General features: G+C 66.6%; 57 protein-coding genes and 1 riboswitch (2 of these 58 cut by a window edge). Of the genes, 22 read left to right on the forward strand and 35 right to left on the reverse strand.

Annotated elements, in window-relative coordinates:
- The 6 genes from NUV79_RS07540 to coxB all read right to left on the reverse strand — a co-directional run.
- On the reverse strand, nt 1–671 hold the 5' portion of the coding sequence (locus NUV79_RS07540; protein ID WP_257732458.1) for a cytochrome c oxidase subunit 3. The gene continues 190 nt to the left of window position 1, outside the view; 671 of the gene's 861 nt are visible here — the first part of the coding sequence; the start codon lies at nt 669–671; its stop codon lies beyond the left edge, outside the window.
- Between the two features lie 53 nt (nt 672–724).
- Nucleotides 725–1,336 carry a cytochrome c oxidase assembly protein gene (locus NUV79_RS07545; protein ID WP_257732459.1) on the reverse strand — a complete coding sequence of 204 codons (612 nt, stop codon included), beginning with the start codon at nt 1,334–1,336 and terminating at the stop codon, nt 725–727.
- Entirely contained in the window at nt 1,336–1,509 is a 174-nt protein-coding gene (locus NUV79_RS07550) for a hypothetical protein (RefSeq protein WP_257732595.1), read from the reverse strand. Before NUV79_RS07550 ends, NUV79_RS07545 begins: the two co-directional genes overlap by 1 nt.
- A complete protein-coding gene (locus NUV79_RS07555; RefSeq protein ID WP_257732460.1) occupies nt 1,506–2,450 on the reverse strand; it encodes a heme o synthase in 945 nt (314 codons plus the stop codon). Before NUV79_RS07555 ends, NUV79_RS07550 begins: the two co-directional genes overlap by 4 nt.
- Nucleotides 2,451–2,591: 141 nt before the next feature.
- Entirely contained in the window at nt 2,592–4,214 is a 1,623-nt protein-coding gene (ctaD, locus tag NUV79_RS07560; protein WP_257732461.1) for a cytochrome c oxidase subunit I, read from the reverse strand.
- A 19-nt stretch (nt 4,215–4,233) separates the two neighbouring features.
- The gene (coxB, locus tag NUV79_RS07565) at nt 4,234–5,112 is read right to left on the reverse strand and encodes a cytochrome c oxidase subunit II (RefSeq protein WP_374678974.1); all 879 of its coding nucleotides are present in this window, start codon (nt 5,110–5,112) and stop codon (nt 4,234–4,236) included.
- Between the two features lie 337 nt (nt 5,113–5,449).
- Between coxB and NUV79_RS07570 the strand changes: the two genes are divergently transcribed.
- The 7 genes from NUV79_RS07570 to NUV79_RS07600 all read left to right on the forward strand — a co-directional run bounded on the left by NUV79_RS07570 (nt 5,450) and on the right by NUV79_RS07600 (nt 12,921).
- Nucleotides 5,450–5,968: an invasion associated locus B family protein gene (locus NUV79_RS07570; RefSeq protein ID WP_374678976.1), complete on the forward strand. Its 519-nt coding sequence runs from the start codon at nt 5,450–5,452 to the stop codon at nt 5,966–5,968.
- Entirely contained in the window at nt 5,965–6,561 is a 597-nt protein-coding gene (locus NUV79_RS07575) for a hypothetical protein (RefSeq protein ID WP_257732462.1), read from the forward strand. The genes NUV79_RS07570 and NUV79_RS07575 overlap by 4 nt, the downstream gene beginning before the upstream one ends.
- Nucleotides 6,562–6,646: 85 nt before the next feature.
- Nucleotides 6,647–6,737, forward strand: a riboswitch (glycine riboswitch).
- A 162-nt stretch (nt 6,738–6,899) separates the two neighbouring features.
- Nucleotides 6,900–8,054 (forward strand): glycine cleavage system aminomethyltransferase GcvT, encoded by a 1,155-nt coding sequence (gcvT, locus tag NUV79_RS07580; protein WP_257732463.1) that lies wholly within the window; start codon nt 6,900–6,902, stop codon nt 8,052–8,054.
- Nucleotides 8,055–8,089: 35 nt separating this feature from the next.
- Nucleotides 8,090–8,464 carry a glycine cleavage system protein GcvH gene (gene gcvH, locus NUV79_RS07585; RefSeq protein WP_257732464.1) on the forward strand — a complete coding sequence of 125 codons (375 nt, stop codon included), beginning with the start codon at nt 8,090–8,092 and terminating at the stop codon, nt 8,462–8,464.
- A 160-nt stretch (nt 8,465–8,624) separates the two neighbouring features.
- Complete coding sequence (gcvPA, locus tag NUV79_RS07590; protein ID WP_257732465.1) at nt 8,625–9,965, forward strand: aminomethyl-transferring glycine dehydrogenase subunit GcvPA; 1,341 nt, start codon at nt 8,625–8,627, stop codon at nt 9,963–9,965.
- A complete protein-coding gene (gene gcvPB / locus NUV79_RS07595) occupies nt 9,965–11,536 on the forward strand; it encodes an aminomethyl-transferring glycine dehydrogenase subunit GcvPB (RefSeq protein WP_257732466.1) in 1,572 nt (523 codons plus the stop codon). Before gcvPA ends, gcvPB begins: the two co-directional genes overlap by 1 nt.
- Before the next feature lie 125 nt (nt 11,537–11,661).
- Nucleotides 11,662–12,921, forward strand: coding sequence for a L,D-transpeptidase family protein (locus NUV79_RS07600; protein WP_257732467.1), 1,260 nt, complete (start codon nt 11,662–11,664; stop codon nt 12,919–12,921).
- 6 nt (nt 12,922–12,927) lie between these two features.
- Here the strand turns inward: NUV79_RS07600 and NUV79_RS07605 are convergent, their stop codons facing one another.
- The 9 genes from NUV79_RS07605 to NUV79_RS07645 form a co-directional block, all read right to left on the reverse strand.
- Nucleotides 12,928–13,734, reverse strand: a complete 807-nt coding sequence (locus tag NUV79_RS07605) for a dienelactone hydrolase family protein (RefSeq protein WP_257732468.1) — start codon at nt 13,732–13,734, stop codon at nt 12,928–12,930.
- Nucleotides 13,735–13,877: 143 nt separating this feature from the next.
- Nucleotides 13,878–14,354, reverse strand: coding sequence for a F0F1 ATP synthase subunit B family protein (locus NUV79_RS07610; protein ID WP_257732469.1), 477 nt, complete (start codon nt 14,352–14,354; stop codon nt 13,878–13,880).
- A gap of 11 nt (nt 14,355–14,365) precedes the next feature.
- Nucleotides 14,366–14,935 carry a F0F1 ATP synthase subunit B family protein gene (locus NUV79_RS07615; protein WP_257732470.1) on the reverse strand — a complete coding sequence of 190 codons (570 nt, stop codon included), beginning with the start codon at nt 14,933–14,935 and terminating at the stop codon, nt 14,366–14,368.
- A gap of 132 nt (nt 14,936–15,067) precedes the next feature.
- A complete protein-coding gene (locus NUV79_RS07620; protein WP_038360954.1) occupies nt 15,068–15,295 on the reverse strand; it encodes a F0F1 ATP synthase subunit C in 228 nt (75 codons plus the stop codon).
- A 68-nt stretch (nt 15,296–15,363) separates the two neighbouring features.
- A complete protein-coding gene (locus tag NUV79_RS07625; RefSeq protein WP_257732471.1) occupies nt 15,364–16,125 on the reverse strand; it encodes a F0F1 ATP synthase subunit A in 762 nt (253 codons plus the stop codon).
- 43 nt (nt 16,126–16,168) lie between these two features.
- Entirely contained in the window at nt 16,169–16,597 is a 429-nt protein-coding gene (locus NUV79_RS07630; protein ID WP_257732472.1) for an AtpZ/AtpI family protein, read from the reverse strand.
- Between the two features lie 206 nt (nt 16,598–16,803).
- The gene (locus NUV79_RS07635) at nt 16,804–20,259 is read right to left on the reverse strand and encodes a chromosome segregation SMC family protein (protein ID WP_257732473.1); all 3,456 of its coding nucleotides are present in this window, start codon (nt 20,257–20,259) and stop codon (nt 16,804–16,806) included.
- Between the two features lie 123 nt (nt 20,260–20,382).
- A complete protein-coding gene (locus NUV79_RS07640) occupies nt 20,383–21,003 on the reverse strand; it encodes a DsbA family protein (RefSeq protein ID WP_257732474.1) in 621 nt (206 codons plus the stop codon).
- 92 nt (nt 21,004–21,095) lie between these two features.
- On the reverse strand, nt 21,096–21,593 hold the full coding sequence (locus NUV79_RS07645) for a DUF721 domain-containing protein (RefSeq protein WP_257732475.1): 498 nt from the start codon (nt 21,591–21,593) through the stop codon (nt 21,096–21,098).
- 24 nt (nt 21,594–21,617) lie between these two features.
- Here NUV79_RS07645 and NUV79_RS07650 point away from each other — a divergent pair, with 24 nt between their 5' ends.
- Both NUV79_RS07650 and mutY read left to right on the forward strand, forming a co-directional pair.
- On the forward strand, nt 21,618–22,529 hold the full coding sequence (locus NUV79_RS07650; protein ID WP_257732476.1) for a hypothetical protein: 912 nt from the start codon (nt 21,618–21,620) through the stop codon (nt 22,527–22,529).
- A 61-nt stretch (nt 22,530–22,590) separates the two neighbouring features.
- The gene (mutY, locus tag NUV79_RS07655) at nt 22,591–23,664 is read left to right on the forward strand and encodes an A/G-specific adenine glycosylase (RefSeq protein ID WP_257732477.1); all 1,074 of its coding nucleotides are present in this window, start codon (nt 22,591–22,593) and stop codon (nt 23,662–23,664) included.
- On the opposite strand, the gene NUV79_RS07660 is transcribed toward mutY, so the two are convergent.
- The 4 genes from NUV79_RS07660 to NUV79_RS07675 all read right to left on the reverse strand — a co-directional run bounded on the left by NUV79_RS07660 (nt 23,643) and on the right by NUV79_RS07675 (nt 27,672).
- The gene (locus tag NUV79_RS07660) at nt 23,643–24,371 is read right to left on the reverse strand and encodes a papain-like cysteine protease family protein (protein WP_257732478.1); all 729 of its coding nucleotides are present in this window, start codon (nt 24,369–24,371) and stop codon (nt 23,643–23,645) included. The genes mutY and NUV79_RS07660 overlap by 22 nt on opposite strands.
- 103 nt (nt 24,372–24,474) lie before the next feature.
- The gene (locus tag NUV79_RS07665; RefSeq protein ID WP_374678982.1) at nt 24,475–25,677 is read right to left on the reverse strand and encodes a site-specific DNA-methyltransferase; all 1,203 of its coding nucleotides are present in this window, start codon (nt 25,675–25,677) and stop codon (nt 24,475–24,477) included.
- Between the two features lie 216 nt (nt 25,678–25,893).
- A complete protein-coding gene (locus tag NUV79_RS07670; protein WP_257732480.1) occupies nt 25,894–26,505 on the reverse strand; it encodes a ribonuclease HII in 612 nt (203 codons plus the stop codon).
- 81 nt (nt 26,506–26,586) lie between these two features.
- The gene (locus NUV79_RS07675) at nt 26,587–27,672 is read right to left on the reverse strand and encodes a PA0069 family radical SAM protein (protein ID WP_257732590.1); all 1,086 of its coding nucleotides are present in this window, start codon (nt 27,670–27,672) and stop codon (nt 26,587–26,589) included.
- Nucleotides 27,673–27,905: 233 nt separating this feature from the next.
- Between NUV79_RS07675 and NUV79_RS07680 the strand changes: the two genes are divergently transcribed.
- Together NUV79_RS07680 and NUV79_RS07685 are read left to right on the forward strand one after the other, a co-directional pair.
- Nucleotides 27,906–28,391 carry a hypothetical protein gene (locus NUV79_RS07680; RefSeq protein WP_257732481.1) on the forward strand — a complete coding sequence of 162 codons (486 nt, stop codon included), beginning with the start codon at nt 27,906–27,908 and terminating at the stop codon, nt 28,389–28,391.
- A gap of 151 nt (nt 28,392–28,542) precedes the next feature.
- Nucleotides 28,543–28,668 carry a hypothetical protein gene (locus tag NUV79_RS07685; protein ID WP_257732482.1) on the forward strand — a complete coding sequence of 42 codons (126 nt, stop codon included), beginning with the start codon at nt 28,543–28,545 and terminating at the stop codon, nt 28,666–28,668.
- A gap of 106 nt (nt 28,669–28,774) precedes the next feature.
- On the opposite strand, the gene NUV79_RS07690 is transcribed toward NUV79_RS07685, so the two are convergent.
- The 5 genes from NUV79_RS07690 to NUV79_RS07710 form a co-directional block, all read right to left on the reverse strand.
- Entirely contained in the window at nt 28,775–29,110 is a 336-nt protein-coding gene (locus tag NUV79_RS07690) for a hypothetical protein (protein ID WP_257732483.1), read from the reverse strand.
- Between the two features lie 63 nt (nt 29,111–29,173).
- The gene (gene ypfJ, locus NUV79_RS07695) at nt 29,174–30,055 is read right to left on the reverse strand and encodes a KPN_02809 family neutral zinc metallopeptidase (protein WP_257732484.1); all 882 of its coding nucleotides are present in this window, start codon (nt 30,053–30,055) and stop codon (nt 29,174–29,176) included.
- Between the two features lie 105 nt (nt 30,056–30,160).
- Nucleotides 30,161–31,165, reverse strand: coding sequence for a cytochrome d ubiquinol oxidase subunit II (gene cydB, locus NUV79_RS07700; RefSeq protein WP_257732485.1), 1,005 nt, complete (start codon nt 31,163–31,165; stop codon nt 30,161–30,163).
- 11 nt (nt 31,166–31,176) lie between these two features.
- Nucleotides 31,177–32,607, reverse strand: coding sequence for a cytochrome ubiquinol oxidase subunit I (locus NUV79_RS07705; protein WP_257732486.1), 1,431 nt, complete (start codon nt 32,605–32,607; stop codon nt 31,177–31,179).
- 115 nt (nt 32,608–32,722) lie between these two features.
- Nucleotides 32,723–33,547, reverse strand: coding sequence for a uracil-DNA glycosylase (locus NUV79_RS07710; protein ID WP_257732487.1), 825 nt, complete (start codon nt 33,545–33,547; stop codon nt 32,723–32,725).
- A 171-nt stretch (nt 33,548–33,718) separates the two neighbouring features.
- Here NUV79_RS07710 and NUV79_RS07715 point away from each other — a divergent pair, with 171 nt between their 5' ends.
- The 3 genes from NUV79_RS07715 to NUV79_RS07725 all read left to right on the forward strand — a co-directional run bounded on the left by NUV79_RS07715 (nt 33,719) and on the right by NUV79_RS07725 (nt 38,538).
- Complete coding sequence (locus tag NUV79_RS07715) at nt 33,719–35,398, forward strand: electron transfer flavoprotein-ubiquinone oxidoreductase (RefSeq protein WP_257732488.1); 1,680 nt, start codon at nt 33,719–33,721, stop codon at nt 35,396–35,398.
- A gap of 462 nt (nt 35,399–35,860) precedes the next feature.
- Nucleotides 35,861–37,636: a tetratricopeptide repeat protein gene (locus NUV79_RS07720; protein WP_374678986.1), complete on the forward strand. Its 1,776-nt coding sequence runs from the start codon at nt 35,861–35,863 to the stop codon at nt 37,634–37,636.
- Between the two features lie 26 nt (nt 37,637–37,662).
- Nucleotides 37,663–38,538, forward strand: a complete 876-nt coding sequence (locus NUV79_RS07725; RefSeq protein ID WP_257732490.1) for a 4-(cytidine 5'-diphospho)-2-C-methyl-D-erythritol kinase — start codon at nt 37,663–37,665, stop codon at nt 38,536–38,538.
- An 18-nt stretch (nt 38,539–38,556) separates the two neighbouring features.
- On the opposite strand, the gene NUV79_RS07730 is transcribed toward NUV79_RS07725, so the two are convergent.
- Together NUV79_RS07730 and NUV79_RS07735 are read right to left on the reverse strand one after the other, a co-directional pair.
- Entirely contained in the window at nt 38,557–39,144 is a 588-nt protein-coding gene (locus NUV79_RS07730; protein WP_308218172.1) for an NUDIX hydrolase, read from the reverse strand.
- Between the two features lie 2 nt (nt 39,145–39,146).
- Nucleotides 39,147–40,163: a polyprenyl synthetase family protein gene (locus NUV79_RS07735; protein WP_257732491.1), complete on the reverse strand. Its 1,017-nt coding sequence runs from the start codon at nt 40,161–40,163 to the stop codon at nt 39,147–39,149.
- Between the two features lie 173 nt (nt 40,164–40,336).
- On the opposite strand from NUV79_RS07735, the gene NUV79_RS07740 reads away from it, so the two are divergent.
- Nucleotides 40,337–40,561: a putative signal transducing protein gene (locus tag NUV79_RS07740; protein WP_257732492.1), complete on the forward strand. Its 225-nt coding sequence runs from the start codon at nt 40,337–40,339 to the stop codon at nt 40,559–40,561.
- Nucleotides 40,554–41,339: a tRNA1(Val) (adenine(37)-N6)-methyltransferase gene (locus tag NUV79_RS07745; RefSeq protein WP_257732493.1), complete on the forward strand. Its 786-nt coding sequence runs from the start codon at nt 40,554–40,556 to the stop codon at nt 41,337–41,339. The genes NUV79_RS07740 and NUV79_RS07745 overlap by 8 nt, the downstream gene beginning before the upstream one ends.
- Here NUV79_RS07745 and NUV79_RS07750 read toward each other — a convergent pair.
- The 3 genes from NUV79_RS07750 to NUV79_RS07760 form a co-directional block, all read right to left on the reverse strand.
- Nucleotides 41,330–41,635: a hypothetical protein gene (locus NUV79_RS07750; RefSeq protein ID WP_257732494.1), complete on the reverse strand. Its 306-nt coding sequence runs from the start codon at nt 41,633–41,635 to the stop codon at nt 41,330–41,332. The genes NUV79_RS07745 and NUV79_RS07750 overlap by 10 nt on opposite strands.
- 155 nt (nt 41,636–41,790) lie before the next feature.
- Entirely contained in the window at nt 41,791–42,066 is a 276-nt protein-coding gene (locus NUV79_RS07755) for a hypothetical protein (protein ID WP_257732495.1), read from the reverse strand.
- A gap of 137 nt (nt 42,067–42,203) precedes the next feature.
- Nucleotides 42,204–42,473, reverse strand: coding sequence for a hypothetical protein (locus NUV79_RS07760; RefSeq protein ID WP_257732496.1), 270 nt, complete (start codon nt 42,471–42,473; stop codon nt 42,204–42,206).
- A gap of 254 nt (nt 42,474–42,727) precedes the next feature.
- Between NUV79_RS07760 and NUV79_RS07765 the strand changes: the two genes are divergently transcribed.
- From NUV79_RS07765 to upp, 6 genes are all read left to right on the forward strand, one after another.
- The gene (locus NUV79_RS07765; RefSeq protein WP_257732592.1) at nt 42,728–43,645 is read left to right on the forward strand and encodes a glycine--tRNA ligase subunit alpha; all 918 of its coding nucleotides are present in this window, start codon (nt 42,728–42,730) and stop codon (nt 43,643–43,645) included.
- Entirely contained in the window at nt 43,645–46,059 is a 2,415-nt protein-coding gene (gene glyS, locus NUV79_RS07770; RefSeq protein ID WP_257732497.1) for a glycine--tRNA ligase subunit beta, read from the forward strand. The genes NUV79_RS07765 and glyS overlap by 1 nt, the downstream gene beginning before the upstream one ends.
- 344 nt (nt 46,060–46,403) lie before the next feature.
- Entirely contained in the window at nt 46,404–46,565 is a 162-nt protein-coding gene (locus NUV79_RS07775) for a Thivi_2564 family membrane protein (protein WP_091855869.1), read from the forward strand.
- 102 nt (nt 46,566–46,667) lie between these two features.
- A complete protein-coding gene (locus tag NUV79_RS07780) occupies nt 46,668–47,930 on the forward strand; it encodes a GTP cyclohydrolase II (RefSeq protein WP_257732498.1) in 1,263 nt (420 codons plus the stop codon).
- A gap of 26 nt (nt 47,931–47,956) precedes the next feature.
- Nucleotides 47,957–49,174 carry a URC4/urg3 family protein gene (locus tag NUV79_RS07785; protein ID WP_257732499.1) on the forward strand — a complete coding sequence of 406 codons (1,218 nt, stop codon included), beginning with the start codon at nt 47,957–47,959 and terminating at the stop codon, nt 49,172–49,174.
- Nucleotides 49,175–49,228: 54 nt separating this feature from the next.
- Nucleotides 49,229–49,870, forward strand: coding sequence for a uracil phosphoribosyltransferase (upp, locus tag NUV79_RS07790; protein ID WP_257732500.1), 642 nt, complete (start codon nt 49,229–49,231; stop codon nt 49,868–49,870).
- Nucleotides 49,871–49,960: 90 nt separating this feature from the next.
- Here upp and NUV79_RS07795 read toward each other — a convergent pair whose 3' ends face one another.
- The 6 genes from NUV79_RS07795 to NUV79_RS07820 all read right to left on the reverse strand — a co-directional run.
- Nucleotides 49,961–50,392, reverse strand: a complete 432-nt coding sequence (locus NUV79_RS07795; protein WP_257732501.1) for a DUF1236 domain-containing protein — start codon at nt 50,390–50,392, stop codon at nt 49,961–49,963.
- A gap of 244 nt (nt 50,393–50,636) precedes the next feature.
- Complete coding sequence (locus tag NUV79_RS07800; RefSeq protein WP_257732502.1) at nt 50,637–51,611, reverse strand: tripartite tricarboxylate transporter substrate-binding protein; 975 nt, start codon at nt 51,609–51,611, stop codon at nt 50,637–50,639.
- Nucleotides 51,612–51,676: 65 nt separating this feature from the next.
- Nucleotides 51,677–53,176 (reverse strand): tripartite tricarboxylate transporter permease, encoded by a 1,500-nt coding sequence (locus NUV79_RS07805; protein WP_257732503.1) that lies wholly within the window; start codon nt 53,174–53,176, stop codon nt 51,677–51,679.
- Between the two features lie 3 nt (nt 53,177–53,179).
- The gene (locus NUV79_RS07810; RefSeq protein ID WP_257732504.1) at nt 53,180–53,698 is read right to left on the reverse strand and encodes a tripartite tricarboxylate transporter TctB family protein; all 519 of its coding nucleotides are present in this window, start codon (nt 53,696–53,698) and stop codon (nt 53,180–53,182) included.
- Entirely contained in the window at nt 53,698–54,681 is a 984-nt protein-coding gene (locus NUV79_RS07815; RefSeq protein ID WP_257732505.1) for a LysR family transcriptional regulator, read from the reverse strand. The genes NUV79_RS07810 and NUV79_RS07815 overlap by 1 nt, the downstream gene beginning before the upstream one ends.
- A 177-nt stretch (nt 54,682–54,858) precedes the next feature.
- Nucleotides 54,859–54,892, reverse strand: partial view of a DMT family transporter gene (locus NUV79_RS07820; protein WP_257732506.1) — the end only. 902 nt of this gene lie beyond the right edge of the window; only the last 34 of its 936 coding nucleotides appear in the window; its start codon lies off the right edge, out of view; it ends in the stop codon at nt 54,859–54,861.

Below are 54,892 nucleotides of genomic sequence, written 5' to 3' on the forward strand. Positions count from 1 at the left end.
GCGCCGTGGAAGCCCGTCGCCATGAAGAAGGTGGCGCCGTAGATATGGCCCTTGAAGCCGAAAGTGGCGTGCGAATACTCGTAGGCTTGGCAGATCGTGAACAGGACGCCGAGGATCACGGTCAGCCACAGCGCCTGCTTCAGGCCGGCGCGATCGTTGTTGATCAGGGCGTAATGCGCCCAGGTCACGGTCGTGCCCGAGGTCAGCAGGATCAGCGTGTTGAGCAGCGGCAGATGCCAGGGATCGAAGGTCTCGATGCCCTTCGGCGGCCAGTGCCCGCCGGTGAAGTCGTAGCGCAGGTAGTTGATCTGCTCGCCGGCGAAGAGGCTGGCATCGAAGAAGGCCCAGAACCAGGCGACGAAGAACATCACCTCGGAGGCGATGAACATGATCATGCCGTAGCGGTGATGGAGCTGCACCACGCGGGTGTGGTGGCCTTCCTTCTCGGCCTCGCGGATCACGTCCATCCACCAGGCGAGCATGGTGTAGAGCACGCCGAGCAGACCGGCACCGAAGACGAGCGGGCCGAGCTGCATGCCGCCGACCGGCATGGCCTTCATCCACATCACCGCGCCGATCGCCATGATCGTCGCGCTGGCGGCGCCGACGAGCGGCCACGGGCTCGGATCGACGAGGTGGTAATCGTGGTGCTTCGTATGGGCCCCGGCCATCGTATTCAGTCTCCGCGTACGGCTTGTTGCCGCGCTCGTGGTCTAGCGTGGTTCTACAGTTTCGGATTGCCCGCGTCACCCTTGACGGGGCCGGCCTTGTCCTCCGCGACGGGCTGGCCCGACTTGGAGGCGAAATAGGTATAGGACAGCGTGATCGCGTGGACCCCGTCGAGCTCGCGGTTTTGAGCGATTTCGGGGTCGATATAGAACACTACCGGCGCCTCGAAGCTCTCGCCGGGTTTCAGCGTGTGCTCGGTGAAGCAGAAGCACTGGATCTTGACGAAATAAGCCGCGCCCTTCTCGGGGGCGACATTATAGGTCGCGATGCCCGTGACCGTGCGGTCCGAGCGATTCGTCATCTTGTAGAACACGGTCTGGGTCTCGCCGACCCTGACCTTGATCTCCGGGCTTTCCGCCTCGAACTTCCAGCCGAGCCCCGGCGCGACATTGGCGTCGAAGCGCACGGCCATCGTGCGGTCGAGGATCTTGCCGGCGCCGGCCGTGCCGGTCATCGGCGTGCCGCCGAAGCCGGTGACCTTGCAGAACAGGTCATAGAGCGGCACCGCCGCGAAGGAGGCGCCGAGCATCCCAAAGGCGACACCGGCGCAGATCAGCGCGGTGCGCGCCGGATTGCCCTTGCGTGGCTGGGGTACGGGCGCCGTCATCACAGCGGCCGATTCAGGATCGCGGGACCGGTCTTCACCAGCGTGACCACGAAGAAGAAGATCACGAGCCCGCCGAGCACCAGTGCGAGCGCGATGGAGCGGCGGCGGCGGCGCGCCATATCCTCGGGCGAGAACGGTGCGGGGGCGACTTGCTGCTGACGCTGCTCGCTCATCCGATCACCTTCGGCAGCGCCCACATCAGCCCGAAGCCGTTCTCGACGATCAGGACGGCGAACAGCAGGAACAGATAGAGGATCGAGAAGCCGAACAGCGACCAGCAGGCCTTGGTCGCGGCGGGACCCTCGGTTCGCAGCCAGACCTGGATCGACAGGCCGATCATGACGAGGCCGGTCGAGACCGAAACAGCGAGATAGAGCAGCCCGCCGAAGCCCATCAGTGCCGGCAGCACGGCGACCGGGGCCATGATCAGCGAATAAAGCACGATCTGCCGGCGCGTTGCGGCCGGGCCAGCGACATTCGGCATCATCGGGATGCCGGCGCGGGCGTAGTCGCCCGATTTCACCAGTGCCAGCGCCCAGAAATGCGGTGGGGTCCACAGGAAGATGATCGCGCACAGCACGATGGAGTGCCAGCCGAAATCGCCGGTCACGACCGCTTCGCCGATCATCGGCGGGAAGGCGCCGGCGGCACCGCCGATCACGATGTTCTGCGGCGTCCAGCGCTTCAGCCACATCGAATAGACGACGGCGTAGAAGAAGATGGTGAAGGCGAGCATCGCCGCGGCGAGCGCGTTCGCGACGAGGCCAAGCACCAGCACGGAGCCGATCGAGAGCGTCAGCCCGAAGGCCAGCGCTTCCGAAGGCAGGATGCGGCCCGACGGGATCGGCCGCTTGGCGGTGCGGCTCATCAGCGCGTCGATATCGGCGTCGTACCACATGTTGAGGCAGCCGGACGCGCCTGCTCCGACCGCGATCGCGAGCAGCGCGGCAAGGCCGAGCACGGGATGCACCGAGCCCGGTGCGGTTGCCATGCCGGTCAGCGCCGTCACGATGACCAGCGACATCACGCGCGGCTTCAGCAGCGCGAAGAAATCGCGCGCTTCGCCGGTGGAGGCTGTCAGGCTCTCGGTGCGGGTCTCGAACGCAGCAGACATCAGTCCAATCGTCTTCGTACTCTTGTGAACCGCGCCGGGGCGCGGGGTCTTCGCGGCGTGGTTGCCGCCCGTCTCCGGAACGCTCTTTGGAGCGCTCGGGGGAAGGGCGGCGGCGGGCCCTAGGGCCCGCCGCCTCAAATCTCAGTGGTCCGAGCCCGTAATGCGCGGCAGCGTCTCGAACTGGTGGAACGGCGGCGGCGAGGACAGGGTCCATTCCAGCGTCGTGGCACCTTCGCCCCACGGATTGTCACCGGCGAGCTGCTTCTTCGTGAAGGCGACCACGAGGCCGTAGAAGAAGATCAGCAGGCCGAAGGCAAAGATGTAGGAACCGATCGACGACCAGAAATGCCATCCCGCGAAGGCGTCCGGATAGTCCACATAATGACGCGGCATGCCGGCGAGCCCGAGGAAGTGCTGCGGGAAGAACAGCAGGTTCGCGCCGACGAAGGCGACCCAGAAATGCAGCCGGCCGATCCAGTCCGGGATCACGTAGCCGCTCATCTTCGGGAACCAGTAGTAGAAGCCCGCGAAGATGCCGAACACGGCGCCGAGCGACAGCACGTAGTGGAAGTGCGCCACGACGTAATAGGTCGCGTGCAGCGAGCGGTCGACACCGGCATTGGCCAGCACGACGCCGGTGACGCCGCCGACGGTGAACAGGAAGATGAAGCCCACCGCCCAGATCATCGGCGCGGTAAAGCGGATCGAGCCGCCCCACATCGTCGCGATCCAGGAGAAGATCTTGATGCCCGTCGGCACCGCGATGACCATCGTCGCGAACACGAAATAGCGCTGCGTGTTGAGCGACAGGCCGGCGGTGTACATGTGGTGCGCCCACACGATGAAGCCGACGACGCCGATCGCGACCATGGCGTAGGCCATGCCGAGATAGCCAAAGATCGGCTTCTTCGAGAAGGTCGAGATGATGTGGCTGACGATGCCGAAGGCCGGCAGGATCATGATGTACACTTCGGGGTGACCGAAGAACCAGAACAGGTGCTGGTACAGGATCGGATCGCCGCCGCCGGCCGGATCATAGAAGGTCGTGCCGAAGTTGCGGTCGGTCAGCAGCATGGTGATCGCGCCGGCGAGAACCGGGAGCGAGAGCAGCAGCAGGAACGCGGTCACCAGCACGCCCCAGGCGAACAGCGGCATGCGGTGCATGGTCATGCCCGGCGCGCGCATGTTCAGGATCGTGGTGATGAAGTTGATCGCGCCCAGGATCGAGGCGGCACCGGCGAGGTGCAGCGACAGGATGCCGAAATCGACCGACGGGCCGGGGTGGCCGGAGGTCGAGAACGGCGGATAGACCGTCCAGCCCGTGCCGACGCCCTTGGCACCGGGCGCGCCCTCCACGAACATCGAGATGAGCATCAGGATGAAGGCGGCGACCGTCAGCCAGAACGAGATGTTGTTCATGCGCGGGAAGGCCATGTCCGGCGCGCCGATCATCAGCGGCACGAACCAGTTGCCGAAGCCGCCGATGACGGCGGGCATGACCATGAAGAAGATCATGATCAGGCCGTGGCCGGTGACGAAGACGTTGTAGCTCTGGCCGTTGGCGAAAATCTGCAGGCCGGGCTCCTGCAGTTCGATGCGCATCATCACCGAGAGGAAGCCGCCGACGAGCCCCGCCATGATCGAGAAGATCAGGTAGAGCGTGCCGATGTCCTTATGGTTGGTCGACAGGAGCCACCGGCGCCATCCGGTCGGATTGGCGTGATGGGCCTCGTCATGGCCGTGAGCGTGAGCCGCTGTTGCCATCGTTCTTCTCCTCGGCGACTTACTTGGACGCGGCAGCGAACTTGCTGCCCGCATCTTCGGCATTGGCGAATTTCTGCTTCGCTTCCGCGAGCCAGGCGGCATAGCGCTCCTGGCTGACGACGCGGACGGCGATCGGCATGTAGGCGTGGTCCTGGCCGCAGATGAACGAGCACTGGCCGTAATAGATGCCCTCGCGCTCGGCCTTGAACCAGGTTTCGTTCAGGCGGCCGGGAATGGCGTCGATCTTGATGCCGAAGGACGGGACCGTGAACTTGTGGATGACGTCGGAGGCGGTGACCTGGACACGGACGGTCTTGCCGACCGGGATGACGGCCTCGTTGTCGACGGCGAGCAGGCGCGGCGCCTCGGCCTCGGTGATCCGCTTGCTGGCGATCGCCTTGGCGCGCTCTTCCTCGTTCAGCATCAGCGAATCGAAGGTGAAGCCGCCGCTCTCCTTCGGGTACTCGTAGGTCCAGCGCCACTGGTTGCCGGTGACCTTCAGGGTCATGTCGGACTGCGGAACCTCGAGCTGCAGCTTGAGCAGGCGGAACGAGGGAATCGCGATCACGACGAGGATGAGGACCGGGATCACGGTCCAGGCCACCTCGAGCAGGGCGTTGTGCGTGGTCTTGGAGGGGACCGGGTTCGCCTTCTCGTTGAAGCGGAAGACGACATAGACCAGCAGCGCCAGCACGAACAGCGTGACGATGGTGATGATGATGTTCAGCCAGTCATGGAACCAGTGGATGAACTCGGCGACGGGCGTGACAGCGCCCTGCAGGTTCATCTGCCAGGGAGAGGGCATGCCGGTGCCGGCGAGCGCCGGGACGGTCGCCAGCGCTGCGACGGCAAGGGCCGTGGCGGCCGCTGTTGCAAAGGTCCTGCTCAGAAATCGCATCGATCCGACATGCTCCTCAATCGACTTGCGTGGAAGCCGACCGGCTTTGCCCCACGCATGAAGGGGCGACCGTGAAGTCGCCTCATTCTTCGAGATTGCGATAAATCAAAGATCACGCTTGCGCCAGAGGGGCAATGAAGACTGCCCCCATCCACAGTGCGGCAAAATCGCACGAGGCCTTGACGAGGCTCTTGGGCCGGCGTTCCGCCTTGACAGGACCCACCCTGCATGGTCCGAACGCGTTTTATGTTGAGGAGCGGCGGGATTCTCTGGCGCGGTCGGCGTTTTGCCTGAATTCTGCGCTCCTGCTGCGGTTTCAAGGACCGGTTTGGAAGGGATGGCAGGGATGATGAGGATCATCGGAGCGGCAGGCGCCCTGGCGCTGGCGCTCATGGGGACGAGCCTCGCCGCCGGCTCCGCTTTCGCGCAGGGCGCGGTGCGCTCCACACATGGCGACTGGCAGATGCGCTGCGAGGTGCCGCCGGGCGCCAAGGCCGAGCAATGCGCGCTCGTCCAGAACGTTGCCGCCGAGGACAGGCCCAACCTGACGCTCCTCGTCATCGTGCTGAAGACGGCCGATCAGAAGAGCCGGCTCCTGCGCGTGGTCGCCCCGCTCGGCGTGCTTCTGCCCTCGGGCCTCGGCCTCAAGATCGACGACAAGGATATCGGCCGTGCCGGGTTCGTGCGCTGCCTGACCACCGGTTGCGTGGCGGAGGTCGTCATGGACGATGCCCTGCTTGGCCAGCTCAAGGGCGGCAAGAGCGCGACTTTCATCGTATTCCAGACGCCGGAAGAGGGGGTGGGCGTGCCCGTTTCCCTCAATGGCTTCGGCCCGGGCGTGGAGGCGCTGCCGTGATCGATCAGACTCTGTTCGCGAGCCGCTGGCTTGCCTTGCCGCTGCTGTGCCTCGGCCTTGCCGGCTGCGGATCGATGTCGTCCGGCGGCAACACCGCGCTCAACGTCGTTATGTTCCAGTCGGCCACGCCGCCGCCGGCCGATCAGCTGCCCAAGGAAGACGATCCGGATTCCGGGCTGCTCTGCCCCGAGGTCATCATCTCCGACGGCGGCGCCGCGATCCGCGCTCAGGCAGGGCAGGATTCGAGCGGCCTGCGCTATCAGATATCGATCACCAATGTCGCACGCGAGTGCACCGCGACCGGCAACGGCACGTTCCGCCTCAAGGTCGGTGTCGAGGGGCGCGTGCTGCTCGGCCCGGCCGGCAGCCCGGGCAGCTATGGCGCCACGCTGACGACGACGGTGATGCGCGGGACGAGCGTCATCGGCAAGCGCAGCGCGCGCGTCGGCGCGTCGATTCCCTCCGGGCAGAGCGGCGCCGATTTCATCCATGTCGAGGAAGGCATCATGGTGCCGGCCGGCAAGGGCGACGTCGAGATATTCGTCGGTTTGGGCGGCGGCGGGCCTGCCGCCCCGGCGCGCAGGCGCCGCTGATAAAGCTGATAAAACAGCTTTGCCGTGAAAGACGACGGCGCGCCGATTGACTCGGTCGGCGCGTCTTGTATCTGTGCCGAAGCCGCATATCCCCGCGGGAGAGACCGGGCTTCGAGCCCGGCGCCGAAGGCGCAACCGCCCCGGAAACGCTCAGGCAAAAGGGCCGCTGGGGATTTGGCGCTCTGGAAAGCGGCGGGCAGCGATGCCCGCCCACCGACGGGTGTAACTTGTCCGATCTTATGGGTCGGGTGGGGAAATCTCTCAGGTGCCGAGACAGAGGGGGCGCGTTCCGGACACTATCGTCCGGGGCTTGCGCTTGACTCTGGGAGGGGCATGCCATGGCTGCCGAGGCCAATACCGATACCGTCGGCGCTGCTGCGCCGCTGAAGACCCCGCTCCATGCGCGCCATGTCGCGCTGGGCGCCCGTATGGTGCCCTTCGCGGGCTACGACATGCCGGTGCAGTATCCTTCGGGCATCCTGACCGAGCATAATTGGACGCGCGAGAAGGCTGGGCTCTTCGACGTCTCGCATATGGGCCAGTGCTTCCTGATCGGCCCCGATCACGAGACCACGGCGAAGGCGCTGGAAGCGCTGATCCCCGCCGATATCGTCAATCTCGCCCCCGGCAAGCAGCGCTATTCGCAGCTCCTCAACGAGGAGGGCGGCATTCTCGACGACCTGATGGTGACGCGCTCGATCGATCCTGACGAGGACGGCGCGCTCTATATCGTCGTCAACGCCGCCTGCAAGGACGCCGACTACGCCCATATCGAGGCGCGCCTGCCGGCCAATGTGAAGCTGGTCAAGGCCGAGCATCGCGGCCTGATCGCCCTGCAGGGCCCGGGCGCCGAGGCGGCGCTCGCCGCGATCGCTCCCGAAGCGGCCGAGATGGGCTTCATGTCCTCGCGCACCATGAAGGTCGCCGGCATCAAGGCGAATGTCAGCCGCTCCGGCTATACCGGTGAGGACGGCTACGAAATCTCCGCCGCCGCCAACAAGATCGGCGAAATCTGGGACACGCTGCTGCTCGACGGCAACGTCAAGCCGATCGGCCTCGGCGCCCGTGATTCGCTGCGCCTCGAGGCCGGCCTGTGCCTCTACGGCCATGACATCGACACCACGACCTCGCCGATCGAGGCCGCGCTCAACTGGTCGATCCAGAAGCGCCGTCGCGAGGAAGGCGGTTTCCCCGGCGCCGCGCGCGTCCAGCGCGAGCTCGCCGAGGGCGTCTCGCGCATCCGCGTCGGCCTGAAGCCGGAAGGCCGTGCTCCGGCCCGCGAGGGCACCGAGATCGCGACGCCTGAGGGCGAGGTGATCGGCGTCGTGACCTCCGGTGGCTTCGGCCCGACGCTCAACGGCCCCTGCGCCATGGGCTATGTCGCCAAGGCCCATTCCGCGCCGGGCACGCAGCTCAACCTGATCGTGCGCGGCAAGCCGCTGCCGGCCGTCGTGGCGACGATGCCTTTCGTGCCGAACGGCTACAAGCGCTGAACCCTTTCCCAGACAACTGACGCTAGGAGGAAACCATGGCCGAGACCCGCTACAGCAAGGACCACGAATATATTCGCATCGAGGGTGACGTCGGCACCGTCGGCATCTCCGACTACGCCCAGTCGCAGCTCGGCGACGTCGTCTTCGTCGAGCTGCCGAGCGTCGGCAAGGCGCTGTCCAAGGGCGGCGAAGCCGCTGTGGTCGAGAGCGTCAAGGCCGCGTCCGAGGTCTACGCCCCGGTTTCCGGCGAGGTCGTCGAGGTCAATGGCGAGCTCGAAGCCGCGCCCGGCACCGTCAACGAGGACCCGGCCGGCAAGGGCTGGTTCCTCAAGATCAAGATCAAGGACGCCGGCGAGCTCGACGCCCTGATGAACGAGGCCGAGTACCAGGACTACGTGAAGTCGCTCTGACCGGGTGTCTTCCCGCACGCGCTGCGGCACGAAGTGCTGCTGCGCAGATGCGGGACCGCCCTCAGGATAAGGCGCCTTCCCGTCGCACGATCCCGTGTCTGCGCAGCGGCATTGCATGCCGCAGCGCGCACGGGATGACACCCCGAAACGGAATCACCCCATGCGCTATCTCCCGCTCACCGATACCGACCGCGAGGACATGCTCGCGCGGATCGGCGTCTCCGATGTCGACGCGCTGTTCAGCGACGTGCCGGCCGGCAAGCTGCTGAAGGCCCCGGTCGACCTGCCCCGCGCCAAGGGCGAGCTTGAGGTCGAGCGCATCCTCGGCAAGATGGCCGGCAAGAACACCGCCGCCTCCGCCGTTCCCTTCTTCGTCGGCGCCGGCGCCTACAAGCACCATGTCCCGGCGACGGTGGATCATCTGATCCAGCGCTCGGAATTCCTGACCAGCTACACGCCCTACCAGCCCGAGATCGCGCAGGGCACGCTGCAATATCTCTTCGAGTTCCAGACCCAGGTCGCGGCGCTGACCGGCATGGAGGTCGCCAACGCCTCGATGTATGACGGCTCGACCGGTACGGCTGAGGCCGTGCTGATGGCGCATCGCGTCACCAAGCGCCGCAAGGCGGTGCTCTCCGGCGGCCTGCACCCGCATTACACCGCGGTCGTCGAGACCCTGTCCGAGATGGCCAATGACGAGGTCGTGGCGCTGAAGCCCGACGTCTCGGCCAATGAGGACATCCTCTCCCAGATCGACGACAGCACCTCCTGCGTCGTGGTCCAGTCGCCGGACGTCTTCGGCAACCTGCGCGACCTCAGGCCGATCGCCGAGAAGGCCCATGCCCATGGCGCGCTGCTGATCGCGGTCTTCACCGAGGTCGTGTCGCTCGGCGCCGTCGTGCCGCCGGGTGCGCAGGACGCCGATATCGTCGTCGGCGAAGGGCAGTCGATCGGCAACGCCCTGAATTTCGGCGGCCCCTATGTCGGCCTCTTCGCCGCCAAGTCGAAATATATCCGCCAGATGCCGGGCCGGCTCTGCGGCGAGACGGTCGATTCGACCGGCCAGCGCGGCTTCGTGCTGACGCTCTCGACCCGCGAGCAGCATATCCGCCGCGACAAGGCGACATCGAACATCTGCACCAATTCCGGCCTCTGCGTGCTGGCCTTCACCATCCACATGACGCTGCTGGGCCAGACCGGCCTCGCCCGTCTCGCCGAGGTGAACCACGCCAATGCCGTGAAGCTCGCCGACGCGCTCGCGGGCGTCGAGGGCGTGACCGTGCTCAACGACAGCTTCTTCAACGAGTTCACCGTGAAGCTGAAGAAGCCCGCCGCCGAAGTCGTCGAGGTGCTCGCCGCCAAGGGCATCCTGGCCGGCGTCCCCGTCTCGCGGCTCCTGCCCAAAGCCGGGCTCGACGACCTGCTGATCATCGCCTCGACCGAGGTGAATACCGATGAAGACCGGGCGGCCCTCGTGGCGGCGCTCGTGGAGGTGCTGTGATGTTGAACCGTCAGGGACGTCCCACCCAGGCTGGCGAGGCCGCTCATGCCGAGCACGCCACCTTCACCGGCAACAAGGCTCTCCAGCAGGTCGAGCCGCTGATCTTCGAGATCGGCCATCACGAGGCCACCGGCGTCGATATCGACAAGCCCGCGCCGTTCAAGTCGCGGCTCGGCAAGCATGCCCGCCAGGGCGAGATCGGCCTGCCCGGCCTCTCGGAGCCCGAGACGATGCGCCACTTCGTGCGCCTCAGCCAGAAGAACTACGGGATCGATACCGGGCTCTTCCCGCTCGGCTCTTGCACGATGAAGCACAATGCCCGCCTCAACGAGAAGGTGGCGCGTTTGCCGGGCTTCTCCGACGTGCATCCGCTGCAGCCGCTCTCGAGCGTGCCCGGCGCGCTCGACCTGATGCTGGAGCTCGCCCGCTACCTGATGACGCTGACCGGCATGCCGGCGGTGGCCCTCTCTCCGAAGGCCGGCGCCCATGGCGAGGCCTGCGGCATGATGGCGATCAAGGCTGCGATCGCCGCCAAGGGCGAGGGCGCAACCCGCAATGTCGTGCTCGTTCCCGAATCGGCGCATGGCACCAACCCGGCGACGGCGGCTCTGATCGGCTTCTCGGTGAAGGCGGTTCCGGCCCGTCCGGACGGCACCGTCGCGGTCGAGGACGTCAAGGCCCTGCTCGGGCCGGATATCGCCGCGATCATGCTGACCAACCCGAACACCTGCGGCATCTTCGAGCCTCAGATCGTCGAGATCGCCGCGGCGATGCATGAGGCCGGCGCCTATTTCTACTGCGACGGCGCCAACTTCAACGCCATCGTCGGCAAGGCCCGTCCGGGCGATCTCGGCGTCGACGCGATGCACATCAACCTGCACAAGACCTTCTCGACGCCGCATGGCGGCGGCGGTCCGGGTGCCGGCCCGGTCGTGCTCTCCGAGCGCCTGGCGCCCTTCGCGCCGGTGCCCTTCATCCATGTCGAGAACGGCAAGCCGCATCTGATCGAGTCGCGCGGCGAAGCCCCGGCGGGCAACCAGCCCTTCGGCCGCATGACCGCCTTCCACGGTCAGATGGGCATGTATGTCCGCGCTTTGGCTTACATGCTCAGCCACGGCTCTGACGGCATGCGCCAGGCGTCGGAGGATGCGGTGCTGAACGCGAACTACATCCGCGCCGGGCTCAGTGACCTGATGTCGCTGCCCTTCCCGGACCACCCGTCGATGCACGAGGTGCTGTTCGACGACGAATGGTTGAAGGGCTCGGGCGTCTCGACCCTCGATTTCGCCAAGGCGATGATCGACGAGGGCTACCATCCGATGACGGTGTATTTCCCGCTCGTCGTCCATGGCGCCATGCTGATCGAGCCGACCGAGTCGGAATCGAAGGCGGCGCTCGACCTCTTCATCGCGACGATGCGCGACCTCGCCATCGCGGCCAAGGGCAATGACAAGGAGCGCTTCACCAGCGCCCCGCATCACGCCCCGATCCGCCGCCTCGACGAGACCCGCGCCGCCCGTTCGCCGGTGCTGAAATGGGAAAAGCCGGCTCCGGCCAAGGCCGCCGAGTAAGGTGTTTTCGGCCATGCTGACGGCATTCGTCAGCATGGTGAAGGACGCTGGCCGCTTCTTAAGCATTCCTTGACCATGTCGCGGAATGATCCCCCGGTGCCGCTCTGTGCGGCCCGGGGGTTTTCATGTCTGCGCGTCCCTCCATCCTCGCTCTTGCGGCCGCTGCTTTGCTGGCCTCGACGGCGCTCGTGCGTGCCAACGAGCCGAGCTATGGCCCCAACACCTATGACCGCACGCTCGAGGCCTTGATCGCGCATGAGGACGTCGCCAATCGCGGCGGCTGGCCCAAGGTGCCGGCGAGCGCGAGCGCGCTGAAGCTGGATTCGCAAGGCGCCGATGTCGTCGCGCTGAAGCAGCGCCTGCTCGCCAGCGGCGATCTCGCGCCCGAGGCCGTGGCCGGCGATGTCTATGACGCGAACGTGGTCGAGGCGGTGAAGCGTTTCCAGCGCCGCCACGGCCTGTCGGATCTCGGCACGGTCGGACGCCTGACGCTCAAGGCGATGAACACGCCGGTCGAATCGCGCCTGAACCAGCTCACCGCGACATTGGAGCGCCTCAAGGGCAACGGCTTCAACTTCGCCAGTCGCTATGTCGTGGTGAACATCCCCGGCGCCAGCGTCGAGGCTGTCGAGAACGGCACCGTCGCCCAGCGCCATCTCGCCATCGTCGGGCGCCCGGATCGGCCTTCGCCGGTGATCCAGGCCAATATCTCCTCGGTCAATCTGAACCCGTACTGGACGGTGCCGATGTCGATCGTGAAAGCCGACATCATCCCGCATATGCGCAAGGACCCGAGCTTCATCGCCAAGTCGAACATGAAATTGCTCGGCGCCGAGAACAAGGAGATCGACCCGGCCAGCGTCAACTGGGCGACCCTGAAGAACCCCTATTTCTATGTTCGCCAGGAGCCGGGGCCGACCAACTCGCTCGGCCAGATGAAGATCGACATGCCCAACAGCGATGCGGTCTACATGCACGACACGCCGAAGAAGACGCTGTTCCGCAACGACATCCGTTTCAACTCGTCCGGCTGCGCCCGTATCGAGGGCGTCCGCGACCTCGGAGCCTGGCTGCTGGAGGGTTCGGAATGGAACCGCCAGTCGATCGAGGACGAGATCGCCAAGGGCGAGCGCAAGAACATCGCGCTGAAGAAGCAGGTTCCCGTCGCCTGGGTCTATCTCACGGGCTGGCAGGGCGCGGACGGGCAGGTCCAGTTCCGCGACGACATCTATGGGCTCGACACCCCGCAGGGCATCGTCACCTCGACGATCCAGCCGCGCAAGCCCAAGCCCAAGGCGGCCGTGGCGCCGCCGGCAAGGCCTGTCGCGGCACCGATGGCAGCCTCGGGCAATCCGCCGGCCGTGACGACGACAGCGAGCAACTGAGAACCCTCAGGGGCGCTTCAGGATCGCCATCACCGCGTCGATCGCCTCGGCACGCGCCTTCGGGTCGCTGCCGATGGTGACCATGCCGTCGGGCCGCTGCGAATAGGCCGCCTTGCGCTCGCGCAGCGGCAGGTTCGGGTGGTCGAAATTGTGATAGGCGCCGGGGAAGCCGACGAAGCGCACCCTGCTGCTGCGGGCCAGTTCCTCGCAAGGTGTCGCCGGCGTCCAGTCATCGGCCAGGCCCTGGAAAATCGCGGTATCGATCTGGGCCTGCCAGCCCCGATTCAGGAAGACGCGGCAGCCGGGATAGAAGGCGATGACATGCCGCAGGCGCTTGGCTTCGGGCGCTCCCGCGACGTGCATCGCCGCCGAGCCACCATTGGACCAGCCGATCAGCGCGATGCGCTGCTTTTGAGCGAAGCTCTGCTTCTCCAGCCAGTCGATGGCAGCGAAGGCGTCGCGAGCGCGTCCGGCCGGCGTCAGCGCACGCTCGCGCTCGTTGCACAGCGCCTTGATGCCGCGCGGCCCGAAGCTATCGACGAGGAGCACGGCGTAGCCGGCCGCCGTGAGACGCTGCGACCAGTCGCTCTCGCGGGCATTGATTTCCCCTGAACCCCTGTAGAGCCCGGCGCAGCCATGCAGGCCGATGACGACCGGGAAGGGGCCCTGACCCGCCGGGCGCGCCAGCCAACCCACGAGATCGCGTGAATCGCGCGACGGAAAGCTCACCTTCTCGAACGCACCCGCAGGAGCCACAGCCGCGACGAACGGTAGGAATGCGATGGCGAGCACACGGGCAAGGCGGCCGATCATTCCGAAACTCCGTGGCTTGCAGGCACGCGATGGAGGAGCGCGGTCATGGTACCCCGCCCGGCGATCTCAGCGGGAGAGCGGCAAAGAAAAACGCCGCGTCCTTGCGGGCGCGGCGTCAACTTATCGAGCAATCGGCCCAAGGCTCAGTTGAGCTTGGCCTTGACCTCGCTCAGCCCGGCGGCGAAGGCGGCTTCGCCGGCCTTGCCGGCCATCTGGCCGCGCAGGATGGTCTCGGCAGCCTTGGTGGCAGCCTCCGCAGCCGCGGCGCGGACCTCGGCTTCGGCCTGGCTCTCGGCCTGAGCGATCTTCTCCTCGGCCGCCTTGGTCCGGCGGGCGACGAAATCGGCGAGCTTGGCCTCGGCTTCCGCCGCGAGGCGCTTGGCCTCGTCATTGGCGGAGGAGACGATCTCGGCGGCCTCGGCCTCGGCGGCCTTGCGCTTGGCGTCGTACTCGGCGAGCAGCTTCTCGGCCTCCTGACGCAGGCGGCGGGCTTCCGCCAGCTCCTGCGCGACCTTCTCGCCGCGAGCGTCGAGCGCCTTCACGATCGCGCCCGGCACGCCGAACTTGACCAGGATAGCCAGGAAGATGACGAGCGCTACGGCGACCCAGAAAGTATCCATCTGAACTCTCCTCAGCCGCGCGTCAGAGCCTGATCGACGGCAGCCGACGCCTCGCTGGCGCTGGGAGCCTGACCGGTCAGCTTGGTGACGATGGCGGCGGCGATGTCGCTGCCGAGATCGCGGACATTGCCCATCGCGGTGGTCTTGGTCTTGGCGATGGTCGCCTCGGCCTGCGCCATTTTGGCGGCAAGCTCGGCCTCGGTGGCGTGACGCTGGGCGTCGCTCGCCTTTGCGCCGGCTTCGCGCGCCGCCTGGGCGATGCCCTGGGCGTTCTTGCGCGCTTCGCCGAGAGCCTTCTCATAGGCCTGCGCCATGTCCTCGGCCTTGGCCTGCATCTCAGTGGCCTGGTCGAGATCGCGGCCGATCGTCTCGGCGCGCTCTTCCAGGATGGAGCCGAGGCGCGGCAGCGCGACCTTGGACATCAGCCAGTACAGCGCACCGAAGGTGATCGCGAGCCAGAACAGGTTGCTGGCGAAGTGTGCGGGATCGAAGGGCGGGAAGGAGGCCTTCTCGCCGGTCAGGCCCGGAGTGGCAGCCTGCGCCGCACCCGCCAGCAGAGTGGCGAACGAGGCGATAGCCACCGGCCATCCTTTTCGCGCGAACCCTGAAGATCGAACCGGCATGGCGTGCCTTTCAGCGCTTAAAGACAGGAAACCGTCGCGCGATTGGCCGGATGGCCCGAACGCGCGACGAGAAAGCGGTCGACGAAAACGTCAGACCACGAAGAGCAGGACGAGCGCGACGACGAACGCGAAGATGCCCAGACCTTCGGCGAGCGCCGCGCCGATGAAGGCGCGCGGGAACTGGCCGTCAGCCGCCGACGGGTTGCGGAGCGCGCCCGAGAGGAAGTTGCCGAAGATGGTGCCGACGCCGATGGCGGCGAGGCCCATGCCGAGCGAGGCGAGGCCGGCGCCGATGAACTTGGCTGCAACAGGATCCATGGTCTTATCTCCAGTGTGGAACTTAATGACAGGGGTGGGATGAACTCTCGCGAGCGCTGCCCTTGGCCTCAGTGGCCGGGGTGCAGCGCGTCGTTGAGATAGACGCAGGTCAGGATCGCGAAGACATAGGCCTGCAGGAAGGCGACGAGGAATTCGAGCGCGGTCAGCGCAACCGCCAGCAGCAGCGGCAGTGGCGCGATGATGGTCGCAGCGCCGCCTGCGGCGATGAGCGCGACGACGAAGCCGCCGAAGACCTTGAGGGCGATGTGGCCGGCCAGCATGTTGCCGAACAGGCGCAGCGACAGCGAAACCGGGCGCGACAGGAAGGACACGACCTCGATCAGCACCATGAAGGGCAGGAGCCAGCCGGGCACGCCCGACGGCACGAACAGGCCGAAGAAATGGCTGCCATGCTTCATGATGCCGTAAATCAGCACGACCGAGATCACGAGCACGGCGAAGGCAGCGGTGACGATGATCTGGCTGGTGACGGTGAACGAGCCGGGGATCATGCCGAGCATGTTGCTCGCCAGCACAAACATGAACAGCGAGAACACGAAGGGGAAGAACTTCATGCCTTCCTTGCCCATCACGCCTGTCAGCGTGGAGGCGACGAATTCGTACATCATCTCGGCGAGCGACTGCAGGCGGCCGGGAACGACCGCGCGCTGGCTCGAGCCATAGACCATCAGCGCCGAAACGGCGGCGAGCACGATCACCATCCACAGCGAGGTGTTCGTGAAGGAGAGATTGATGCCGAGCGGCTTCAGCTCAACGAGATTCGTGATGTGGAATTGGTGGATCGGATCGATTCCGCCGCCGGCCGCCATGGTCTCGTTCCTCGTCGCGCGGCCGGATAGAGCCGCCTTTCGATCAATTCGCCTTCGGATCGCCCTTCGACCCGGAGGTCGGGCGCGAACCGAGCCGATAGACAGCCCTGAAACCCGCGATGGTCCCGATCGCCAGAAAGGCGATCAGCAGGAACGGGGACGTTCCCAGCCACCGGTCGCCGAGATACCCGATCAGGGCACCCGCGATGACACCGCCTGCAAGATCCGTCGCGGCGCGAAAGCCTGAGGACATCGCGCCCGCAAGGGCCTTGTCCTCTCCAACCGGGCTCGCGCCCGGCTTTTCGTTCTCCTCAGCCCGCTGGATCGCGGACTTCAGGGAACCCAGTCTTGCGCGCAACTCCGAGTCTGAGGCGTTTGGGTCGGGTTCGGACATGGTCTTGGTCTCCGTCTTGATCGCGTTTACGCCGCGATCCGGCGAAAAACCACTATAACCACGACCAAACCCGCGCATCGAGCCGTCGTCAGCACGGCCTCCTTTATTGGCAGCCCCCCGCGCTGTCAAGGCAGGTGGATAATGTCTAACGCATTGGAATATCTATAAATTCTGGCAAAGTGCGACAATCTTGCCGCATTGCGGGACCGAATGTGGCATTTTTTCAGCGGGGCGCGGCCGTTCCCGGCTAGGTTTTTGGGGATGATCGGGCCACCTGAGGCAGCTTATCCCGCCTCGCGGATGCGCTCGGCCGTCGCCAGATCGACCGACACCATCTGGCTGACCCCGCGCTCGGCCATGGTCACGCCAAAGAGACGTTCCATCCGCGCCATGGTGATCGGGTTGTGCGTGATCAGGATGAAGCGGGTCTCGGTATTGCGGGCCATGTCGACGAGCAGGTCGCAGTAGCGCTCGACATTGGCGTCGTCGAGCGGGGCGTCGACCTCGTCGAGCACGCATATCGGCGAGGGATTGGTCAGGAAGACCGCGAAGATCAGCGCGGTCGCGGTCAGCGCCTGCTCGCCGCCGGAGAGCAGGGTCATCACCTGTGGCTTCTTGCCGGGCGGGCGGGCGAAGATTTCCAAGCCCGCATCGAGCGGGTCTTCCGAATCCACCAGCCTGAGCTCGGCTTCGCCGCCGCCGAACAGCACGCCGAACAGCCGCTGGAAATGGCCGTTGACGACGTCGAAAGCAGCGATGAGCCGCTCGCGCCCTTCGCGATTGAGCGCCCCGATCGCCTGCCGCAGGCGGCGGATCGCCTCGGTCAGGTCGTCGCGCTCGCCCGAAAGCCCCTCGCGCTTGGCCTTCACCTCGGTCAACTCGTCCTCGGCGCGCAGATTGACGGCGCCGAGCCGCTCGCGCTCGCCCTTGAGATTGGCGAGACGCCGCTCGATCGCCTCGGGCTCGGGCAGCGCGTCTCCGGCCTTGATTCCGGCGATCGCCTGCAAGCCGTCCAGTCCGGTATCGAGTCCGTCCTCGATCTGCCGGATGATGTCACCGACACGCTGGCGGGCCGCCTCCAGCCGCGCTTCAGCCGAGGCGCGTCGCTCGCGGACGCCGGACAGAGCTTCGAGCGCGATGCGGGCCTGCCGGTCGGCCTCCGCAAGGGTCGTCTCACCTGAAGCCAGCCTGTCGGCAGCGTCCCGGCGTGCCCCTTCCGCCTGCTCGATCTGGGCGACGAGCCGCCGCCGCTCGGTCAGGAAGGTATCGGGTGCTTCGAGAAGCGCCTTCTGCTCGGCGCCGGCGGCGTCGATTCGGCGCCGGGTCTCCTCGGCGCTTTGCAGGCTGGCAGTGGTGCGTTGTTTCCAGGCCTTGATATCGGCGGCAATGGCATCGCGGCGGCGGGCGCGCAGATCGGCCTCCCGCGCAAGGGTCTGGACGCGGGCACGCGCATCGGAGGCGGCGGACCGGGCCTCGCCCAGCAGCACGCGGGCTTTGAGCAGGGTGTTTTCCAGTTCGGCGGAAGCGGGCAGGGCGGAAAGCCCGGTCTCCTGAGCCGCGACCTGCTGCGAAGCTTCCGAAACGGCCTGGCCGAGGCGCTTGATCGCTTCCGCGAGCGTCGAGCGCTTGACCAGCGTCTCGGCCGCCTTGCGCTCGGCGCCGGTCAATTGCTCGCGGATCTGATCGACGCCACGCCGGGCCTGTTTTGCAGCCTCCATCGCCGCACTCTCGGCCTGCGCAGCCAGTCGCGCCTCGGCGCTGACAGCCTCCAGAGACCGGCGTGCGGCTTCGGCCGCCTCTCGGGCCGCTTTCGCCTCGCGTTCAAGATCGGCGAGGCGATTCTTCTCCGAGAGCCGTCGAGCCGCGGGCGAAGGGGCATCTGCAGCGCTGGTGAAGCCGTCCCAACGCCAGAGATCGCCTGCTGGCGACACGAGAATCTGGCCTTGCTTCAAGGAACGCCGCAGAATCTCTCCATCCTCAGGCGTGACGACGCCAATCTGAGCCAGCCGCCGCCGGAGCGCTGCCGGCGCCCTGACATGGGCGAGCAGCGGCTGGGCACCTACGGGCAGGGCGGGGTCGTCCTGGCCTTCGCCGGTATCGTCCCAATGGGCAGGAGCGGTCGCCTCGGTCGAGGCGTCGAGATCGTCACCGAGCGCCGCCCCGAGCGCGATTTCGTAGCCCTTGGCGACGCTGACGGCTTCGAGCACTGCCGGCCAGCGATCGCCAGCAGCCGGCGCCAGCAGCTTGCGCAGCGTGCCGATCTCGGTGTCGAGGCGCTGCGCCCGGCGGTCGGCCTCGGCGAGGGGCCCGCGCTGCACGGCCTCGCGCTCGCGCGAGGCCGTGACGGCATTGCGCGCCGTGACGACATCCGCATCGGCGGATTTCAGCGCCTTCTCGGCTGCGGATAGAGCTTCGCGCAGCTTGTCGAGCACGATCTTCGCATCGGAGGCATCGAGGGCCTCCAGTTCGCGCCGCAGCTTGGCGCGCTCGGCTCCGGCACGATCCTGCCGATCGCGCGCCTCGCGCAGTGAGCGTTCCAGGGCGCCGCGCCGCGCGGCAAGATCGGACAAAGCGGCCTGAGCGTTGGCTTGCTCGGCCTCCGCGGCAGTGAGCGCGGCTTCGGAGGCACGCTGCGCCGCTGCTGCGGCCTCGGCGCCTGACCCGGCGCCATCGCCTTCCCGGGCGAGCGCTTGATCCTCCTCCGCCAGCCGGGCGAGGCTCTCAGAAGCGTCGCGGCCGATCGTCTCCTGACGCGACAGGTCGGCCTGCAATTCGGCAAGGCGCTTGCCGAGTTCCTCGACGCGCTGGCGAGCCCGCCGGTTCTCGGCTTCGAGCTCGTCGAGCCCGCGCTTCAATCGCACCAGCGTGGCGGCGGCTATCGCCTCACCCTCGCGCAAGGCCGGCAATTCATGGGCGGCAATCGCCTGCCTCTTGGCAGCCTCGGCCTGGAGGCCGGTCTGATCGGCGACGCCGCGCACGGCTTCTTCCAGCACATGCGCCGCCTGCGCCTCCTGGGCGCGGGCATCGTGCAGGGCGATGACGGCGAGCGTCGCCTCGGCCCGGCGGATATCGGCGGCGAGGCTGCGATAGCGCCCGGCCTGCCGTGCCTGACGTTGCAAGGCGTCGATCTGCCCGTCGATCTCGCCGAGCACGTCTTCCAGCCGGGTCAGGTTGTCTTCGGCGCCGCGCAGGCGCAGCTCGGCCTCGTGGCGGCGGCTATGCAGCCCGGCGATGCCGGCGGCGTCTTCGAGGATGCGGCGGCGCGATTGCGGCTTGGCCGAGATGATCTCGCTGATCTGCCCCTGCCGGACGAGCGCTGGCGAGCGCGCGCCCGTTGCGGCATCGGCGAAGAGGAGCTGCACGTCCTTGGCGCGCACCTCCTTGCCGTTGATGCGATAGGTCGAGCCTTCCTCGCGCTCGATCCGGCGCGTGACCTCCAGCACATCGGTTTCATTGAAGGCGGCGGGCGCCTTGCGGTCGCTGTTGTCGAGGGTCAGCGAGACCTCGGCCATGTTGCGGGCCGGGCGCTCGTTCGAGCCGCCGAAGATGACGTCGTCCATCCCCGAGCCGCGCATGTTCTTGAACGAGCTTTCGCCCATCACCCAGCGCAGGGCTTCGACGAGATTGGATTTGCCGCAGCCATTGGGGCCGACGACGCCGGTCAGCCCCGGCTCGATCGGGAATTCCGTCGGTTCGACGAATGTCTTGAAGCCGGCGAGCTTGAGACGGGTCAGATGCACGGTCGCACCTCGCCGGCTCGAAACAACTCAGCCCTCGTCCTCTGGGAAGCCGCGACGCGGCTCCTCAAGACAAGGGCTGTGATGAAACGCGCGCTGAGGACGCGCGAGCGGAAAACCGCTGCCTCAGTTGCCGAGGAGCGGCTCCAGGATCTTGTCGAATTCGGCGATCGTGAGCGCACCGGAACGCTTCTGCCCGTTGATGAAAAAGGTCGGCGTCGAATCCACGCCTGCCTTGGCCCCACCATCCTTCACCACCGTGACGGCGTCATAGATATCCTGGCGTTTCAAGCAGGCTTCGAACGATTCCTGTGTGAAACCGGCCTGCTTCACCAGCGCGGAGAGGGCGTCGACCGGCTTGTCGGTGAAAGCCCAATTGCGCTGCTGCGCGAAGAGCAGATCCGTCATCGGGATATATTTGTCGTTGCCGTTGCAGCGGGCGAGCATGAACCCGGCGGTGGCCAGCGGATCGAGTGGGAATTCGCGCAGGGTGAAGCGCACCTTGCCGGTGTCGATATATTTCTTCTTCAGCTCCGGCCAGGTCGCGGAATGGAAGGTCGCGCAATGCGAGCAGGTCAGCGACGCATATTCGACGATGGTGACCTTGGCGTCGGCTGAACCGAGCCAGACATCGCCCAGCGGTCCGGCATCGGGCAGCTTGGTCTGGGCCCGCGCGGCGTTGCCGCCGGCGAGCGCGGCAGCGGCGATGCCGGCTGCGCCGGTCAGGAGCTGTCGCCTGTTCGTCATCGTGAGATATCCTCGGAAAGGTCGAAATCGGTTGGAGCTATAGAGGCCATCGCGATTGTGGCAAGAGCGCATCGTGCCGCGCACCGCTCCGCTCACGAAGCCGTGTCATCGCCTTGCGTTTTCGCGCGCAGCGCCACAGCCCAGCCGAGCTTCGCCAGCGCCTCGCGCAGCCCCTCGTCGGCGACGCCGGAAACCTGCGCCTCGACGCGCGCGGCCGTCTCGCTGTCGAGCTTCGGTGTTGGCTTCGCAACGACGGGCGCTGCGACCGGCCCCTGCTTGAGCACGAGCTTGCCGACGGCCCGCCAACCCAGATGCGTGTTGACGCGCTCGACCAGCAACGGCCCGAGATGCTGCATCTCCAGCGCGAAGGCGCTCTCCACCCGAACCACCATCGTCGCAGGCTCGGAGGCCTCGCCCGGTGCCGGCCGCCGCCGCGGCCAGTCGATCTTGAGCGGGCGCGAGCGCGCCGCCAGCCGCTCGCCGACGATCTCCGGCCAGAGCGAGACGATGGCGCGCCCCGCGAAGCCCTGCGCGGCGAGCGCGGGCGCGATGCAGTCGTCGATCAGCTCTGCGAGAGGTTTGGCGGACATGGCTGCATTGTGGGCGTGGCGCTTGTGAGCCGCAAGCCATTGCCTAGGAATGGGCTGCGACGGCGAGGTGAGATTCTGTCGTGCTGCCCTCATGAAGACAGAAGGAAGATGATGTCGCTTTTTGCACGCGCCGGCCTGCTAGTGGCCCTTGCATTGACCATGCCGACCGCCGTCGCCGCGCAGGGCACGCAGGTTTTCCATGCCCCCGATGGCTCCTACACGTTCAGCTATCCCCAGAACTTCGTGCTGGATCACGAATTCGCCGATGGAACCGGCGATGTGACGGGTGTGACCGCATCTTCGTCGACGAATGGCGATGTCATCATCACCCTCCTCGGTCCGCGTGACGCGGGCGATATCAAGGAGGCAAGCGAGGCGACGCGGCCGCGGATCACGGACGATTTCAGCAGGGCGATCGCGCCTTTGCCCTCGACCACGCTCAGATCCTCGTCGATGACTACGATGCTCGGCGGACCCGCCGTCGACATGGTCTTCCAGAACGTTCGCATGCCCTTCAGCAGGGAGCGTCCGCAGCTCAAGCGCTACGTTTTCACGATCGCGAACGGCAAGGCCTACAATTTCGAATGCGTCTACCGGGCGGACAAGGCCGAGCAATTCGCGCCGGCCTGCGATCTCGCCGTCTCGACGGTCCGGTTGCGGGACGATGCCGTGAAGGCGAAGCCTGCGGGCGCCAGGGATAATGTCGGGACCGCTCCTCCCGCCGCCGGAAGCTGCACGAAGGAGGAGCTCAACAAGCGCTCCATGCAGGTGATGGAGATCACCTCCAACACGATGATGAAGGATCAATCGCCAGCGACGATCGAACGCCTCAGGAAGGCCCATGAGGCGATGAGAGTGGTCGACGCGCGTGCCGGCCAGGCGCCGTCCGCGCGGGATTGCAGGGATATCGACGCGATTATCGCAACGCTGAAGTAGCCGCTCGCGAGACGGCACCCAACCCTTCCACAGCATCGGCCTCTCGCGTTAAACCGGCGGTATGGACGTCCCTGTAGCCACGCCTCGCGCCGCCGATCTTCTCGCCTGGTACGACCGTCATCGCCGGGCATTGCCCTGGCGTGCGGGTGCGGGCGAGCGGCCCGATCCCTATCGGGTCTGGGCCTCCGAGATCATGCTGCAGCAGACCACGGTCACGGCAGTGAAGCCCTATTACGAGCGCTTCATGGCCCGCTTCCCGACCGTGAAGGCTCTCGCCGAGGCGCCGTCCGAGGATGTCATGCAGGCCTGGGCCGGGCTCGGCTACTATTCCCGTGCCCGCAATCTCCATGCCTGCGCCAAGGCGGTAATGGAAAGCCATCGCGGCCGCTTCCCCGACACCGAGGAGGGCTTGCGCGATCTGCCGGGGATCGGCGCCTATACGGCCGGAGCCGTCGCGGCCATCGCCTTCGACCGGCCGGCGGCGGCCGTGGACGGCAATGTCGAGCGCGTCATGAGCAGGATTTTCGCGATCGAGGACGAGTTGCCCGGCGCCCGGCCCCTGATTCGCGAGCACGTGCTGGCGCTGCTGCCGCATGGCCGGCCGGGCGACTTCGCTCAGGCTCTGATGGATCTCGGCGCCACCATCTGCACGCCGCGCAATCCGGCCTGCGGCCTCTGCCCCTGGCGCGAACCCTGCCGGGCGCGGATCACTGGCACGCAGGAGAGCTTCCCCCGCAAGGCGCCGAAGAAGGCAGGCGTCACCCGCTTTGGCGCGGCCTTCGTCCTGACCCGGCAGGATGGCACTATCCTGCTGCGCACGCGACCGGCCAAGGGCCTGCTCGGCGGCATGGCCGAGGTGCCGACCAGCGAATGGCGTGCCGATTACGAACTCGACGGCGCTGCGCAGGACGCACCGCTGCCCTTGAGCTGGACGCAGGTGGCGGAGCCGGTCCGCCATGTCTTCACGCATTTTCCGCTGGAGCTGACCGTGTTCACCGGCAGCGTTCCCGCCCACATGCCAGCTCCGGCCGGCATGCGCTTCACCCCGTTGGCGAACCTGGCCGGCGAGCCTCTGCCGAGCCTGATGCTGAAAGTGGTCGAGCGCGCCGGGCTCTACAATTCGAAGACGCGATAGGTCATCGTCGGCAGCTCGACGGACCATTTGAAATAGCCCTTCGAATAGATCTTGCCGCGGTTCGGCGGCCAGGGATCGTGGATGCGCAGTGTCGTGCCGGCGCCGTCGGGATTGCCGTCGCCGCGCATGCCGACGATCACGATCATATGGCCGGGGCTGCCGCGTCCGGCCGTGTACTCGTCGACGCGCCAGAGCATGTCGAACATCAGCGGCCCACGCGACACCGCCTGCCGGAGCTGCTCGACCGACCAGGATTGCGGCGCGTTGCAGCGCAGGCCGTGGACGCGGCCATAGCGCTGGCCGGTCACGATCGCCTGGTCGCTTTCGGAGGAGTTCAGCAGCCCGCCATCGGAGGCGATCATGTCCGGCGGCGTCTTGGCGATGATGATCGGTACGGTCGACTTCTTCATCATCGCCGTCGAGGTCGCCCAGCAGGTCGTGTTGGTCGGCTGCGCGATGAATGGCACGTTGTGAAGGATCGGCGCGAAGGCCTCGGTGTCGTAGAGGCAGGACTGGGTCGCAGGCCCCGCCTGGCCATCTTCGACCAGCCAGTTCTTGCGCTGGAAGGCGAGCACCGCATTGTGCGTGAGGGTGCCGAACTGCCCGTCCGGCACGAGCTTGGGTATCGGCTTGAGCTTGGCGTTCAGCGCTTCCTGAAGCGCTTTGACCTCGGGGCCACGGGAACCGTTCTTGAGGATCGTCGCCATGCTGCCGCCCCTCTATGTCATGTGGGCGAGCATGCGCTTGCGGGCGGCAGGCGCACATCCTCTGAACGAATGACGGGAGGGCCGGGCGCTTGCGCCCGGCGGCTCAGGCCGCGGCCATCTGCGCCCGGATCTCGCCGCGCAGGGCGTCGAGCACGGTGAGCCCGCCCTCGCGCTCGACATGCCAGAAGGTCCAGCCGTTGCAGGCCGGGAGACCTTGCGCCAGCGCGCCGACCTTGTGGATCGAGCCGACTGCCGGGCCAAGCAGCAGCGTGCCATCGGCCCGCACCGTGGCCTTGTAGCGGCGCTTCTCGTCATGGACGGTCTCGCCCGCCTTCACCAGCCCGGCTTCGACCAGGCTGAGGAAGGGCACGCGCGGCTCGCTGCGCTTGGAGGGCGCGGTGGAGAAGGCTTCCGGCGCCAGCGGCGTCACCGCCGCGATGCGCGCGCGCGCGGCCTTGGCATAGACCGGATCGCGCTCGAGCCCGATGAACCGGCGGCCCAGCGCCTTGGCGACGGCGCCGGTCGTGCCCGTGCCGAAGAACGGATCGAGGATCACGTCGCCGGGATTCGAAGCCGAGAGCAGCACGCGGGCGAGCAGGGCTTCCGGCTTCTGCGTCGGGTGCACCTTGGCGCCGCTTTCGTCTTTCAGGCGCTCGTCGCCGGTGCAGAGCGGCAGATACCAGTCCGACCGCATCTGCAGGTCGTCATTGCCGCCCTTCAGCGCCTCGTAATGGAAGGTGTACTTCGAGCTCTCGCCACGCGCCGCCCAGATCAGCGTCTCATGGGCATTGGTAAAGCGCCGGCCGCGGAAGTTCGGCATCGGATTGGCCTTGCGCCAGACGATGTCGTTCAGCATCCAGAAGCCGAGATCCTGCAGCGTCGCACCGACGCGGAAGATGTTGTGATAGCTGCCGATGACCCACAGCGCCCCGTCCGGCTTCAGGATGCGGCGCGCGGCCGACAGCCAGTCGCGGGTGAAGCGGTCATAGTCGGAGAAGGAGGCGAACTTGTCCCAGTCGTCGTCGACGGCATCGACGAGGCTGTCGTCGGGCCGGCGCAGATCACCGCCGAGCTGGAGATTATAGGGCGGATCGGCGAAGATCAGGTCGACGCTCGCCGGCGGCAGCGCGTTCATCGCGGCGATGCAATCGCCGACGAGGATCTGATCCAGCGGCAGCTCCCGAGGGGTGCCGATTTGTTCGGGAAGGCTCTTGGCCTTCATCCGAGCCCCCAGTGCAGGCCGTCCGGTACGCGAAACCTGAATCCGGACGGGAGCACTGGCGGTCCCGGTACGCGAGATACCCATGACGCCAAGACCGTTACGCAACTTCAACGAGGGCGATATTGGTCAGACAGGGTAAAGGTCGGGTTTCCGCTTTGAAAAAAAAGCGTGTCATTCTGGGGCTGCAACTTTTGCCTAGCCCATTGTGAATCAAAGGAAATTCGTAAACGGCGGTTAACGTCTCGACCTGCCGTTACGGCAGCTTGTCGGGCTTGCCGGCGATGCGAGAGGCCAGAGCCTTCAGCGGAACCAGATGCCCTTCACCGGTGCGAAGGAATAACGATGCTCGGGGCAGGGGCCATGAGCGAGGATCGCCTTGCGATGCGCTGGCGTGCCGTAGCCGACATGGCCGGAGAAGCCATAGGCTGGATAGCGCTGCGAGAGGCGCGTCATCATCCGGTCGCGCGTGACCTTGGCGACGATCGAGGCTGCTGCGATCGAGGCGACCTGCCCGTCGCCCTGGATGATCGCCTCGCAGGAGCAGGCGAACTGCGGCGGGTCGTTGCCATCGACCAGGATATGGCGAGGCGCCAGTGGCAACGCGGTCACGGCGCGGCGCATCGCCAGCAGCGTCGCCTGCCGGATGTTGATGACGTCTATCTCCGCAGCGGTCACGCTGGCGATGGATACGGCCAGCGCCCGCTCCACGATCTCGCCGAACAGCTCCTCGCGGATCGCGGCCGGCAGCTTCTTCGAATCGTCGAGCCCATGAGGCACCCGCTCGGGATCGAGGATCACCGCCGCCGCGACGACGGGGCCTGCCAGCGGCCCGCGCCCGACCTCGTCGATCCCGGCGAGCGGCCACAGGCCTTGGGCGATGGCGGAGGTCTCGCGACTGAAATCGGCGGGCATGGCAGGTTTATGAAGCAGGTCAGGTCGCGGGGCCAGATCGGTGGAAGCGTGTTCCACCGCTGAGACCCGCGAAGCCAACCCTCAAAACAGGCTCAGCTGCGCCTTCTCCTTGTCCGGTTTCACGAACAGGTCGGTCCGCAGCCGGCGCCGTGTCGCGTTGAAGCCGATGCGTTCGGCCGCCATCTCGAAGCGCCGCCCGATCATCCAGGCATAGGGGCCGGAACCGACCATGCGTTGGCCCCATTGCGAATCGTAGTCCTTGCCGCCGCGTGTCGAGCGGATCAGCGACATCACATGCCTGAGCTTGTCGGGGTGATGCGTCAGCAGCCATTCCTGTACGATGTCGCGGACTTCGAGCGGCAGCCTGAGCAACACATAACCTGCGGCCTCGGCGCCTGCCGCCTTGGCCGCATCGAGAATGCGCTCGATCTCGTGTTCGTTGATCGCCGGGATGATCGGCGCGACCAGTACCGTGACGGGGATGCCGGCCTCCGACAGTTTGCGGATCGTCTCCAGGCGTTTGGCGGGGGAGGCGGCGCGCGGCTCCATGCCGCGCGCGGTCTTGGGATCGAGCGTCGTTACCGAGAGCGCGACCTTGACCAATCCCTTCTCCGCCATCGGTGCGAGGATATCGATGTCGCGCTGGACAAGCGCCGATTTCGTGACGATGCCGACGGGATGGTTGAACTTGGCCAGCACTTCCAGGATCTGCCGCATGATCCGAAGCTTCTTCTCGATCGGCTGATAGGCATCGGTATTGGTGCCGATCGCGATCGTGCGCGGCTGGTAGGACGGAGAGGACAGCTCCTTTTCCAGCAGCGCCGCCGCATCGGGCTTGGCCGTCAGCTTGCTCTCGAAGTCGAGCCCCGGCGACAGGCCGAGATAGGCATGGCTCGGCCGGGCGAAACAGTAGACGCAGCCATGCTCGCAGCCGCGATAGGGATTGATCGAGCGGTCGAAGGAGATGTCCGGCGAGTCGTTGCGCGTGATGATGGTGCGCGCCTTCTCATAGGCGATCTCGGTCGAGAACGGCGGCAGCTCCTCCAGCGAGCCCCAGCCGTCATCTTCGCTGACGCGCTGCTCCATCTCGTAGCGGCCGCCGGGGTTGATCGTGGCGCCGCGCCCGCGCCGCCTGTCGGGATCGATGCGGTGGCCGGCATAAGCCATCGGATCGGCCGGCGCGACGACCGGCGCCGAGACGCTCGGCTCCCTGTCGGCTCGCCGCAGGGGCTGGGCCGCCGGGAAGGGCCGGGAAGTGGGTCTGGCCTGGGGCATGGCTTTCGAACCGCGTCGCGCGCCGGGAGTCGACGCGTTCTGGTCTCATGTAGAGTGAACATATAGAGAACAAAAGGCAAGTGGCGGGATTGTGGCATGCTGCATTGCGGCATAGGATTTCGCTCATGCTCACCGCCGTGATCCGCAGCGATGGTTCCCAGCAGGCGCTCGCCGCGACCCTTGCCGTCCTCATCCCCGCGGTGGCGGAAGGCTTTCTCGGCCATGCGGTGATCGTCGACACCGTAGGGGCGCCCGAGACTGAACGAGCCGCCGACGCGACCGGCGCCCGCTATCTGCGCGTAAACAATGGCAGCGCCTGGCGCGACGGCGCGGCCGGCGCGCGTGGCGAGCGCATCGTCCTGTTCGATGCCGGCGACGTGCCGCAGGCCCATTGGGTGCAGGCCGTGGAGCGCCATCTGCTGGTCGCAGCGGCGAGGCCGGCCCTGATCCCAGCAAGCGGGATGGCCGCGTCCCTGCGCGAGCGCGTAGCTTTTTCGCTGGGTGCGCGCGGGCTTGGGGCGGGCCTCGTCATGCTCCGCGCGGCAGCTGCGGCCGGCCGAATCGACCGGGCACCGGTGCGGTTGCCGGTCCTGCGGGAGCGGGCTGGCTAAGTCTTTCGCGCGCTCCATATCGTCATCGGCTGGTCGTGCTTAGGGTGCATGGCAGATCGCGTTTCGCGGCGGAACTTGTGCGATGCAGCATAAGTTCATATGTTGACGGTTGCCCAAAGCACCTCCCTCAGACCTTCGAAAGGAGAGACCCATGCTTGACCGGCACGATTCCTGTTCAGCGTTCGAAGCCGAGCGCGAAGAGGACAAACGCGAGGAACAGCAGGAGGACGAGGATACGTTCTCGCCGCGCGTTCATCAGGAAGGATTCTGGAGCTGAAGGCTCCATGAAAACGAAGCGGAGGGCTGGATTTCAGCCCTCCGCGCTGAATGTTTGACGTCGCGGGCCCGGTTCGGGCCCGTTCTGTTTTTCGAGGTCGCCCGGGCTACCACCGGTTGGAATGAGGCCGGCGATAGCCGTAGGGCGGCAGGTTGCCGGGCCGCCGACGGTAGTTGGGATCCCGGTCATGGCCGCGATTGTAGGAGCCGCCGTCATAGCCGCGGCCTCCGCTGCGGCTGAAGCGCCGCTGCCCTTCCATGTTCTGCTGAATGATCATCATCCGCTCGCGCTTCGCGGCGCTGGCGGTGAAGGCTATCGGCTGTTCGTCGAGCTGCCCGGCGGTCGCCGGCGGCAGTACCTCGCCTAGGGAGGATGCAGACGCAGCCGGCGCCATCACGGTTGCGCTGGCGGCGAGCACCGTGGCGATCAGCAAGCGGTACATGAGAGGTCTCCTGTAGCTCATGCGGCAGAGCCCATCTCGACGTTGGATAACGGGGGCGCCGCCCTAGACCGGGTTCCGGAACGTATCGCAGCGCTGCATCGAGCCGGACTGGAAGCCGACATTGAACCATTTCGTGCGCTGGGCGGACGAGCCGTGCGTGAAGGAATCCGGCACGACCACGCCCTGCGAGGCCTGCTGCAGCTTGTCGTCGCCGATCGCGGCGGCCGAGCGCAGTGCTTCCTCGATATCGCCCTGGTCGAGCCGGCCCATCGCCTGGATGTTATGGGCCCAGACGCCGGCGAAGCAGTCCGCCTGCAATTCGATGCGCACCGAGATCGCATTCGCATCGCGCTCCGACGAGCGCTCGCGGATCTGGTTTGCCTTGGGCAGGATGCCGAGCAGGTTCTGGATGTGGTGGCCGACCTCGTGGCCGACGACATAGGCATAGGCGAAGTCGCCGCCGCCGCCGAGCTTGCGCTGCATCTCCTGGAAGAAGGAGGTGTCGAGATAGACCTTCTTGTCGGCCGGGCAATAGAACGGCCCCATCGCCGCCTGAGCCGTGCCGCAGCCCGAACGATCGACGCCCGAGAAGAGCACGAGACGCGGCGGCTGGTAGCGGATATTGGCCTGCTGCGGCAGGATTTTCGACCAGATGTCCTCGTTCTGAGCAAGGACGGCCGAGACGAAGCGGCCCATCTCGTCCTGCGGCGGGCCGGAGGAGCGGCGCGTCTCCTGCGTCTGCGGGCGCCCGCCGATTCCGCCGATCAGTTCGGCCCCGCCGATGAGCAGGCGCGGGTCGATGCCGAGCGCCCAGCCGAGCAGGCCGAGCACCACCATCGTGCCGATGCCGACGCCGCCGCGCCCGCCGGGCATGCCGGCGAAGCCGCCGCCGCTGCCACGCCTGTCCTCGAGATTCTCGGACTGGCGGTAATCTTCCCACTGCATGAAGGCATCCCCGGCGAAGCTCCCCGCAATCTCGCCAAGAGAGGCGGGGAACTCAAGTCGTCTTTGCAGGCTGCTCCTGAACGCGGGCTGACTGCCCCGGTTCCGTCAGTGATAGCCGCTATCGGCCCTGACCTTGCCGCGGAAGGTCCAGTACACGAAGGCGGTGTAGAACAGGATCATCGGCAGCAGGAAGGCGACGCCGATCAGCACGAAAATATGGGATGACGGCGCCGCCGCCGCATCCCAGATCGTCACCGAGGGCGGTACGAGATAGGGGAAGTTCGAGATCGACAGCCCGAGGAAGCAGAGCAGGAAGATCGCGATGGTGAAGGCGAAGGGCGTGAATTCATGCGCGCCATGAAGTCGCTTCCAGGCCATGTAGCCGCTGAACGCCGTCAGCACCGGGAAGGGCCAGAGCAGGGCGAGATTGCCCGGCGTGAACCAGCGCTCGGCGATGCGCGGATGGGCAAGGGGCGTCCACAGCGAAACCAGCGCGGCGAAGCCCATCAGCGCCAGCAGCAGCGTCCTGGCCTGCCGGCGTGCCCGCTCCGCGACCGGGCCTTCGGTCTTGAAGATCAGCCAGGTCGCGCCGAGCAGGGCATAGCCCACCACGACGCCGATGCCGCACATCACGGTGAAAGGCGTCAGCCAGTCGAACGGGCCTCCGGCGAACTGGCCGTTCGCGACCGTGATGCCCTGGATCAGCCCGCCGAGGATGAGCCCCTGCGAGAAGGCGGCGACGGTGGAGCCGAGCCAGAAGGCGAGGTCCCAGCGGTGGTGATGCGGCTTGGCAACCCAGCGGAATTCGAAGGCGACGCCGCGGAAGATCAGCGCCAGCAGCATCAGGATGACCGGGATGTAGAAGGCGGGCATGATGATGGCATAGGCCTGCGGGAAGGCGACCCAGAGCCCGCCGCCGCCCAGCACCAGCCAGGTTTCGTTGCCGTCCCAGAACGGCGCGACCGAGTTCATCATCTGGTCGCGCTCGCCCTCGTCCTTCGTCGTCGGGAAGAGGATGGCGATGCCGAGGTCGAAACCGTCGAGCACGACATAGAGCATCACGGCGGTGCCGATCAGCCCGGCCCAGATCACGGGGAGATACCATTCCATCGGTTGTCTCCTCAGATCGCCGGCTGGATCTTGTCGTCGCCGGGCTTGCCGTCGCCGAAGATCGCGGCGGCCTCCCCCTGCGCGGCCTTGAGCGGGCGCTTCGATGGCTGCTCCGGCGCATCCTCGCCGGATATCTCGTCCGGCCCCTTGTCGATCAGGCGGTTGATCAGCAGGATTCCGGCCGTGAAGACGACGGAATAGACGCAGACGAACAGCGCAAGCGAGATCGCGACCTGCAGCGTCGTGACCGGTGAGACCGCGTCGGCGGAGCGGATGATGCCGGTGGCGAGCCAGGGTTGGCGCCCGACTTCGGTCACGAACCAGCCCGAGAGGATGGCGATGAAGCCTGCCGGCCAGGTGTATTGCGCGATCCAGAGCCAGCGCCGTGATTCGAAGACGGTGCCCTTGCGCCACAGCCAGGCGCCGACCCAGCCGAACAGGATCATCAGCACGCCGATCCCGACCATCGCCCGGAAGGCGAAGAAGGGGATGAGCACGGGCGGCCGGTCCTCGACCTTGAAATCCTTCAGGCCCGGGAAGAGCGCGTTCATGCTGCCATGGGTGACGAGGCTGGCGACGCCGGGGATCGAGATCTCGAACCGGTTGAGTTCGGCCTTTTCGTCCGGCCAGGCAAAGAGCACGAGCGCGCCGGGCTTCGACGAATCCCAGTGCGCCTCGATCGCGGCGAGCTTGGCCGGTTGGTAGGTCGCGGTGTCGCGGCCATGGAAGTCGCCGATCACGGCCTGGAGCGGCGCGGTCAGGGCGATCATCAGGATCGCCATCCGCACCATTGTCTTGGCCGATTCGGTGCGGTGCCCGGCGAGCAGGTGCCGCGCTCCGGTCGCCAGCACGACGAAGGCGGTCGTCAGATAGGCGGCCGTCATCATATGGGCGAATCGTAAGGGGAAGGTCGGGTTGAAGACGATCTTCATCCAGTCGACGGGATAGGCGATGCCGTCGCGCACCTCATGCCCGGCCGGATACTGCATCCAGCTATTGGCCGAGAGGATCCAGAAGCCGGAGAGCGCCGTGCCGCCCGCGACGATGACGGCGGAGAGAAAATGCAGCCAGGGCGGCACGCGCTTCCAGCCGAACAGCAGGACGCCGAGGAAGGAGGCCTCGAGGAAGAAGGCCGAGAGCACCTCGTAGCCGATCAATGGCCCGATGACATTGCCGACCGCCGTCGAGAACCGGCTCCAGTTGGTGCCGAACTGGTAGGACAGCACGATGCCGGAGACCACGCCCATGGCGAAGGAGACCGCGAAGATCTTGGTCCAGAAGCGCGCGAGCAGATGAAACTTCGCATCGCCCGTCTTCAGCCACAGCCCGAGCAGCGTCGCGATATAGGCCGAAAGCCCGATCGTGAAGGCGGGAAAGACGATGTGAAAGGAAACCGTGAAGGCGAACTGGATGCGTGAGAGCAGAAATGCATCGATGACCATCGCAGAACTCCGTCGGCCACGCCGCTAAGGCGTTGGGGAACGCCCGCTGGGGCGCTTCTGGATGTGATCTAATGTAACTCTGCCTTGCGCCGCCCCTGCGCGCAACGTCGCTGCGTCAATTCTTCCCGTCGAGTGCGGCTTTCAGCGCGCGCAGATCGCGCCAGGCGAGGCGCTTGTCGAGCGGGCGCCGCAGCAGATAGGCCGGGTGCAGGGTCGCGATCGCCCGGATGCGCCGCGTGCCGGTGTCGTATTCCACCCATTTCCCGCGCGAGCGCAGGATGCCGGTGAAGCCGAGCAACCCTTGCGCCGACGGGCCGCCGACGCAGACCAGGATATCGGGATCGGCAAGTTCGATCTGGCGCTGGATGAAGGGCAGGCAGATCGCCACTTCCTGCGGCGTCGGCGTGCGGTTGCCGGGCGGGCGCCAGGGCAGCATGTTGGCGATATAGACATCGTCTTTCCGGTTCAGCCCGATCGCGGCCAGCATGCGGTCGAGCAACTGGCCGGAGCGTCCGACGAAGGGCAGGCCGATCCGGTCCTCGTCGGCGCCGGGCGCTTCGCCGACCATCATCACGCGGCCTTCCGGATTGCCGTCGGCGAAGACCAGGTTCTTGGCGGTGGCCTTCAGCGCGCAGCCTTCGAAACCCGCGAGCGCTGCCCTTAGTTCGTCGAGCGTGCGGGCCTCGCGCGCCAAGGCCTTGGCGCTGACCGTCGCGTCATCAGGAGCCGTTGCCGCTGCCGCCATGGGCCGTACCGGCGCAGCCGGGCGGCCGGGCAGGGGCCGCAGGCGCGGCTGGCCGTTGCCACCGGCAGGAACCGGATCGGCGAAATGGTTGCGCGGCGTCTCGTCGAGCGCCTCGGTCACGCCCATCTCGGCGTACCAGCTCAGCAACTCATAGGGATTGGGCGCGTCGGGGCCGACTGCATCGGACAGGCTCATAGGGGCATCCTATACCCTGCAAGGCCGCTTCGCGAGCCGACGCAGTTGCAAAATGGAACGCGCGCTTGGATAGAGGGGTTCCAGACTGGACGAAAGCCGGCATTGAACGACCCGGCGAAATAGTTCATATATAAACTATCATGCGGCGCGGTTGCTGAGGCGGAGGGCAGGATGGATCTCAAGGAAGCGCAGAGCGAACCGCGCGAGAGCATGGACTATGACGTCGTCATCGTCGGCGCGGGCCCTGCTGGCCTGGCCGCTGCGATCCGGCTGAAGCAGCTCGACGAGAACATCTCCGTCGTCGTGGTCGAGAAGGGCGCCGAGGTCGGCGCGCATATTCTTTCGGGTGCCGTCATTGATCCGATCGGCCTCGACAAGCTGGTGCCGGACTGGCGCGAGGATCCCGACCGTCCCCTGACCACCGAGGTCAAGGAAGACATCTTCTATTTCCTGACGCAGCCGAACGGCATCCGCCTGCCGAATTTCGGTATGCCTTCGCTGATGAACAACCACGGCAATTTCGTCGGCTCGCTCGGGCTGGTCGCGAAGTTCCTGGGCGCGCGGGCCGAGGCGCTCGGCGTCGAGATCTATCCGGGCTTCGCTGCCGCCGAACTGCTCTTCAACGAGGATGGCTCGGTCGCCGGCATCGCCACCGGCGACATGGGCATCGCCAAGGACGGCACAGTCTCGGATCGCTTCACCCGCGGCATGGAACTGCGCGGCCGCTATACGCTCCTGGGCGAGGGCGCGCGCGGCTCGCTCTCCAAGATCGCGATCAGGAAGTTTGCCCTCGACGAGGGGTGCGAGCCCCAGAAATACGGCATCGGCCTGAAGGAGCTCTGGCAGGTCAAGCCGGAGAAGTTCCACAAGGGCCGCGTCCAGCACTCCTTCGGCTGGCCGCTCGACAACAGCACCGGTGGCGGCTCGTTCCTCTACCATTTCGACGACAACCTGGTCTCCGTCGGCTTCGTCGTCCACCTGAACTACCAGAACCCGACGCTCTCGCCCTTCGACGAGTTCCAGCGCTTCAAGACCCATCCGCTGATCCGCGACACCTTCGAGGGCGCCAAGCGCATCGCCTATGGCTCACGCGCCATCACCGAGGGCGGCTTCCAGTCCGTGCCGAAGCTGACCTTCCCAGGCGGCGCGCTGATCGGCTGCGCCGCGGGCTTCGTCAACGTGCCGCGCATCAAGGGCAGCCACAACGCCATCCTGTCGGGCATGCTCGCGGCGGAAAAGCTGGTGCCGGCGCTGCAGGCGGGACGCCAGCACGACGAGGTCGTCGAGATCGAGAATAGCTGGCGCGACAGCGCCATCGGCAAGGACCTGAAGCGCGTCCGCAACGTCAAGCCGCTCTGGTCGAAATTCGGCACCTTCCTCGGCATCGGGCTCGGCGGAATAGACATGTGGCTGAACCAGCTCTTCGGCTGGTCGCCCTTCGGCACGCTGAAGCATGGCAAGCCGGATTTCGCGACGCTGAAGCCGCTCGCCGAGGTCACGCCGATCACCTATCCGAAGCCGGACGGCAAGATCTCCTTCGACAAGCTCTCCTCGGTCTTCCTGTCCTCGACCAATCACGAGGAAGATCAGCCGGCGCATCTGAAGCTGACCGATCCGTCGGTTCCGATCACGCAGAACCTGCCGCTCTATGGCGAGCCGGCGCGGCTCTACTGCCCGGCGGGCGTCTACGAGGTCGTCTATGAGAACGCCGAGGCGAAGACCAATCCGCGCTTCGTGATCAACGCGCAGAACTGCGTCCACTGCAAGACCTGCGACATCAAGGACCCCGCCCAGAACATCACCTGGACCGTGCCGGAAGGCGCTGGCGGCCCCGGCTACGCGAATATGTGATCGCCGCGATCTACTTGCCCTTACGAATCAAAAAAAGGGCGCGCCTGCTGGCGCGCCCTTTGTCGTCGAACCGGGTCGGATCAGCCCTTGCGGACGATCGGGGCGGCCGGCTTGGTCTCGGTCTTGGCGCAGCCGGCGACGAAGCCGCCGAGAAGCGCGACGGCGGCAACGCTCAGAATGATCTTCTTCATTGGAATAGTCCCAGTGGAATCGCTGCGTGAACTGCAAGCGAGTCGACTATAGGCACGATATCCTTTGCGGATGATTGCCGTTTTCTTGTGCCGGCCGCTTCGTCATCGGGATTTCGCCGAGTGTTGCGCGGCTGCTACGAAACCGCGGCATTCCGGGGGAGGCCGGCTTGCCCGCCCGCCCGGAAACCGCCATCTTGGCGGCCTACGCGAAGCGATCACGGTCCGCTTGAAGAGTGCGCCCCGAGATGGTGAGGCTGCGGGCCGAGGGAGAATGGCAGTCGTGACATTATTGAAGAAGGTTCGTGCCTCCGGCACGGCTGCTGCGTTGTCGCTGTTGATGTTCCTGCCAGCCGTGGCCGCCGCCCAGGGCGCGACGCAGCCGCGCTCGGCTGATTCGCTGGAGCCGGGCGACAGCCTGGAGGGTAACTATCTCGCCGCGATCGTCGCCGGCGCCTCGCGCGATCTCGGCGCGGCCTCCGTCTATCTGCGCGAAGCGATCAAGGAAGACCCGCAGAACAACGACCTGACCGAGCGCGCCTTCGTCGCCTTCCTGGCCGACGGCGCCATGCAGGACGCCTTCCGGGCCGCCGACAAGCTGATCCAGCAGGACCCGAGCAACGGCCTCGCCCAGCTCGTCATCGGCATCCGCTCGATCAAGCAGAAAAGCTACCAGACCGCGCGCAACCATCTCCAGCGCGGGGGCAGGGGCCGCGCGGCCGACATCACCGCGACGCTGCTCTCGGCCTGGTCCTATCTCGGCTCGAACAATCCCAAGCGCGCGATCGAGACACTGGAGCGCCTGAAGGGTGAGCCCTCCTACAATCTCTTCCGCGACTATCACGCCGGTCTGATCCTCGATGCTGCCGGCCGCCGGGCCGATGCCGAGAAGCGCCTGAAATCGGCCTATGACGCGGAGAAGACCACGCTCCGGCTGGTCGATCTCTGGGCGCGTTTCCAGGCCCGCAGCGGTGATTTCAACGGTGCGGCCGAGACCTATGCCGGCTTCGATCGCCTGCTGCCGAACCATCCGATCATCCGCGAGGGCATGGCGCTCGTCGGCAAGAAGGAGCAGCCGCCGCGCCAGATCACGACGCCGCAGCAGGGCGCTGCCGAGGTGCTCTACGGCCTCGCCAGCGCGGGCAACCGCCAGGGCGACGAGGCGGCCGCGCTGCTCTACCTGCGCATGGCGATCTATCTCGATCCAGGCCACGACCTCGCCATCCTGACGCTCGGCGACATCCTTGAGCGCGCGCGCCAGCCGGAAGATGCCGTCGCCGTCTACGACAAGATGCCGGCGACCTCGCCGCTGCGCCCGAATGCCGAGATCCAGGCCGGGCTGGCGCTGGAAAACCTCGGCAAGCCCGAAGAGGCTGTGAAGCATCTCGACAAGGTCATCGCCGAGCGCCCGGACGATGTCGATGCGCTCTCCGCGCTCGGCAACATCTATCGCTCGCGCAAGCAGTTCGCGGAGGCTGCGGCGGCCTATGACAAGGCCATCGCCAAGCTCGCTTCGCCGGGCCGGGCCAACTGGGACCTGTTCTATTTCCGCGGCATCGCCCGCGAGCGCGTCAACCGCTGGCCCGAGGCTGAGGCCGATCTGCGCAAGGCGCTGGAGCTGCTGCCCGATCCGCTCGGCCGCGAGCGCGCGCTGGTGCTGAACTATCTCGGCTATTCGCTGGTCGACAAGCATCTCAAGCTCGACGAGGCGCTCGACATGCTGCGCCGTGCCGTGGAGCTGCGTCCGCGCGATGGCTACATCATCGATTCGCTGGGCTGGGCCTATTACCGCCTCGGCCGCTACGAGGATGCAGCGCGCGAGATCGAGCGCGCCTCGGAGCTGCGGCCCTCCGATCCGGTCATCAACGACCATCTCGGCGACGTCTACTGGCGCACCGGCCGCCAGCTCGAGGCGAAGTTCCAGTGGAATCACGCCCGTGACCTCAAGCCCGAGCCCGAGGATCTCGCCAAGATCCTGCGCAAGATCGAGCGCGGACTGGAGGAGCCCTCGGCCAGCGCCACCGATGACACCAAGAAGGATGGCGGCTGACGCTCTCGCGCCGCCGGCCTGACGCCGTGGCCCTGCCGCTGACGACGCGCGCTCGCGCCAAGGTCAATCTCGACCTGCGCGTGCTCGGCCGGCGCGCCGACGGCTATCACGAGCTCGAAAGCCTCGTCGCCTTCGCTGGCGTCGGCGACACGTTGTCGCTTGAGCCCGGCGCACCGGTATCCCTCACGCTTACCGGCCCCCGTGCCGAAGGGCTGGAGGTCGATGACGGCAATCTCGTCCTGCGCGCTGCCCGCGCACTCGCTGCCGTGCGCCCGGGCTTGAGTCTCGGGCGCTTCCATCTCGTGAAAAGACTGCCGGTCGCGTCCGGAATCGGCGGTGGCTCGGCCGACGCGGCTGCGGCGCTGCGTCTGCTCGCGCGGCTGAACGGCATCGCGCCTACGGACCCACTTCTGCGAGTGGTTGCTGCGGGCGTTGGCGCTGACGTCCCGGTCTGTCTCGATTCGCGCGCCCGGCTGATGGCCGGCATCGGCGAGAGGCTTGGCCCGGCGCTCAAGTTGCCGCCGCTCTTCGCGGTGTTGGTCAATCCGGGTGTCGGCGTCGAGACGATCGCGGTGTTCCGGGCGCTTGGCCTCAAGGCTGGCGAGATGCTGTCTGAAGCACACGCGGCGAAGCTTGGAACGCCGGGATCGGCAGGGGAGCTGCTGGGGTACCTCGCATCCACGACGAACGATCTCGCTGCGCCGGCGCAGCATGTCGCGCCGGTTATCGGCGAGGTTTTGAAGCGCCTCGTCGTGCTTCCGGGCTGCCGGTTGGCGCGCATGTCCGGCTCCGGAGCCACATGCTACGCGCTGTTTGACGATTGCACCGCCAGCGCTGCCGCAGCGAAAACGCTACGGCACGAGCAGCCGGGTTGGTGGGTGACGCCGACGCTGCTGCGCTGAGCGGAGCTTGCGGTCTTCTCAGGTCGACGAATCGCCGGCTTGCGGCAGCAGACCCCGCATCACGAGCAACCCGATGGCGGCGACCGTGATGGCGTCCCGAATCTGGCCGCTCTGGATCATCGCCATAACGTCGCTGGCCGGAAAGCGACGGGAGATCAGGCCCTGCTCCTCATGGTCGAGATCGCGGTTCTGCTGGGTCAGCCCTCTGGCCAAGAAGACGTGGCAGCCCTGGTTCGAATAGCCATAACATTCGAAGAGATAGCCGAGCTTGACCATGTCGGCGGCCTGGAGGCCGGTTTCCTCGCGCAGCTCGCCCTGGGCCACGGTCAGGGGATCGGCCTCCGGATTCGACTCCCACGAGCCTTGCGGCACCTCCCAGAAGCGCGCTCCGACGGGGTGGCGATACTGTTCGACGAGATGAATGCTGCCATCCGGCTCGACGGGAACGATCGCGGCGAAGTCGGTCTTCTCGACGACGCCGTAGATGCCTTGTGAGCCGTCCCGCCGCCGGATGGCGTCCTCGCGCACGGTCATCCAGCGATTCTGGTAGACGACCCGCGACGATAAGGTCTCGATCTCCGGCTTGCCGGCCGAAGCCACGTCCACGCTCAATGCGCCCGCGCCACGCAGAAATCGACGGCGGCGTTGAGCGCCTGCTTCATCGGCGAGGCCGGGAACAGGCCAAGCGCATCCTTAGCCATCCTCGCGTAGTGCTCGGCGCGGGCGATCGTGTCGTCGAGTGCCTTGTGGCGGCGCATGATGCCTTGAGCCTCTTCCAGGTCGCCGTCGCGGATTTCGCCATCCTGCAGCGTGCGCTTCCAGAAGGCGCGCTCGGCCTCGTCGCCGCGGCGGAAGGAGAGCACGACGGGCAGGGTGATCTTGCCCTCGCGGAAATCGTCACCGGTGTTCTTGCCGAGCTTGGCCGCGACGCCGCCATAGTCGAGGGCATCGTCGATAAGCTGGAAGGCGATGCCGAGATTGAGGCCGTAGCTGCGGCAGGCGGCGGCATCGGCCTTTGAGGAATTGGCGATGACCGGCCCGACCTCGCAGGCGGCGGCGAAGAGCTCGGCCGTCTTGCCGCGGATCACCGAGAGGTACTCGTCCTCGGTCGTCTCCGTGTTCTTGGCGACCGAGAGCTGCAGCACCTCGCCTTCAGCGATGACGGAGGCGGCCGTCGACAGGATGTCGAGCGCGCGCAGCGAGCCCACTTCGACCATCATCTTGAAGGCCTGCCCGAGCAGGAAATCGCCGACCAGAACGCTCGCCTCGTTGCCCCAGAGCATCCGGGCCGCGAGCTTGCCACGGCGCATGTCGCTCTCGTCGACGACGTCGTCATGCAGCAGCGTGGCCGTATGCATGAACTCGACGGAGGCCGCGAGCTTGACATGGCCTTCGCCCTGATAACCGCAGAGATCGGCCATCGCGAGCGTCAGCATCGGCCGTAGTCGCTTGCCGCCCGAGGAGATCAGGTGGTTGGCGACCTCCGGGATCATCGTCACGTCGGAACCGGTGCGCGAGATGATCATCGCGTTGACCCGCTCCATATCGGCGCGCGTCAACGCGACCAGCGGCTCGATGCTGGCCTGATTCGATTCCCGTTCCTCGAGGGAGACGACGACACCCACTGGAAACACTCCGGGTCAGATCCTTACGCCGGGCCGGCGTGCCCGTCCCATGCCACAACCGTCGCATGGGACGCCAGCCCCTGCAAACCGGCGCGACGCCGCACCTTTGCGTAAGCGAGGGCTGAAAGTGTCGGGCTCTTGCGCAGGGCGGGGTGCTTGGGCTCCATGGAGCCATGCACGAACTCATGCGCACCAACGACCTCATCCTGCTCGGCGCCGTCGAGGCGCTGCTGGCATCGGCCAATCTCGATTGCCTGATCGCCGACCAGCATATCAGCTCGCTGGAGGGGATGATCGGTGCCTTCCCCCGCCGCTTGCTGGTGCGCGAGGCGGATCGCAAGCGTGCCCGCGCCTTGCTGGTCGACGCCGGTTACGGTGCCGAACTCCGCGATGAGTGAGGGCGGGCCAGTCTCTGCGCTGGGCGAGATCGTCGAGGACTGTCTGCTCGACGGTCGATTGCGGTTGCTCCAGCCGCGCAAGGGCCATCGCGCCGGCAGCGATGCGATCCTGCTGGCGGCCGCGTTGCCGGAGCTGGGGCAGGGCGCGTTGCTCGATATCGGCGCGGGCGTGGGCACGGTCGGCCTCGCGGCTGCGTTGGCCCAGCCCGATCTGCGTGTCACGTTGCTGGAGCGCGACCCGGAGCTTGCCGCGCTGGCGGCACGCAATGCCGGGCTCAACGACATGGCCGGGCGTGTCGCGGCCATTGCCGGCGATGTCACGGCGCGCGCCGCGATTCTCTCCGAACTCGGCTTGGCTGCTGCGTCGTATGATGCGGTGGCGATGAACCCACCCTTCTACCCGCCGGGCGGGAGCAAGGCCTCGCCCGTCCCGAATCGCAAGGCGGCCCACGTCGCTGAAGGTGCGCTTGCGCCCTGGCTGCGGGCTGCCCGGCGCCTGCTTCGGCCCCGCGGGCATCTGGCACTCATTCACACCGTGGAGGCGCTGCCGGAAGTTCTGGCCGGTCTCGAAACCGGGTTCGGCGCGGTCGCGATCCGGCCGATCCATGCCTTCGCAGAGAAACCTGCGATCCGGGTCATCGTCACGGCCATCCTGAACAGCAGAAAGCCGGCAGCCTTGCTGCCGGCTTTCGTGATCAATGGCGCCGACGGACGGCTGACGCCGCTGAGCGATGCGGTGCATCGCGGCCGCGAGCGTCTTGCGCCCGATTACCAGTAATAGGGGCGCGGGCCGTAGAAGCGCGGCGGGCCGTAATAGGGGCGCGGACCATAGAAGCGCGGCGGACCATAATAGCGCCGCGGGCCATAATAGCGCGGGCCATAATAGCGCGGCGGCCCGTAATAACGGCGCGGGCCGTAATAATACTGCGCTTGCTGGACCATGCCTTCGCTCGCAGCTGCCTCGGCCGCGATCGGAGCGGCCCCGACTGGAGCAGCGGAGGCAGAGGTGACACCGAGGCCGGCCAAGCCCAGCGCGCCGGCGGTCGCCGCCGTGACGATGATTGTCCGAAACATGAAAACCTCCATGAGATGGCGTCGGCAACGTTTGCCGTCGGATGAAACGCCGCCCTTGAGTTGCGACATTACGTCGTCGAACCTGAACGGCGAGGGATCGCGTCGTTCACCTTGCCTTCAGCCGATGGCCGCAATGCGGCCATGCTTGCTGCGGCTCAGCGGCAGACCCGCACCGGGCGGACGACCCAGCGCCAGCCGTCCCAGATGCGACGCTCGGACCAGAAGCAGCGCGGACGGTAGTAGGAGGGACGTGGGCCGTAATGGCGCCGCGGGCCGCGATAATACTGGGCCTGTTCGATCAGGTTTTCGCCTGCCTGGGCGGGTGGCTCGGCCTGGGTGGCAAGCGGGCCGGCCGGGGCGGGTGCCGCCGTCAGGACGAAACCACCAAGGGCGCCCGCCACCGCGGTGGCGATGAACGCTGTCCGGAACATGGTCTTCTCCGTCGAAGGTGCCATCGGCAGTGCCGATGGGTGACGCGTCGTTGCCGCCGGAAAGCGAGGACGTTGTTGCTGAACGGCGCGAAAAGGCGCCGTTCAGCTTGCCCTATCGAAATCGACGGGATGCCGGCTCAGCGGCAGACGCGGACCGTACGGCGCACCCAGCGATAGCCGTTCCAGACGCGGCGGGATTCGCTCCAGCAGCGGCGGACATGCGGGCGGCCCGGGCCGTAATGCGGCCGGCCGCGATGCCAGGCCTGCTGGACGAGGCCGGTCTCGGCGCCGGCGGCAAAGGCCGTGCCGGCCGAAATCGGGGCCGCGGAGGCCGGGGCGCTGCTCATGGCGGCACCGAGCAAGGTTGCGGCGCCAAAGGCGGCGGCAATGATGCGGGTTGTCAACACGGGCGTACTCCTTCGTTGTTCGACCGCCGGCCCGGCATCAAATGCTCGCCCCGAACATCGCGGACCATGCGGTTGCCTTTGTCGATATCAGACCGGTTATGAACGAAACCTGTCCGCCTGAGGTTCCCGCGCAAGCTTGACCATGGCGGGCCCGAACCCTAATCACCGCCATTCCCTCGTTATCGGAAGGTTGCAGGCACTTGTCCGCCCCCGCGCCCCTCACGCACTCCACCATCCCGGCTTCCTCCCCGGCGATGGACCCGACCCGCTCTTTCCAGGGGCTGCTGCTGACGCTGCAGCGCTTCTGGGCCGAGCGAGGTTGCGTGGTGCTGCAGCCCTACGACATGGAAGTCGGCGCCGGCACCTTCCACCCGGCGACGACGTTGCGCGCGCTCGGGCCGAAGCCGTGGAAGGCTGCCTATGTCCAGCCCTCGCGCCGCCCCAAGGACGGCCGCTATGGCGAGAACCCCAACCGCCTCCAGCACTATTACCAGTTCCAGGTCATCCTGAAGCCGTCGCCGCCGAACCTGCAGGAACTCTATCTCGACTCGCTGCGCGCCATCGGCGTCGACCTCGGCCTGCATGACGTGCGCTTCGTCGAGGACGACTGGGAGAGCCCGACGCTCGGCGCCTGGGGCCTCGGCTGGGAGTGCTGGTGCGACGGCATGGAAGTCAGCCAGTTCACTTACTTTCAGCAGGTCGCGGGCGTCGAATGCGCCCCGGTCGCGGGCGAACTGACCTACGGCCTCGAGCGGCTGGCGATGTATGTCCAGGGCGTCGAGAACGTCTACGATCTCAATTTCAACGGCCTCGATGGCGAGGACCGCATCTCCTATGGCGACGTCTTCCTGCAGGCCGAGCAGGAATACTCCCGCCATAACTTCGAGCATGCCAACACGGCGATGCTGTTCCAGCACTTCACCGACGCCGAGACCGAGTGCAAGGCGCTGCTCGCTGCCGGCGAGCCGGCATCCGGCGCCAACCAGCCCCGCCACGAACTCGCCCTGCCGGCCTATGACCAGTGCATCAAGGCCAGCCATATCTTCAACCTGCTCGACGCGCGCGGCGTGATCTCGGTCACCGAGCGGCAGAGCTACATCCTGCGCGTGCGCGAGCTCGCCAAGGCCTGCGGCGCGGCCTGGCTGAAGACCGTCGGCGGGGGAGCGAACTGATGCCCGATCTTCTGCTCGAATTGTTCTCCGAGGAAATCCCGGCGCGCATGCAGCGCAAGGCCGGCGAGGACCTCAAGAAGCTCGTCACCGATGCGCTGGTCGAACGCGGCCTCGTCTACGAAGGCGCGAAGGCTTTCGTCACGCCGCGCCGGCTCGCCTTGCATATTGCCGGCCTCCCCATTCGTGGCCGTGACGTGCGCGAGGAGCGCAAGGGTCCGCGCGTCGGCGCGCCCGATGCCGCCGTCCAAGGCTTCCTCAAGGCTGCCGGACTGACCTCGCTCGATCAGGCGACCATCGTCAGCGATCCCAAGAAGGGCGATTCCTACGTCGCCATCATCGAGAAGCCCGGGCAGGAGACTGTTCAGGCCATCGCCGAGATCGTTCCGGCCGTGATCCGGTCCTTCCCCTGGCCGAAATCGATGCGCTGGGGCAAGGCCTCCGCCGCCGGCGCCAGCCTGCGCTGGGTGCGCCCGCTGCATTCGATCCTCTGCACCTTCGGCGCCGCCGAGGTCGAGGACCCGGAGGTGGTGCCCTTCGAGGTCGACGGCATCGTTTCCGGCAACACCACCTATGGCCATCGCTTCCACGCGCCCGGCGCGATCACGGTGAAGCGCCTCGACGACTACGTGACCTCGCTGGAGAAGGCGAAGGTCGTGCTCGATGCCGACCGGCGCAAGGAGATCATCCTCACCGACGCCCGCAACCTCGCCTTCGCGCAGGGGCTCGACCTCGTCGAGGACGAGGGGCTGCTGGAGGAGGTCGCCGGCCTCGTCGAATGGCCGGTCGTGCTGATGGGATCGTTCGAGGAGCGCTTCCTCGACATACCCGGCGAGGCGATCCGCGCCACCATCCGCGCCAACCAGAAATGCTTCGTGCTGCGCGATCCCGCGACGGGCAATCTCGCCAACCGCTTCATCCTGGTCTCGAACCTCGTCGCCAGCGACGGCGGCGTGGCGATCACCGCCGGCAACGGCCGCGTCGTGCGCGCGCGCCTCTCGGATGCCGCCTATTTCTGGCAGACCGACCGCGGCTCGCTGCCGGATCTCGATACCTTCAAGGACAGCGCCGAAAAGCTCGGGCTCGATCTCGCAAAGCCGCTCGACCAGCGCATGGCGAAGCTCGACAAGCTCGGCGTCGTCTTCCACGCCAAGCTTGGCACGCAAGGTGGGCGCGTCCAGCGCATCGCGGCGCTGGCGCGGGAGCTGGCCCCGATCGTCGGCGCCGATCCCGAGAAGGCCGAGCGGGCCGCGAAGCTCGCCAAGGCCGACCTGCCGACCGAAATGGTCGGCGAGTTCCCGGAACTGCAGGGCCTCATGGGCCGGAAATATGCCGAGCTGCAGGGCGAGGACGCTTCGGTCGCCGCGGCGGTCGAGGAGCACTACAAGCCGCTCGGCCCGTCCGACCGCGTGCCGACCGATCCGGTTTCGGTGGCGGTGGCGTTGGCCGACAAGCTCGACACTCTCGTCGGCTTCTGGGCCATCGACGAGAAGCCGACCGGGAGCAAGGACCCCTATGCGCTGCGCCGCGCGGCGCTGGGCGTGATCCGGCTGGTGGTTGAGAATGGAGTGCGGTTGCCGATCTGCAAGCTGCCTGAATATCGGGTCATCGCGCCGGATACCGATCCCTCCGGTACTTTGTTCAAGCGCGACGTCAAAATTTCCGACATCGATCACATCGATTTTGGAGCGATGATTGAGAATGTGGCAAACGATCATTTTGAAGAAATTCAGAAGGAAGACTTAGAATTGGCGTTGAATTTTGTTCAGCGTCAGATCGAGATCGATGATTTTCAGCAGGCAGTTGATGAAAGCGTTCGATCACGACACCGGGTTGATCGTCTTGAGGCTTCTCTTGGCCTTATTAAGCCACACGAAGACCTCCTCGCCTTCTTCCACGACCGCCTGAAGGTCATGCTCCGCGACCAGGGCGCGCGGCATGATCTCGTCGACGCCGTGCTGGGCGAGGGGGCTTCGGCCAATGACGACCTCCTCCTCATCACCCGCCGCGTCGCCGCGCTCGGCCGGTTCCTCGACACCGAGGACGGCCGGAACCTGCTCGCGGGCTACAAGCGCGCTGCCAATATCCTCAAGGCGGAGGAGAAGAAGGACGGGGAGGGCGCCTTCGCTGCTGCTCCCGATCTGCACCTCATCGCCGATGCCGGCCTGATCGAGGAGAAGGCGCTCGCCGTCGCTCTCGCGCAGGCGACGCCTAAGGCGGAGGCTGCGGTCGCAGCCGAGGATTACGAGGGCGCCATGGCCGCGCTCGCCGAAATCCGCCCGGCTGTCGATGCCTTCTTCGACAAGGTCACGGTTAACGATCCCGATCCGGCCTTGCGCGCCAACCGCCTGAAGCTGCTCAACCAGCTCCGTCAGGCGACGCGCGCCGTCGCGGATTTCGACCGCATCGCCGGATAATGCAAGGACAGCGCGGGGAACCCCTCTCCCGGATGGGAGAGGGGCAGGGGTGAGGGCCTGCCGCCAATCACCCTTGCTCTGCGCTCTCTACCGATGTGGTTGGCATCGAGCGGAACTGGTTTTCCGGCCTTCCCTCACCCCTGCCCCTCTCCCAACCGGGAGAGGGGTTTTCTGTTTGCGGCTCCTGCGTTCATCTGAAATCCACCACCGACCCTTCGCCGGCAAACCCGCCTCCGGAACCAATCCCGCCCTGCGACGTTGTTTCGCCGGGGCTGACAGGCCGCGAATGCGTCGCGGCTGGGCTCCGGGGGGCCGGCTACCGGCCGAGACAAAGGGCTGAAAGCATGTCCATTCTGATTTCGCTGCTGATCACCGTTCTCGTCATCGGCCTCGTGCTCTACCTCGTGCGGATGCTGCCGCTCGACGGGCAGATCAAGAACGTCGTCCAGATCATCGTGATCGTGATCGGCATCATCTCGCTGCTGCGCTATCTCGCTGTTTTCTAAGGCGATTGACGGCGCCACCGCGCTGGTTCAGACTTCATGAGGTCCAGAGGGCCCCGGACGATCCCCGTCCGGGGCCCTTTTCCGTTTCAGGACGTGACCGCGATGAACGCGCCGAACCGCAACGGCCATATCAGGCTGACCTCCCATCCCGAGCCGGGCAGCGCCGCCGCGCGCTTCCCCATCCGATGGGGCGCCGCCACAGCCGCTGAGCGCGGCCCGATCATCGCCTCGACGACCAACCCGGCCGACCGCAACGTCATCGGCGCCCATGGCGGCTCCTATTCGGTCTATCGGGCGCTGGCGATCTCGGCCCGCGCGATGAACCCGCAGCAGCGCCCGGACCTGACCAACACCTATCCGACGGCGGAGATCGCACCCCAGCCGCAATGGGCCGACCCGAAGAAGATCGTCTCGCTCGATCCGTTCGGGCACACCGTCGCGCAGGATTTCGGCCGGTTGATCGGCGAGGGCATCGATATCCGCCCCTCGATCGCGATCACCAAGGCCAGGCTCAACCTGCCCGAGATTCTCGCGGCGATGGGCGCGCATCGCCTCGCCGCGGACGGCCATATCCTGCACAGTTCAGGCGATATCAGCGTCACCAAGATCGCGGTCGATCCGGTCTGGTACCTGCCGGGCATCGCCGAGCGCTTCGGCACGACCGAGAGCGATCTGCGCCGCACGCTCTTCGAGCAGACCGGCGGCATGTATCCCGAACTGGTGACGCGGCCGGACCTCAAGGTCTTCCTGCCGCCGATCGGCTCGATCACGGCTTACGTCATGGGCGAGGCCTCGCGGCTTGCCGACCCGAAGACGCGCATCGCCTGTCGCGTCCATGACGAGTGCAACGGCTCGGACGTGTTCGGCTCCGACATCTGCACCTGCCGGCCCTATCTCACGCATGGCATCGAGGAATGCGTGAAGGAAGCCCAGAGTGGTGGCGTCGGCCTCATCGTCTACAACCGCAAGGAGGGCCGGGCGCTCGGCGAGGTCACTAAGTTCCTCGTCTACAATGCCCGCAAACGGCAGGAGGGCGGCGATTCCGCCGCGACCTATTTCGAGCGCACCGAATGCGTCGCCGGCGTGCAGGATGCCCGCTTCCAGCAGCTCATGCCGGATGTGCTGCACTGGCTTGGCGTCACCCATATCGACCGCCTGATGTCGATGTCGAACATGAAATACGACGCCATGGTCGAAAGCGGCATCACCATCGGCGAGCGCGTCGCGATCCCGCCCGAATTGATCCCGCCCGATGCCTCCGTCGAGATCGAGGCCAAGAAGGCCGCGGGTTATTACTCGCCCGATGGCGCGCCCGGCGACAACGCGCTGAAATCGACGGTCGGCCGCGACCTCGACAAGTTCTGATTCCGTCACGCCTGCCTGAGTTGATGATGCCCGACCGCGATCCCGAGGCGTTCCGCGCCCTGTTGAAACCCACGGCCGTGCGCGAGCGCGCGCAGGAGATGCTGGAGCTCGGGCTCGCCGGCCAGCTCCTGCATTTCAGCGTTCATCCCGAGCGGCTCGAGGCCTGCGCCGAGTATGTGCTGGAGACGATCCGCGCGAACTATCCGACGCTCGACATTCCTTTCCACGCGCGCTGGCGCCATTTCACGGTCGATGGCGAGGATCGCTGGCAGAAGCTCGACAAGGCCGCCGGCTTCGCCAATCCCGCAGCGCGCGGCCGCGCCGCCTATGATCTCGCCATCGTCAGCGTCCTGCTCGATGCCGGCGCCGGCCCGGACTGGCGCTATCGCGATGCCGCGACCGGCCGCAAGATCGGCCGCTCGGAAGGATTGGCGCTCGCCTCGCTCGACATGTTCGCCGCGGGCCTGTTCTCCAGCGATCCCGCCAAGCCCTTGCAAGCCGATGCGGCCGGATTGAAGCGGCTCGATGCGGCGGCGCTGGCGCGCGGCTTCCAGGCCGGGCCGGACAATCTGCTGCTCGCGCTCGAAGGCCGCGCCGCCCTGCTCAACCGCCTCGGCGAGGAACTTGAAAAGCAAAGCTTGTCGCGGCCCGGCGCGCTGTTCGATCGCTTCGCTGTCGCGGCCGAGACCGGCACGCTGCGGGCGCCGCATATGCTCGGCGAAGTGCTCGGCACCTTCGGCGGCATCTGGCCCTCGCGCCTGACATTGGCCGGCGTCGCGCTCGGCGACACCTGGCGCCATCCGCTGATCGCGCCGGGCAAGCCGACGGAAGGGCTCGTACCCTTCCACAAGCTCTCGCAATGGCTAACCTATTCGCTGATCGAGCCGCTGGAATGGGCCGGCACCGCCGTGGTCGATATCGACGAGATGACCGGCCTGCCGGAATATCGCAATGGCGGGCTCTTCCTCGACAGCGGCGTCATCGCGCTGAAGGACGAGGCGGACCGGACGAAGGCGCATGAGGTCTCGTCGCCGCTCGTGGTGGAATGGCGGGCGCTCACCGTCGCCCTGCTCGACGAGGTCGGCACGCTCATCCGCCAGCGGCTCGGCCGCTCGCGCGAGGAATTGCCGCTCGCCAAGGTGCTCGAAGGCGGGACCTGGGCGGCCGGACGCCGGATCGCACGCGAAAAGCGTGTGGATGGCGGTCCGCCCTTGACCATCGTCAGCGATGGCACGGTATTTTGACGGTAAGCCAAAGGTTCGAGAGCAAGGTCCGAGAGATAGAGGGGTAACCGGCGTATGACTTCGAGCCAGGACGGCGTCACCGTCGTCGACCATCCACTGGTCCAGCACAAGCTCACGCTGATGCGCGAGAAGGATCGCTCCACCAAGAGCTTCCGCCAGCTCCTCAACGAGATCGGCATGCTGCTCTGCTACGAGGTGACGCGCGACCTGCCGACCGAGCTGATCGAGATCGAGACGCCGCTGCAGAAGTCGATGCAGCCGGTCATCTCCGGCAAGAAGATGGTCTTCGCCCCGATCCTGCGCGCCGGCGTCGGCTTCCTCGACGGCATGCTGGAGCTCGTCCCGGCCGCCCGCGTCGCTCATATCGGGCTCTATCGCGATCCCGACACGCTCCAGGCCGTCGAGTATTACTTCAAGGCGCCCTCCGATATCGCGGACCGCATGATCGTGGTGATGGACCCGATGCTGGCGACGGCGAATTCCGCCGTCGCGGCGGTCGAGCGCCTGAAGGAGCGTGGCGCCAAGGATCTGCGCTTCGTTTGCCTTTTGGCGTCGCCCGAAGGCATTGCGCGCCTGCGTGGTGCCCATCCCGATGTCCGCATCTGGACGGCGGCGATCGATGAGCGGCTGAACGATCACGGCTATATCGTCCCCGGTCTCGGCGATGCCGGCGACCGCATGTTCGGCACTCGCTGACACCCCGCGATCTCCAGACGACAGAAAGCCCGCCCCGTGAAGGGCGGGCTTTCCAACCGATTCAGGTGCCGCCTGAATCGAGGCGCCGGATCATTCGATGATCTGGACGATGCGGCGGGTCTGCGGCTCGACGATCACGGTGCGGTCGTTCACGACCGTGTAGCGATAGTTCGAGGCGTTCGGCGCGTAGTCCGCCGGCAGCTGATGGTAGACGACGCCCTGCTGCGGCAGGACCGTGCCGACCGCGACCGGCTCGGCATAGGTGTAGGACGGCACGCGCTGCTCGACGACATAGGTGCGGAAGCGCGGCTCGGCCGCATCGCCGACGATCGCGCCGACCACGGCACCGCCGACACCGCCGACCACGGCGCCCACGGGACCGCCGACCACCGCGCCGCCGACCGCGCCGGCCGCAGCACCACTGGTCGCGCCGCCGACCGCGCCGCCCGAGGGCTGGCTCTGGGCGAAAGCGACCGCCGGGGTGATGGTCAGGGCGGCAACGAGAGCAAGCTTCTTCAACATGGGATGTCTCCTTTCGAAGCTAATCTTCGGCGATGACAACCAAAGCGCGCGGGAACGGTTCCCGGAAATCCGGTCACGAGATGTTAATGGTTCGAAACGAGCCTTAGAAAAGCTCATCGAAACAATGGCTTGGCGGGTCATGACGAAAGCCGGGCCCAGGCGCTTGTCCTGTGAGGCCATATCGGAAACGAAAACGGCGGGCCCGTAAGGGCCCGCCGTATCGACGTCTGAGTACGCTGGAAGCTTACTGCTTCGGCGCGGCCGAGAGCGCAGGCGTCAGCTTGTCGGCGTCACGCTTGATCAGCGCGGCGAAGCCGGCAGGCGTCCGCTCCTCGGCCGTCGGCAGCACGGTGCCGAGATCGAGCAGGCGCTTCTTGGTGCCCTCGTCGTTGAGCGCCTTGTTCAGCGCGTCGACCAGCTTGTCCACGGCCTCCTTGGGCATGCCCTTCGGACCGGCGATGCCGTTCCAGGCCTCGATCTGGTAATCGGGCAGGCCCGCTTCCTTGGTGGTGGGCACGTCGGGCAGGGCCGGAGAGCGCTGGGCCGAGGCGACCGCATAGGCCTTGATCGTGTTGGCGCGGACCTGCTCGGCGACCGAGACGATCTGGTCGCACATGAAGTCGACCTGGCCGGAGACGAGGTCGTTGAGCGCCGGGCCGGTGCCGCGATAGGCGACGGCGTTGATCTTCGGCGTGCCAAGGATGCCCTTGAGCAGGGTGCAGGTCGTCCAGGAGACCGAGCCGAGGCCGGCATGGGCTTCGTTGAACTTGTCCGGATTGGCCTTCACGGCGGCGACGAAGGCCTTGAGATCAGGCGCCTCGAGGTTCTTGCGGGCGACGATCAGGATCGGCGTGCCGCCGGCCAGACCGATCGTCTGCATGCCGTTGATCGGGTCGTATTTGAGACCCGGATAGGTGGCGGGCGCCGCCGAGAAGGTGCCCAGATGCCCCATCGCGATGGTGTAGCCGTCGGGCGCGGCCGTCACCGCGCGGGTGATACCGGTGGTGCCGCCGGCGCCGGCGACGTTCTCGATCACGATCTGTTGGCCGAGCGTCTTCGACATATGGTCGGCGACGATGCGGGCGATGATGTCGGTCGGCCCGCCGGCCGCGAAGGGCACGATCATGGTGACGGGCTTCGTCGGGTAGGCCTGCGCCTGTGCACTGCCGGCAAAGGCCAGCGTGGCGGCGGCGGCAAGGCCGAGAACGAGCTTCTTCATGTGTATTCCTCCCTGAGATTGGCTTGAGATGAAACTGGGGGGCCGCCGCCGGGGCGGCAACCCCGTCATTCGGTGAAGGCTTCCTCGCGCTTCTTTGAGATCGACGGCAGCAGGGCGATGGTGAGCACGGCTACGGCCACCAGCAGCAATCCGGCCGAGATCGGCCGCTCGACGAAGGTCCAGAACGAGCCGCGCGAGATGATCAGCGCCTGACGGAGCTTTTCCTCCATCAGCTTGCCCAGCACGAAGCCGAGCAGCATCGGCGCCGGCTCGAAGCCGAGCTTGATCAAGAGGTAGCCGAACAGGCCGAACAGCGCCGTGAAGGCGACGTCGAGCGGCTGGTTGTTCACCGAGTAGATGCCGATGCAGCAGAAGATCAGGATCGCCGGGAACATCAGCCGGTAGGGCACCTGCAGCAGCCGCACCCACAGGCCGACCAGCGGCAGGTTGATGACCAGCAGCATCAGGTTGCCGACCCACATCGAGGCGATCATGCCCCAGAAGAGCTCGGGATTGCGGGTCATGACCTGAGGGCCGGGGATGATGCCGTGGATCGTCATCGCGCCGACCATCAGAGCCATCACAGCATTCGGCGGGATGCCGAGCGTGAGCAGCGGGATGAAGGCGGTCTGCGCGCCGGCGTTGTTGGCCGATTCCGGCCCTGCCACGCCCTCGATGGCGCCCTTGCCGAAGCGGGAGGGGTCCTTCGCGAGCTTCTTTTCCATGGTGTAGCTGGCGAAGGGGCCGAGCACCGCGCCGTTGCCGGGCAGGATGCCGAGGATGCCGCCCACCGCCGTGCCGCGCAGCACGGGTGCGATCGCCTGCTTGATGTCCGCCCAGCCCGGCAGCAGCCGGCCGATCTTGCCCTTGACCACGTCGCGCGCCTCCGGGCTTTCGAGATTGCGCAGCACTTCGGCGAAGCCGAACACGCCCATCGCCAGCACCGAGAAGTCGATACCGTCCGAGAGCGAGGCTATGCCGAAGGTCAGGCGTTCCTGGCCGGTCTCGAGATCGGTGCCGACGGTCGAGAACAGCAGGCCGAGCATGATCATGCAGAAGGCCTTGAGGATCGAGCCGCGTGCCAGAACGACCGCGAAGCACAGGCCCATCACCATCAGCGAGAAATACTCGGCTGGGCCGAAGAGCAGCGCCATCTTGGTCAGGGGCGCGCCGAGCGCGGCGATGATCAGGGTCGCGACGCAGCCGGCGAAGAAGGAGCCCATCGCGGCCGTGCCGAGCGCGACGCCGGCGCGGCCCTGCTTCGCCATCTGGTGTCCGTCCAGCGTGGTGACGACCGAGGTCGCCTCGCCGGGAATATTGACCAGGATCGCCGTGGTCGAGCCGCCGTACTGTGCGCCGTAATAGATGCCGGCCAGCATGATCAACGCGCCGGTCGGGTCGAGCCCGAAGGTGATCGGCAGCAGGATCGAGATCGTCGCGATCGGCCCGACGCCGGGCAAGACGCCGATCAGCGTGCCGACGAGGCAGCCGGCGAAGCAGAGCGCGATGTTCTTGAGGGTGAGCGCGACGCCAAAGCCCAGCGCGAGATTGGAAAACATATCCATCGGTCAGATCCCCAGCAGCCAGGGCGCGAGCGGGATCGGCAGCGACAGCGCGTATTTGAACAGCAGGATGCAGGCCGCCGACATCGCGATAGCGAAGATCAGCAATTCCTTGATCTTGCGGTCATCGGCGGCGAGACCGGAGAAGAAGATGAGGAGCGGGCCGGAAACGAGCAGACCCAGCGCCGGAAGGCGGATCGGGCCGAATTCGAAGCCGCGGATGGTCAGGCCGAACAGGCAGGCACCGCCCAGAGCGAAGAAGATGCCCTTCCAGGACCAGCCCGAGAGCTTCTCGCCGTTATAGCGCAGCGAGGCCAGCGCCAGCATCAGGCCGAGCGCGCCGCAGATCACTGCGAAGGCCTTGGGCAGCATGCCTGGCCCGAGCTGGCGCAGCGTACCGGCCGGCAATTCCCAGGAGAACACGAAGGCGCCGAGCGCGAGCAACATCATGAACAGGCCGCCAGCCAAATCCTGCGTCGATCGCACGCGCAGGCCCTGGGCCCGCTCTATCTGGTTCAAACTCATCAGGCTCCTCCGACTGGCGACCCGGTGCGGGCGGTCCGTTTCTGCGTTTTTGGTAGGGCGAAAGGCAGGATGTGGCGCTCATCGAGCAGCGTCACGCTATCCCGGAGGATCGCGAGGAAATCGTCGCGCGACGGCAGCTTCTGCTGGGGGCGCCAGGAGACGCCGATAAGGGCGCCCGGCGGCGGCGGATCGAGCATCGCGCCGCGCAGGCGCCGCATCGTCACGCCGGGGAAGGAGAGGCGGGAGACCCAGTCCGGCGCGAGTGCCATGCCGAGCCCGGCGGCGACCGCCGACATCATCGCCGGCTTCTCGGTCGCCTCGATCGTGACGTTCGGGACCGCGCCGACGCTCTCGAAATAGGCCATGACCAGATCATAGGCATAGGGCCGGAGGCGCTTGGAGGGCACGACGAAGGGCTCGCCGACGAGGTCCAGCATGGTGAGGTGCTCGCGCGCGGCAAGCGGGTGATTCTCGTTGAGCACCACGACCGGGCGCTCGACACGCAGGATCTCGAAGGCGCAATCGGTCGGCTTTCGCGGCGGGCGGGTGAGCGCCATGTCGAGCTTGCCCGCTTCCAGCATCTGGATCAGGGCGGTGGTGATCGCCTCGACGAACTTGATCTCGATGCCCGGGAACCGGGCGCGGAAGGCCATCAGCGCCTCGGGCACGAAGCTCGACGAGGCCGCGTCGATAGCCCCGACGCGCAGCACCTTGCCGGAGGAGAGCGAGGCTTCGCGCACGGCGCGCGAGGCGTGCTCCATCTTGACGAGGATGCCCTTGGCTTCTTCGAGCATGATCAGCCCGGCGCGCGTCATCGCGACCTGCCGGGTGGTGCGGGTCAGGAGGGCGACGCCGAGTTCGTCTTCGAGGGTGCTGATCTGGCGCGACAGCGCCGGAGGCGCGATGCCGAGCCGCTCGGCCGCCCGGCCGAAATGCAGCTCTTCTGCTACCGCGATGAAACATCGCAGTTGCCGCACATCCATGAGCCGTCCCCTGTCCCGTGTATCGCTTGCCGCGATATCTCTATCGGTGGCCGTCGCCAATAGCGGTTCCGGCCAAGGTGTCGACCTTACAGAAATTCATAATCTTTTGACAACAAAGCCTTTCGGCTGAGCCGTCCTTAGGTCCCGGACAGCTGCCCGATGCTGCGGGGCGCAAGATCAGGCGGTCGGGGCGGGATTGGTCCGGGCGATT

This window comes from Allobosea sp. 47.2.35 (assembly GCF_024655635.1).
GTDB lineage: Bacteria > Pseudomonadota > Alphaproteobacteria > Rhizobiales > Beijerinckiaceae > Allobosea.

What these genes read in the sequence shown, in the direction of transcription:
- NUV79_RS07685 (WP_257732482.1), top strand. Translation starts at nt 28,543, where the DNA reads ATGCTTGACCGGCACGATTCCTGTTCAGCGTTCGAAGCCGAGCGCGAA.
- NUV79_RS07640 (WP_257732474.1), bottom strand. Translation starts at nt 21,003, where the DNA reads ATGACGAACAGGCGACAGCTCCTGACCGGCGCAGCCGGCATCGCCGCT.
- NUV79_RS07715 (WP_257732488.1), top strand. Translation starts at nt 33,719, where the DNA reads ATGGATCTCAAGGAAGCGCAGAGCGAACCGCGCGAGAGCATGGACTAT.
- NUV79_RS07720 (WP_374678986.1), top strand. Translation starts at nt 35,861, where the DNA reads ATGGCAGTCGTGACATTATTGAAGAAGGTTCGTGCCTCCGGCACGGCT.
- NUV79_RS07705 (WP_257732486.1), bottom strand. Translation starts at nt 32,607, where the DNA reads ATGGTCATCGATGCATTTCTGCTCTCACGCATCCAGTTCGCCTTCACG.
- NUV79_RS07630 (WP_257732472.1), bottom strand. Translation starts at nt 16,597, where the DNA reads ATGCGCGGGTTTGGTCGTGGTTATAGTGGTTTTTCGCCGGATCGCGGC.
- NUV79_RS07660 (WP_257732478.1), bottom strand. Translation starts at nt 24,371, where the DNA reads ATGGCGACGATCCTCAAGAACGGTTCCCGTGGCCCCGAGGTCAAAGCG.
- gcvT (WP_257732463.1), top strand. Translation starts at nt 6,900, where the DNA reads ATGGCTGCCGAGGCCAATACCGATACCGTCGGCGCTGCTGCGCCGCTG.
- NUV79_RS07625 (WP_257732471.1), bottom strand. Translation starts at nt 16,125, where the DNA reads ATGGCGGCCGGCGGCGGAATCGATCCGATCCACCAATTCCACATCACG.
- mutY (WP_257732477.1), top strand. Translation starts at nt 22,591, where the DNA reads ATGGACGTCCCTGTAGCCACGCCTCGCGCCGCCGATCTTCTCGCCTGG.
- NUV79_RS07800 (WP_257732502.1), bottom strand. Translation starts at nt 51,611, where the DNA reads ATGAAGAAGCTCGTTCTCGGCCTTGCCGCCGCCGCCACGCTGGCCTTT.
- NUV79_RS07550 (WP_257732595.1), bottom strand. Translation starts at nt 1,509, where the DNA reads ATGAGCGAGCAGCGTCAGCAGCAAGTCGCCCCCGCACCGTTCTCGCCC.
- NUV79_RS07795 (WP_257732501.1), bottom strand. Translation starts at nt 50,392, where the DNA reads ATGTTGAAGAAGCTTGCTCTCGTTGCCGCCCTGACCATCACCCCGGCG.
- NUV79_RS07690 (WP_257732483.1), bottom strand. Translation starts at nt 29,110, where the DNA reads ATGTACCGCTTGCTGATCGCCACGGTGCTCGCCGCCAGCGCAACCGTG.
- NUV79_RS07815 (WP_257732505.1), bottom strand. Translation starts at nt 54,681, where the DNA reads ATGGATGTGCGGCAACTGCGATGTTTCATCGCGGTAGCAGAAGAGCTG.
- NUV79_RS07710 (WP_257732487.1), bottom strand. Translation starts at nt 33,547, where the DNA reads ATGAGCCTGTCCGATGCAGTCGGCCCCGACGCGCCCAATCCCTATGAG.
- NUV79_RS07570 (WP_374678976.1), top strand. Translation starts at nt 5,450, where the DNA reads ATGGCAGGGATGATGAGGATCATCGGAGCGGCAGGCGCCCTGGCGCTG.
- NUV79_RS07810 (WP_257732504.1), bottom strand. Translation starts at nt 53,698, where the DNA reads ATGAGTTTGAACCAGATAGAGCGGGCCCAGGGCCTGCGCGTGCGATCG.
- gcvPB (WP_257732466.1), top strand. Translation starts at nt 9,965, where the DNA reads ATGTTGAACCGTCAGGGACGTCCCACCCAGGCTGGCGAGGCCGCTCAT.
- ctaD (WP_257732461.1), bottom strand. Translation starts at nt 4,214, where the DNA reads ATGGCAACAGCGGCTCACGCTCACGGCCATGACGAGGCCCATCACGCC.
- gcvH (WP_257732464.1), top strand. Translation starts at nt 8,090, where the DNA reads ATGGCCGAGACCCGCTACAGCAAGGACCACGAATATATTCGCATCGAG.
- NUV79_RS07750 (WP_257732494.1), bottom strand. Translation starts at nt 41,635, where the DNA reads ATGTTTCGGACAATCATCGTCACGGCGGCGACCGCCGGCGCGCTGGGC.
- NUV79_RS07765 (WP_257732592.1), top strand. Translation starts at nt 42,728, where the DNA reads ATGGACCCGACCCGCTCTTTCCAGGGGCTGCTGCTGACGCTGCAGCGC.
- NUV79_RS07600 (WP_257732467.1), top strand. Translation starts at nt 11,662, where the DNA reads ATGTCTGCGCGTCCCTCCATCCTCGCTCTTGCGGCCGCTGCTTTGCTG.
- gcvPA (WP_257732465.1), top strand. Translation starts at nt 8,625, where the DNA reads ATGCGCTATCTCCCGCTCACCGATACCGACCGCGAGGACATGCTCGCG.
- NUV79_RS07645 (WP_257732475.1), bottom strand. Translation starts at nt 21,593, where the DNA reads ATGTCCGCCAAACCTCTCGCAGAGCTGATCGACGACTGCATCGCGCCC.
- glyS (WP_257732497.1), top strand. Translation starts at nt 43,645, where the DNA reads ATGCCCGATCTTCTGCTCGAATTGTTCTCCGAGGAAATCCCGGCGCGC.
- NUV79_RS07620 (WP_038360954.1), bottom strand. Translation starts at nt 15,295, where the DNA reads ATGGATCCTGTTGCAGCCAAGTTCATCGGCGCCGGCCTCGCCTCGCTC.
- NUV79_RS07605 (WP_257732468.1), bottom strand. Translation starts at nt 13,734, where the DNA reads ATGATCGGCCGCCTTGCCCGTGTGCTCGCCATCGCATTCCTACCGTTC.
- NUV79_RS07755 (WP_257732495.1), bottom strand. Translation starts at nt 42,066, where the DNA reads ATGTTCCGGACAGCGTTCATCGCCACCGCGGTGGCGGGCGCCCTTGGT.
- NUV79_RS07610 (WP_257732469.1), bottom strand. Translation starts at nt 14,354, where the DNA reads ATGGATACTTTCTGGGTCGCCGTAGCGCTCGTCATCTTCCTGGCTATC.
- NUV79_RS07670 (WP_257732480.1), bottom strand. Translation starts at nt 26,505, where the DNA reads ATGCCCGCCGATTTCAGTCGCGAGACCTCCGCCATCGCCCAAGGCCTG.
- NUV79_RS07775 (WP_091855869.1), top strand. Translation starts at nt 46,404, where the DNA reads ATGTCCATTCTGATTTCGCTGCTGATCACCGTTCTCGTCATCGGCCTC.
- NUV79_RS07675 (WP_257732590.1), bottom strand. Translation starts at nt 27,672, where the DNA reads ATGGCTTATGCCGGCCACCGCATCGATCCCGACAGGCGGCGCGGGCGC.
- NUV79_RS07785 (WP_257732499.1), top strand. Translation starts at nt 47,957, where the DNA reads ATGCCCGACCGCGATCCCGAGGCGTTCCGCGCCCTGTTGAAACCCACG.
- NUV79_RS07780 (WP_257732498.1), top strand. Translation starts at nt 46,668, where the DNA reads ATGAACGCGCCGAACCGCAACGGCCATATCAGGCTGACCTCCCATCCC.
- ypfJ (WP_257732484.1), bottom strand. Translation starts at nt 30,055, where the DNA reads ATGCAGTGGGAAGATTACCGCCAGTCCGAGAATCTCGAGGACAGGCGT.
- coxB (WP_374678974.1), bottom strand. Translation starts at nt 5,112, where the DNA reads ATGCGATTTCTGAGCAGGACCTTTGCAACAGCGGCCGCCACGGCCCTT.
- upp (WP_257732500.1), top strand. Translation starts at nt 49,229, where the DNA reads ATGACTTCGAGCCAGGACGGCGTCACCGTCGTCGACCATCCACTGGTC.
- NUV79_RS07680 (WP_257732481.1), top strand. Translation starts at nt 27,906, where the DNA reads ATGCTCACCGCCGTGATCCGCAGCGATGGTTCCCAGCAGGCGCTCGCC.
- NUV79_RS07740 (WP_257732492.1), top strand. Translation starts at nt 40,337, where the DNA reads ATGCACGAACTCATGCGCACCAACGACCTCATCCTGCTCGGCGCCGTC.
- NUV79_RS07555 (WP_257732460.1), bottom strand. Translation starts at nt 2,450, where the DNA reads ATGTCTGCTGCGTTCGAGACCCGCACCGAGAGCCTGACAGCCTCCACC.
- NUV79_RS07665 (WP_374678982.1), bottom strand. Translation starts at nt 25,677, where the DNA reads ATGGGTATCTCGCGTACCGGGACCGCCAGTGCTCCCGTCCGGATTCAG.
- NUV79_RS07745 (WP_257732493.1), top strand. Translation starts at nt 40,554, where the DNA reads ATGAGTGAGGGCGGGCCAGTCTCTGCGCTGGGCGAGATCGTCGAGGAC.
- cydB (WP_257732485.1), bottom strand. Translation starts at nt 31,165, where the DNA reads ATGGAATGGTATCTCCCCGTGATCTGGGCCGGGCTGATCGGCACCGCC.
- NUV79_RS07805 (WP_257732503.1), bottom strand. Translation starts at nt 53,176, where the DNA reads ATGGATATGTTTTCCAATCTCGCGCTGGGCTTTGGCGTCGCGCTCACC.
- NUV79_RS07545 (WP_257732459.1), bottom strand. Translation starts at nt 1,336, where the DNA reads ATGACGGCGCCCGTACCCCAGCCACGCAAGGGCAATCCGGCGCGCACC.